This is a genomic window from Erysipelothrix urinaevulpis, from assembly GCF_009828835.1.
GTDB classification, from domain to species: domain Bacteria; phylum Bacillota_I; class Bacilli_A; order Erysipelotrichales; family Erysipelotrichaceae; genus Erysipelothrix; species Erysipelothrix urinaevulpis.
Genome location: NZ_WTTB01000007.1, coordinates 57,672 through 99,151 on the forward strand (window position 1 = coordinate 57,672; position 41,480 = coordinate 99,151).

33 protein-coding genes are annotated in these 41,480 nt (G+C 33.7%); 2 read left to right on the forward strand and 31 right to left on the reverse strand.

What is annotated here, in order from left to right:
• Positions 1-356: 356 nt before the first annotated feature.
• Positions 357-1,745 carry an RNA-binding domain-containing protein gene (locus GVV10_RS08315; RefSeq protein ID WP_159521577.1) on the reverse strand — a complete coding sequence of 463 codons (1,389 nt, stop codon included), beginning with the start codon at positions 1,743-1,745 and terminating at the stop codon, positions 357-359.
• Between the two features lie 623 nt (positions 1,746-2,368).
• On the opposite strand from GVV10_RS08315, the gene GVV10_RS08320 reads away from it, so the two are divergent.
• On the forward strand, positions 2,369-2,719 hold the full coding sequence (locus GVV10_RS08320) for a hypothetical protein (RefSeq protein ID WP_159521580.1): 351 nt from the start codon (positions 2,369-2,371) through the stop codon (positions 2,717-2,719).
• Positions 2,720-2,835: 116 nt separating this feature from the next.
• Here the strand turns inward: GVV10_RS08320 and lysS are convergent, their stop codons facing one another.
• From lysS to pflB, 28 genes are all read right to left on the reverse strand, one after another.
• Entirely contained in the window at positions 2,836-4,323 is a 1,488-nt protein-coding gene (lysS, locus tag GVV10_RS08325) for a lysine--tRNA ligase (RefSeq protein ID WP_407925656.1), read from the reverse strand.
• A gap of 78 nt (positions 4,324-4,401) precedes the next feature.
• Entirely contained in the window at positions 4,402-5,262 is an 861-nt protein-coding gene (hslO, locus tag GVV10_RS08330; protein WP_159521582.1) for an Hsp33 family molecular chaperone HslO, read from the reverse strand.
• A 53-nt stretch (positions 5,263-5,315) separates the two neighbouring features.
• Positions 5,316-7,139: an ATP-dependent zinc metalloprotease FtsH gene (gene ftsH, locus GVV10_RS08335; protein ID WP_159521647.1), complete on the reverse strand. Its 1,824-nt coding sequence runs from the start codon at positions 7,137-7,139 to the stop codon at positions 5,316-5,318.
• 45 nt (positions 7,140-7,184) lie between these two features.
• Positions 7,185-7,724, reverse strand: coding sequence for a hypoxanthine phosphoribosyltransferase (gene hpt, locus GVV10_RS08340; RefSeq protein WP_159521584.1), 540 nt, complete (start codon positions 7,722-7,724; stop codon positions 7,185-7,187).
• Positions 7,725-7,739: 15 nt separating this feature from the next.
• Positions 7,740-8,960, reverse strand: coding sequence for a tRNA lysidine(34) synthetase TilS (gene tilS, locus GVV10_RS08345; protein WP_159521586.1), 1,221 nt, complete (start codon positions 8,958-8,960; stop codon positions 7,740-7,742).
• 11 nt (positions 8,961-8,971) lie between these two features.
• Positions 8,972-9,517 (reverse strand): hypothetical protein, encoded by a 546-nt coding sequence (locus GVV10_RS08350; protein WP_159521588.1) that lies wholly within the window; start codon positions 9,515-9,517, stop codon positions 8,972-8,974.
• A gap of 69 nt (positions 9,518-9,586) precedes the next feature.
• Complete coding sequence (mreB, locus tag GVV10_RS08355; RefSeq protein WP_159521590.1) at positions 9,587-10,585, reverse strand: rod shape-determining protein; 999 nt, start codon at positions 10,583-10,585, stop codon at positions 9,587-9,589.
• Between the two features lie 24 nt (positions 10,586-10,609).
• Positions 10,610-10,810, reverse strand: coding sequence for a DUF1146 domain-containing protein (locus GVV10_RS08360; protein WP_159521592.1), 201 nt, complete (start codon positions 10,808-10,810; stop codon positions 10,610-10,612).
• A 115-nt stretch (positions 10,811-10,925) separates the two neighbouring features.
• A complete protein-coding gene (upp, locus tag GVV10_RS08365; protein WP_159521594.1) occupies positions 10,926-11,546 on the reverse strand; it encodes a uracil phosphoribosyltransferase in 621 nt (206 codons plus the stop codon).
• Positions 11,543-12,775, reverse strand: coding sequence for a serine hydroxymethyltransferase (locus tag GVV10_RS08370; protein ID WP_159521596.1), 1,233 nt, complete (start codon positions 12,773-12,775; stop codon positions 11,543-11,545). Before GVV10_RS08370 ends, upp begins: the two co-directional genes overlap by 4 nt.
• Positions 12,775-13,230, reverse strand: a complete 456-nt coding sequence (rpiB, locus tag GVV10_RS08375; protein ID WP_159521598.1) for a ribose 5-phosphate isomerase B — start codon at positions 13,228-13,230, stop codon at positions 12,775-12,777. Before rpiB ends, GVV10_RS08370 begins: the two co-directional genes overlap by 1 nt.
• The gene (locus tag GVV10_RS08380) at positions 13,227-13,835 is read right to left on the reverse strand and encodes an L-threonylcarbamoyladenylate synthase (protein ID WP_159521600.1); all 609 of its coding nucleotides are present in this window, start codon (positions 13,833-13,835) and stop codon (positions 13,227-13,229) included. Before GVV10_RS08380 ends, rpiB begins: the two co-directional genes overlap by 4 nt.
• 48 nt (positions 13,836-13,883) lie before the next feature.
• Positions 13,884-14,723 (reverse strand): peptide chain release factor N(5)-glutamine methyltransferase, encoded by an 840-nt coding sequence (gene prmC, locus GVV10_RS08385; protein ID WP_159521603.1) that lies wholly within the window; start codon positions 14,721-14,723, stop codon positions 13,884-13,886.
• Position 14,724: 1 nt separating this feature from the next.
• Complete coding sequence (gene prfA, locus GVV10_RS08390; RefSeq protein WP_159521605.1) at positions 14,725-15,801, reverse strand: peptide chain release factor 1; 1,077 nt, start codon at positions 15,799-15,801, stop codon at positions 14,725-14,727.
• On the reverse strand, positions 15,801-16,415 hold the full coding sequence (locus tag GVV10_RS08395; RefSeq protein ID WP_159521649.1) for a thymidine kinase: 615 nt from the start codon (positions 16,413-16,415) through the stop codon (positions 15,801-15,803). The genes prfA and GVV10_RS08395 overlap by 1 nt, the downstream gene beginning before the upstream one ends.
• A gap of 71 nt (positions 16,416-16,486) precedes the next feature.
• Positions 16,487-16,690 carry a 50S ribosomal protein L31 gene (gene rpmE / locus GVV10_RS08400; RefSeq protein ID WP_159521607.1) on the reverse strand — a complete coding sequence of 68 codons (204 nt, stop codon included), beginning with the start codon at positions 16,688-16,690 and terminating at the stop codon, positions 16,487-16,489.
• A gap of 80 nt (positions 16,691-16,770) precedes the next feature.
• The gene (locus GVV10_RS08405) at positions 16,771-17,262 is read right to left on the reverse strand and encodes a hypothetical protein (protein WP_159521609.1); all 492 of its coding nucleotides are present in this window, start codon (positions 17,260-17,262) and stop codon (positions 16,771-16,773) included.
• Positions 17,263-17,277: 15 nt separating this feature from the next.
• Entirely contained in the window at positions 17,278-17,814 is a 537-nt protein-coding gene (locus tag GVV10_RS08410) for a hypothetical protein (protein ID WP_159521611.1), read from the reverse strand.
• Positions 17,815-17,844: 30 nt separating this feature from the next.
• Positions 17,845-18,399 carry a hypothetical protein gene (locus GVV10_RS08415; protein ID WP_159521613.1) on the reverse strand — a complete coding sequence of 185 codons (555 nt, stop codon included), beginning with the start codon at positions 18,397-18,399 and terminating at the stop codon, positions 17,845-17,847.
• On the reverse strand, positions 18,377-19,183 hold the full coding sequence (locus tag GVV10_RS08420) for an ATP-binding cassette domain-containing protein (RefSeq protein WP_159521615.1): 807 nt from the start codon (positions 19,181-19,183) through the stop codon (positions 18,377-18,379). Before GVV10_RS08420 ends, GVV10_RS08415 begins: the two co-directional genes overlap by 23 nt.
• 3 nt (positions 19,184-19,186) lie before the next feature.
• Positions 19,187-20,455 carry an ATP-binding cassette domain-containing protein gene (locus tag GVV10_RS08425; protein ID WP_159521617.1) on the reverse strand — a complete coding sequence of 423 codons (1,269 nt, stop codon included), beginning with the start codon at positions 20,453-20,455 and terminating at the stop codon, positions 19,187-19,189.
• Positions 20,452-20,829: a GntR family transcriptional regulator gene (locus GVV10_RS08430; RefSeq protein ID WP_159521619.1), complete on the reverse strand. Its 378-nt coding sequence runs from the start codon at positions 20,827-20,829 to the stop codon at positions 20,452-20,454. The genes GVV10_RS08425 and GVV10_RS08430 overlap by 4 nt, the downstream gene beginning before the upstream one ends.
• A gap of 95 nt (positions 20,830-20,924) precedes the next feature.
• On the reverse strand, positions 20,925-23,024 hold the full coding sequence (locus GVV10_RS08435; RefSeq protein ID WP_159521621.1) for a WxL domain-containing protein: 2,100 nt from the start codon (positions 23,022-23,024) through the stop codon (positions 20,925-20,927).
• A gap of 21 nt (positions 23,025-23,045) precedes the next feature.
• Entirely contained in the window at positions 23,046-24,086 is a 1,041-nt protein-coding gene (locus GVV10_RS08440; protein WP_159521623.1) for a DUF916 domain-containing protein, read from the reverse strand.
• 95 nt (positions 24,087-24,181) lie between these two features.
• Positions 24,182-24,904, reverse strand: a complete 723-nt coding sequence (locus tag GVV10_RS08445; protein ID WP_159521625.1) for a WxL domain-containing protein — start codon at positions 24,902-24,904, stop codon at positions 24,182-24,184.
• Between the two features lie 253 nt (positions 24,905-25,157).
• A complete protein-coding gene (locus GVV10_RS08450; RefSeq protein WP_159521627.1) occupies positions 25,158-33,029 on the reverse strand; it encodes a SpaA isopeptide-forming pilin-related protein in 7,872 nt (2,623 codons plus the stop codon).
• A 341-nt stretch (positions 33,030-33,370) separates the two neighbouring features.
• On the reverse strand, positions 33,371-34,129 hold the full coding sequence (gene pflA / locus GVV10_RS08455; RefSeq protein WP_159521629.1) for a pyruvate formate-lyase-activating protein: 759 nt from the start codon (positions 34,127-34,129) through the stop codon (positions 33,371-33,373).
• Positions 34,116-36,341 (reverse strand): formate C-acetyltransferase, encoded by a 2,226-nt coding sequence (gene pflB / locus GVV10_RS08460; RefSeq protein WP_159521631.1) that lies wholly within the window; start codon positions 36,339-36,341, stop codon positions 34,116-34,118. Before pflB ends, pflA begins: the two co-directional genes overlap by 14 nt.
• A 245-nt stretch (positions 36,342-36,586) precedes the next feature.
• Here pflB and GVV10_RS08465 point away from each other — a divergent pair, with 245 nt between their 5' ends.
• On the forward strand, positions 36,587-37,258 hold the full coding sequence (locus GVV10_RS08465) for a helix-turn-helix transcriptional regulator (protein ID WP_159521633.1): 672 nt from the start codon (positions 36,587-36,589) through the stop codon (positions 37,256-37,258).
• A 23-nt stretch (positions 37,259-37,281) separates the two neighbouring features.
• Here the strand turns inward: GVV10_RS08465 and GVV10_RS08470 are convergent, their stop codons facing one another.
• Both GVV10_RS08470 and GVV10_RS08475 read right to left on the reverse strand, forming a co-directional pair.
• Positions 37,282-37,740 (reverse strand): GNAT family N-acetyltransferase, encoded by a 459-nt coding sequence (locus tag GVV10_RS08470; RefSeq protein ID WP_159521635.1) that lies wholly within the window; start codon positions 37,738-37,740, stop codon positions 37,282-37,284.
• Positions 37,741-37,929: 189 nt separating this feature from the next.
• The coding region (locus GVV10_RS08475) for an immunoglobulin-like domain-containing protein (protein WP_159521637.1) at positions 37,930-41,480 on the reverse strand (3,551 nt) is incomplete at its 5' end.

Below are 41,480 nucleotides of genomic sequence, written 5' to 3' on the forward strand. Positions count from 1 at the left end.
TTGTCTGATCTGTTTTAAAAGGTAGACTGTTAAATGTTTTCTTTATTGTAGCCAAGAAAGAGTTATACTTCATAACTGCGGCATTAGGTTTCCGACAGTATACGGTAGTATCCCGTTGCTATCCGGCATTGTCTCCCCCGGTGTCCGGTAGTGTCCGGCGGTGTCCGGTGGTGTCCGGTATTGTCCGGTGGTATCCGGTGGTGTCCGGCGGTGTCCGGCGGTGTCCGGTGGTGTCCGGTATTGTCCGGCGGTGTCCGGTGGTGTCCGGTATTGTCCGGTGGTATCCGGTGGTGTCCGATGATTTCTAAAGTACTAATAACCTTGCTTATCTCAAATAAATAATTAATAAACTTAATTTATATTTTTTTTACATTATATACCGGATTGTTTTTAGCACCAGTTTTTACAATAATATTACTATCAATAAGTTTCCTTACTCTTGTGTTTATTGCACTTCTTTTTATAGTTAATTGTGGTTCAAGTTCTCTTATTGAAATCGAAGGATTTTCAGAGATGATTTCTAGAATTCTATGATCAATCTCATCTAATTCTATAACCTCTCTAGCTTCTTCACTATCCTTCAATGGTATATAAATATTGAATATGTCTCCTTCGATAAACTTTGGCTCTATTCCTACATACATTTTATTATACTTATAAATATTCCTTATTCCTGAGCCAAGCTCATCAACCCATCCTATTTCTTTAAAGAACTTAGCAATCGTAGGGTTCTTTGGAAAAGGAGCAAATGAACTAGGGTCAATCTCACCAAATCCATTTGGTTTATTTGCATTTTCAAAATAAACTTGATTTTTTTCAATTATCATTTTTGCAGGGTAAGGGTTCGAAAAATCTCTGTGTATTAAAACATTTGAAACAGCCTCTCTATAAATTTTATCTCTAAGACTAATTCGAACATCACCTTCTAAATAAAAACTATCATTAATATGTTTCTTTACGAAATTCATTAGTCTTTCATAGCTGCTAAGTAAATTAGTTCTTATATCATCTCTATCATCATATCTGTCAGTATTATCACGTCTTAATAGTGCATCTATCCTGTAATGAGGTAAAACTGATTGTATTGTGTTTTCTGTTCCAAAAATAAGTATACCAGCTAAAGTAATACCTTCTTCACCAGAACTAGGATTTTTTAAATACAAGCCTGCACTTTTCAATAACTCCAAATCAGTCATTGTAATCCATGGATGGTCTTTCCTTTGCAGCTTGACATATTTTCTTACTTTATTAAACCAAGCAGTTTCTAAGTCCTCTACACTAATAGCCTTATAAATTGTGTTTTCAATGTAATTACTTTGTTTATTAGCATATAAATTAGATAATAGAGTAGTGTTATCGGTAATGTCTAAATCTCCATCTTCATTTCTTATATAGACTCTATTACTGCATCTATGTACTTGAGAGCTCTTAGGAACAAATATATAAAAAATTGTTTCGCCTTCTAATTCATATTCTTCAATGTTTAAATAAACGGGTGGATTTATTTTTTTCGGATTATGGACCGTGGTAACAAATGTTTCTTTAATTTCTTTAATGCTCTCACCATTTACACCTAATATCTTTCCATCGTCTCTTACACCTAAAAAAACATGGCCACCATTTGTGTTCAAGAAAGCACAAATTGATTCATAGACATCCTTACTTAGTTTCTTTTCATTCTTTTTAAACTCAATATTAATACCTTCACCTAAGTTTATTAGTGCCACCATTTTATCTATATTCATATAACCACCCTTTTCGTTAACTTTATTATATCAAATAATTTTAAATTTAAAATTATACTATTTTTTAAATTGTATAAAAAGAAAGAAGCCACTTCGCCTTCTTAGTTTATTTTATCTCTGACGAATATGTGGACGATAAAGACTTATTTACACGTAAGTCGTTAATAGTAGATTTACTTCTATTCCATAAATATGAAAGTCGTTACATCTCCTCTAGTTGGGCGTAAATTAGGCTTAAGATAGGCGTATTCGATTTTTTATAATTGATTTTTTTAATCACTTATTTTAGACTATAACAGAAGAATGTAAAATGAATTGCCAGCGAGGTGCACTTTAAAAAGATAAATCTTTCTCCATTAGGGGATAGCACTATCTATATCATATAATTAGGAGCAGAAAATGAAGAACAAATTTCTAAACATTATTAATTATGCATTATTATACAGATCAGTCCTTATTTATTTTTTTACAAGAGATACTATGTTGTCGCTGTAATTGTATCTATATCAGTTATTTCTATTTTAATAAGCGGAAATCGGATAAAAAGTTTTCAATATGAGAAACTGAAGGTTGAATTAGTTAAAATAGCAAAAGAAGTCTCCATAAAACAATTTGAGATTGCTATGGAAAATTTGTTAATTAGAGAATATAATACCTTAAGTATTTCAGGATTAGCAGTATCTCCTGAGGATTTTATTGAGAAAAATTTACCATATCTTGATGAATTGAGAAATGAGATTAACTTAGATGACGAAACACGAATTGTTGATGCAAGAAATAATTTATTTGAAATAAGAATGAAATCTAATATCTCAACCTTAATAAGCAGGCTGCAATACAATGTGAATGATAAAGAAAAATATACTGACATACGAAATAATCTTAAACCTTTTGCTTATAACCATAGTGCTATTGTTCCCCCTAATAAAATTCATGAAATTCTAGGTGAAGCCCTTGAACTTCATGAAATTTAAAAAATTTTTAATATTTATACTCATAACTATAATCAACTAGAATTTTAAGTTATAAATTCAAAATACTTGAATTATTATTTCATAATAAAAGAGGCTCTATAGCCTCTGTTTTAATGTTATCTATGACGCATATGTGGGAACAGAATAACTTCTCTAATACTTTGACTATCTGTTAGTAACATAATCAAACGGTCGAGTCCGATTCCAATTCCACCTGTAGGTGGCATTCCATATTCTAACGCCTCAACATAATCAACATCCATTTCGTTTGCTTCATCATTCCCTAAATCAGCTTCACGGAGTTGCGCTTCGAATCTTTCACGTTGATCGATTGGATCGTTTAACTCACTGAATGCGTTTGAATATTCACGACCATCAATGAATGTTTCAAAACGGTCTGTGAATCGTGGGTCTTCTTCATTTTTCTTTGCGAGTGGTGAGACTTCAACTGGGTGTCCATAAACAAATGTTGGTTGTACAATCTTATCTTCACAGAATGTCTCGAAGAATTCATTCACAACATGCCCATAAGTTTGTTGATGTTTTTCTAATGGAACATTGTTGTCTTTCGCAATTTGTACTGCTTCTTCATCGGACATGTTTGCCCATAAATCAACACCAGTTACCTCTTTAACAATATCAACCATATGAACACGTCTATAGGGTCCTTTTAAGCTAATATCAACACCTTGGTAGTTAATTTCCGTTGTCCCTACAACTGTGGTTGCTAAATGTTCTAACAGTTCTTCTTGAAGCACCATCATGTCTTTAAAATCTGCATAAGCAACATAAGCTTCAATTGTGGTAAATTCAGGATTATGTTTTGGACTCATCCCTTCATTACGGAATAAACGTCCTATTTCATAAACACCTTCTAATCCACCGACAATCAATCGTTTTAACGGTAGTTCTGTTGCGATACGTAAGTAGAACTCCATATCTAATGTATTATGGTGTGTTACGAATGGTCGTGCTGCAGCACCACCCAAAATCGGTGTTAAAACAGGTGTCTCAACTTCTATCATGCCACGGTTATCAAAGAAGTGACGTATTTCTTTCATAATTTGAGGACGCATCATCGCTACTTTTCGTGAACTTTCGTTCATGATTAAATCAACATAACGACGACGATATCTTTCTTCCTGATCAACAAGACCATGGAACTTATCAGGTAAGGGTCGAAGTGCTTTCGTTAAGTGAACAATTTTGTCAGCTTTAATTGACAATTCACCATGATTTGTACGGAAAACTGTTCCTTCAATTCCTACAATATCACCCAAGTCCATTTCTTTATAATACTCAAACCATTCTTCTCCAACAGCATCTTTACGTAAATAAACTTGAATTTGACCATCTCGATCTTGCAAGTGGAAAAAGCCCGCTTTCCCCATAACACGTTTTGTCATGACACGGCCTGCAACGGATGTATGATAATCAATTTCCGCTAATTCTTCTTTGTCTTTGTCTTCAAAACGACTTAGAATATCTGTACTTCTTTCTTTTGGTTTAAAGCCACTTGCAAAAGGATTAATTCCCTTTTCAACAAGCTCTTCCATTTTCTCACGACGAACAACTTCTTGCTCACTTAATAAATTATTATCCACAACTATCACACTTCCCTTTTACTATTCTTTACCTATAATATCAAATATACAAACTTTTTTCATCTATATATTACTAGTTTATGCAATCAATTCCCCAAGTTCTTCTTCAGAGAATGGATATTGAGAATGGCAATAGTGACATTCTAATGTAGCACCATGGTCTTCCTTCATCATGACAGCAATATCTTCTTTAGGAAGTGTTGCCAGTGCTGAGAGCATTTGATCTCGATGACATGTACATTGATAATGAACATCATGCTCATCAAGTATACGAACATCATCAAATAAGGACATCACAATTTCTTCTGCACTTTGCTCTAACAATAACGATGAAATTGGCGCTAACTTTGATAGAACCTCTTCAACTTTTTGAATACTTTCTTCACTTGCGAAAGGAAGTACTTGGAATAATAAAGCTCCTGCTGAGGCAATGCTTAAATCTTCACTCACTAAGACGCCAACAGATAATGCTGAAGGAACTTGTTCACTTTGAACAAAGTAGTAAACAAAGTCATCGCCAATTTCTCCTGTTTGCAAATCCACCTGCGATACAAATGAACTCTGTCCATCTGTTTCTTTGATGACTTTAAGTGATCCACTTCCAATAGCACCACCAACATCAAGTTTTCCATTTGCTTCGTTAACCATAAATACTTGTGGATTTGATACTAAACCACGCACATTACCATTATTATAAGCATCAACAAACATATAGTTAATTGCGCCTGACCCTCTAATTTCAATTTTCAATTTTTCTTTTTCATCTTTTAACATAGACCCCATGATCGTAGCAACACTCATTGTGCGTCCAAGGGCTGCTGCACTTGTCGGATACAAGTCATGAAGTTTTCTTGTTTTTTCTATAAGGTCTGTCGTATCGACCATAAACAATCGAATTTCATCATTTAATGCTAAGGCTCTGATTAATTTATCTGCCATTTCTTTTCTCCTTTTAAAAAAGGCCCCAGATTAACGGGGCTCTTGTTACTAAATTAAGCGACTTCTACGTCAATAACTTGTTCTTCTTCAACTTCCATCGGCTCTTTACCTTCGACAATACGTTGAATTTGTTCAGCAGTCAATGTTTCATATTCTAATAGACCATCAACAATTCGTTCCATCAATTCACGATTATCTACAATTAATTGACGAGCATTTTCATACGCTTCATCAATGATTCGACGAACTTCTTTATCAATTTCGAATGCGATTTCTCCTGAATAATTTGTGGATGAAGAATAATCACGGCCTAAGAATACACTCTCACCGCCACCATTTTCATATTGAATTGGTCCTAAGTTACTCATACCATATGACATAACCATAGCTCTTGCAATCTTGGTTGCTGATTGAATATCAGCATAAGCTCCTGTTGAAATTTCATCAAAGAAAATTTCCTCAGCAACACGTCCCCCAAGATAACCAGTAATTTTACCAATTAAATCTGAACGGCTTTGTGTAAATGTTTCTTCACGTGGAGTCATCAAGTTATATCCACCCGCATCACCACGTGGAATAATCGTAACTTTTTGAACCATATCAGCACTTTCAAGTTTCAGTCCAACAATGGCATGACCAGTTTCATGAACCGCAACCATATGACGTTCTTTTTCTGAATATTTTTTAGATTTTTTAGCAGGTCCCATGATGACACGATCAATCGCTTCATCAATTATTGGTGTTGTAATTTTTTCCTCGTCTTCACGAACAGTTAGAATCGCTGCTTCGTTCAAGACGTTTTCTAAATCAGCACCTGAGAATCCTGGCGTACGGCGAGCAATGTTCATTAATTCAACATCATCTGCCAAGTGTTTATTACGTGCATGAACCCCTAAGATTTCTGCACGAGCTTTAACATCTGGTAAACCAACTGTAATCGTTCGATCAAAACGACCAGGACGGAGTAATGCAGGGTCTAAAACATCTGCACGGTTCGTTGCAGCTAAGACAACCACACCTGAGTTTTCATCAATACCATCCATCTCAACAAGCATCTGGTTCAGTGTTTGTTCACGTTCATCATGGCCACCACCTAAACCGGCACCACGTTGACGACCCACAGCATCAATCTCATCAATAAAGATAATACAAGGCGCTGTTTCTTTGGCTTTCTTAAACATATCACGAACACGACTTGCCCCAACCCCAACAAACATTTCCACAAAGTCAGAACCTGAGATTGAGTAGAAAGGAACATCCGCTTCCCCTGCCGCAGCTTTAGCTAACAAGGTTTTACCTGTTCCTGGAGGACCCACTAATAACATTCCTTTAGGAATACGTGCCCCCATTTTTTCAAATTTCTTAGGATACTTCAAATAGTCAATAAGCTCTTCCATTTCTTGCTTTTCTTCTTCTGCACCCGCAACATCATCAAAGCGAACTTTTATATCACCTTGAACTTTTGCACGTGACTTACTAAATTCAAAGGCTTTGGAGTTTCCGCCTCCACCCATTTTAGAGAAGATAAAGAACATAATTCCACCAAGAATTATATAAGGTACCGTTAAGGATAACAAATCAAGGAAAAAATTTGATTGATTTGGATCAGCAACCGTTAACTTTGCATTTTTACTCTCAAGAATTTCTAAGTATTTATTAACTTGTTCTTCATTATTTACAATTCTGGTTGAGAAATTTGTATTTCGACCATTTTTCTTATAAACACCTTCAATTTCAACAATTGTATTCTTAGGTGTCATAACCATTTTACTTACTTCATATTTTTCAACAACGTCTTCAAATTCTTTAACAGTCAACGTTTTTGATACTTGATGACTTGCTAGTTGTAACAAGGTAAGAACCATCAAGAACGTCATTACTATTCCGATTATATTGTTTCTTTTTTTCAATTAAATCACTCCTTATTGATAAATTTCATCTTTGAGAATTCCAACATAAGGTAAATGTCTATATTTTTCATTAAAATCTAACCCAAATCCAATCACAAATTCATTTGGAATCTCAAACCCAATGAAATCTGCATAAACATCGACTTCTCGACGGGAAGGTTTATCTAAAAGTGAAACGATTTTAACGTCTTTTGCACCTTTGTTTTCTAATAATTTTATAATTGCTTTAATCGTATGTCCTGTATCCACGATATCTTCAACCAATAAGATGTTAGTGTCTTTGATTGAACGATCTAAATCTTTCAAGATCCGAATATCACGTGTCGTTTCAGTCCCAGCATAGCTTGATACATCCATAAAATCATATTCTATATCTAAGTCAATATATTTAATAAGTCTTGCTAAAAACGGAACTGAACCTTTTAATAAAGCAACAAATATTATAGGATCCTTTGCATCCTTATAATGATCGTTAATTATCGATCCCAATTCTTCACATTTCTTTTCTATTTCCTCTTCACTAATTAATATTTCTTTTATATCCTGATGCATATAGATTAAATCCTCCTACGATACCTTTAATTCTATCATAAATAAACTGGGATTGTTAGAGTAATGATGCACATCACAGCCTATTCCAGCCACGAAAATGACCTTCTTTTCGGCATTTACAACAACTGGCCAAATTTGTCGTTTATCATGCGGTATTTTTTCATCAATAAAGAATCGTCTTAGTTTTTTATGACCAAATCTCATTTTTATTTGATCATCTAATTTTCCACTACGAATCGTCAATGGAAAATCCTTTGATGTTAGTGTTATTCCTTCAATTTTCTTTCCTTCTTGTTCGATAGAAAAGTAAGGCGATTCAAATTTAAGAATCTCATCAACATCATTAAACTTATAACTAAAGCTTTCTTTTTTATATAAAAGAATTGTGTCATACGAAGATTGTAACACCAAATTATTAAATTCATAATTTGCTGATTCATTAACAATATTTCTATCGATTTCTAAAAGGTAGCTTTCACTCATTGTATAGACTTCAATTCCATGTTTTTTTAGCCACTCTCGGAGATAGATATATCGATAGCCATTATCTATTGTAGCATACTCTTTAATTGTCAAAGCATTTTCCCATGAGTTCACACGTTCATTCATTTTCATTTTAAACTCTTGGTTTTCATTTCTCTTTTCTTGCATTTCAACAATCAATTTTTGATACTCATTGTCATCAAGATGACTTATCTCATGCCGTATTTTATTTCTTGTATAATGAAGTTCTAGATTACTTTCATCAATCCCATACTCGATGTTAAAGTCATTACAATACTGAATCAATTCTTCTTTATGATACGTTAATAACGGACGAGAAATCCGAACTCCTTTAACGATTGAATTCTTTGCTAAACCAACATCATCACTTTTCATTTTACGATTTCTTTGAAAAACATATGTTTCTAAATCATCATCAAAATGATGACCTGTCGCAACAAATTCTGCTTCATAGCGAACGAGAAGCTCTTTGAAAAAATTATAACGAAAAACTCTTGCTGCGTCTTGGAAATTACTGTAATCTTCATTTTCGAATAATTTCAGTTCAAACGGAATTCCATATTTAATGCAATATCTTTGAACTATCTCTTCATCACGCTTCGCTGTTTCACGTTGTTGATAATTGACATGTGCAACCACTAATTCATTATTTTGTAGCCTAAGCATATCTAAAAGGGCCATAGAATCTGGCCCTCCCGATACTGCTACAATGATTTTTGAATTTTTAACCATTAAACCACCACTCATATTTTATCACAGAAGTTCTCAATAACAACTTTATTCAACTCTTTAAATAACTTACAATCTGTATCAATATGAGCATTAACAGAAATTACCCGTGCACTGTTTATAAAACGTCCATCGTTAATAAACGTACATGTTTCTTTATGAAGCCCTTCTGGCTGTCCAATATAAAACAAATGATCTTTTTCACACAGCTTTGATTTTTCGACCGTCCTTTTATTGGACGTCATGGGTAAAACATAAACTTTATGATTCATCATTTTAAGTATAATACCAAAATGTTGATAAGAGCATTCATTTATATAACCAACACCAAAATCAACATAGCAAATATCACCACATGTAATATTAATATTAATGTCATTACACGACCAATATTTCTTACGTTTCATTTGGTTCATCTTACTAATACACTCACATTTCTGCTTATCTGTTGGTAAGTTTAACAGGTATTGCCGGTAATCATCGATGAATTTTTCCACTTGTTGTCGATGTTCATGATTATCATAGTTTAATAACCATGACTCAGAAATCTTGTATGGCATTTCCACCCCCTCTTTTTTATATAGACTATTTCGATTCATTTCCCTAAAAAAAAACCAGGTTTCCCTGGTTTATCCAACTAAATCTAAGTTTTCTAACATAATTCCTGTTCCTTCAGCAACACATGATAATGCGTTTTCTGCAACATAAACTGGAATATTAAGTTCATGCGAAATTAATTTATCAAGACCATGAAGCAATGCTCCACCACCGGTTAAGACGATTCCACGTGTCACAATATCTGCTGATAATTCTGGCGGTGTTTGTTCAAGAACTGTTCGACATGCTCGTACAATATCTTGTAAACTTTCTGCCATTGCCTCGGCAGTTTCTTCTGCACGTAATTGAATGGTATTTGGTAATCCTGTCACCAAGTCACGTCCACTCACAGCAATTGTTTTTTGTTCTAACGATTCAATATCTTCTTTCCAAGCTGTACCAATATGAGTTTTAATTTCCTCTGCTGTACGATCTCCGATTAATAATTTGTATTTGTCTTTAACAAATTTAATGACATCTTGATCTAATTTATCACCCGCAACTTTTAATGATGTGCTTGTAACAATTTCCCCTAGTGATAGAATCGCAACATCCGTTGTTCCTCCACCTATATCCAATACCATTGATCCTGTTGGCTTAGCAATATCTAAATTAGCACCCACAGCAGCAACCTTTGGCTCTTCTTCAATATAAACACGTTTAGCCCCTGCACGGTATGCAGCATCACTAATCGCTTTTCGTTCTACTGAAGTAATATTTGAAGGGCAGCATATTAAAATAGTCGGACGCGAAAAGATTCCTTTTAAATTAAGTTTTCTAACAAAATGTTGAAGCATCATTTCTGTCACTTCAAAATCTGCAATCACACCATCTTTTAATGGACGAATTGCTAGAACTCTCCCCGGTGTTCTTCCCAACATATCTTTGGCTTCTTGACCTACTGCCAAGCATTTTTTGGTTTGAGCATCAATTGATACAACTGATGGTTCCTCAATAACCACACCTTCACCTTTAACATAAATTAAAATATTCGCTGTTCCTAAGTCGATTCCGACTGCTTTTGAAAACATATAAAAAACCTTCCCTTCATTTTTCTACAAAATTGAGTACCTAGATATCCCCATTACAAAACTCGCAACACCATATCCTATCGCTAACGAAAGAAAGATATAGAGCAACTGAATTTTAGTTTCTGACTGATGTTTCATGATTTTAGAAAAATCAACACCACTTAATGCGTATGCAGAAAATGTAAATGAAAATAAATAAATAACTATTCTTATGATATCTGGCATCATTAATCACCTATAATACTATATCAAATAATGAGAATAATTACCATATTAATGGAAATTTCAACAAAAAATCACATAGTACTCATTAAAATTAAAAAAAGTAGATAGTATCTATCTACTTTGTACCAAAAATTCGATCGCCAGCATCTCCAAGACCTGGTACGATGTAACCTTTTTCGTCTAACTTTTCATCAAGGGCTGCTAGGAAAATGTCAACATCAGGGTGTTGCTTTTTAATCAGTTCTACCCCTTCAGGTGCTCCAACTAAACAAACTAATTTAATTGATTTTGCACCATGTTTTTTTACGATCTCAATAGCAGCGTCCGCTGAACCACCTGTTGCTAACATTGGATCAAGCACTAAGACCTCTGCTTCATCTAAGTTTTCAGGGAATTTAGCAAAATATTCATGGGGTTGTAATGTTTCTTCATCACGATATACACCAACATGTCCTACTTTTGCTGTTGGAATTAAAGATAAAATCCCATCAACCATTCCAAGACCTGCTCTAAGAATTGGAACAAGAACAATCTCTCTTGTTAATTCTGCTGTTTCATATTCCATAACAGGTGTGTTAATGGTCACTGGATCTAATTTTAAATCACGGGTAATTTCATAGGCCATTAATCCTGCAACTTCGTCTAAATTTTGACGGAAACTTTTAGTTCCTGTTTCAACTCGTCTCATTTGAGTTAATTTATGAGTAATTAATGGATGGTTTAAGACTGTAATCATACGCGTTCTCCTCTCACAGGATAACGACGAGTTAACGTTGTCACCTGTTCTTTAATGTCTTTTAGTTTTTCTTCATTTTCGTAGTTTGTTAAAGCTTCATGAATCCATAGAACAACTTGTTTGAATTCTTCTTCTTTAAAACCACGACTTGTCATTGCTGGGCTTCCTAAACGTAAGCCGCTTGTAACTGCTGGTCTTTCCGTATCAAACGGAATCGCATTTTTATTCGTTGTAATACCTACTTTATCTAAAATAATTTCGGCATGGGCTCCTGTCATTTTAATACTATGTTTTAAATCTAATAGAATTAAATGATTATCAGTTCCATCACTCACCAATCGATAACCAAGTTCTTTAAAAGTGCTGGCCATGACCTGTGCATTTTTAACAACTTGTTTTTGATATTCAATAAAAGATGGTTGGCTCGCTTCATGGAAACATACAGCTTTTGCAGCAATCAAGTGCATTAAAGGTCCACCTTGTATTCCTGGGAATACAGAACGATCTAACTTTCTTGCAAATTCTTGTTTGCATAAAATAGCTCCACCTCGTGGTCCTCTGAGTGTCTTATGGGTTGTGGTCGTTACAAAATCTGCATAAGGTACTGGATTTTGGTGTAGTCCTGCAGCAACTAAACCGGCAATATGAGCCATATCTACCATTAAATATGCACCGACTTCATCAGCTATTTCTCTAAATTTAACAAAATCTATCTCTTTGGCATATGCACTTGCTCCGGCCACAATTAATTTGGGACGGGTTTCTAAAGCAATACTACGTACTTGATCATAGTCAATCATCTCTGTATAGGGATTCACTGAATATGAGAAGAACGTATAGTTTACACCTGAAAAATTAAGTTGATGTCCGTGTGTTAAATGACCACCGGAATTTAAATCCATCCCCAAAACAACATCACCATGTTCTAATATTGTCATGTAAACTGCCATGTTAGCTTGAGACCCACTATGTGGTTGGACATTCGCATGTTGTGCTCCAAAGATATCTTTTAATCGATTAATAGCTAATTCTTCAATAATATCGACATATTCACAGCCACCATAGTAACGGCGATGGGGATAACCTTCAGCATATTTGTTCGTTAAAATGCTTCCGGCTGCTTCTAAAACCTGATCAGAAACATAGTTTTCTGAAGCAATTAATTCAATATGATCAATTTGACGTTGTTCTTCTTTCGCAATTGCATCAAAAACCAATGTATCTCTCATTAGCGGTTCTCCTTATCTTCGATTTTCGAAATTTTATCAATACGGCGTTCATGACGCTCATCATGGCTAAACTCTGTGTCTAACCATGTTTTCACAATTGCTAAGTTTGTATCTAAATCTGTTGTACGGCCTGCTAAAGCAAGAACATTGGAGTCATTATGTTCACGTGTTAATTGAGCTACCTCAACACTTGTTACAAGGGCACAACGAATGCCACGAACTTTATTCGCTGTAATACTTGCACCAATTCCTGTTCCACATAAAATAATCCCACAATCGACTTCTTTATCTGCAACTGCTTTAGCAGCTGGATAAATAAAATCACTGTAATCTTGGCTTTCTTCTGAATATACCCCAAAATCCTTGACTTCATATCCTTCTGTAAGTAAGAAATTCTTTACAGCTTCTTTTTGTTCGTAACCACCATGGTCACTTGCTAACGAAATTTTCTTCATCTTGACTCCTCCTTTAAGACTTCCTCTAAAGACAGCGGTCCTTCTCTTAAACAAACAATCGATTCACCACTGAGATCAAACACTGACGATGATTGACGTCCTGAGGCTTTACCTAAGACCACACCTTCAATTTTTCCATCTAACTGGTCAATAACCATATCCGAATTTAGGGCTGTTTCAAGGCCGGATAAATTGGCGGAAGGTAACCAAATTGGCGAACCGATTCCTTCAATTAAATCGAGTACCCATTGATCATCAGCCATTCTAATTCCGATGGTCGATTGTTTACTTAAAAAAGGAAAAACACCTTCTTTAATCTTGAATATAAACGTACAAGCACCTGGCATAAATGCATGAATTAAACGACGTTCACGCTCACCAATCACTGCAATATCTTCAATCTGTTGATATGAAGAAACCATCAATGGAAATGGTTTATCTGCCGGTCTTCCTTTTGCTTTTTGCAATTTTTCATACAATTCATCTTGAGAACTATCAGCGGCTAAACCATACACTGTATCAGTCATGATTGCCACTAAGCCTCCTGATTTTATTGTACTCACAATTGCATCTTTTTCATCTTTTGAGAATTTTATTGTTTCCATATAAACCTCTCTTTCTTATTATAGCATCTCATGATGCTCTTTTTAACATTATTCCTGGACCTTGATCCCTTGATACACAAATAGCATACGATCTAAGTTATTAATATCTTGTTTTAAGACAACCGTTGCATTTGGGAACTGCTGTTGAGCCAATTCAACCAAGGCATCGCCAATATCAAAGCCAATCTCAAACGCCATCATTGACCTTGGTTTTAACACAAGGGACGCTTTATCAAACACCTTGCGGTAAAAATAGAGCCCATCATCACCACCAAATAAAGCCACATGTGGTTCAAAATCTAAGACTGATGTTTGGACATCTTCAACTTCTTTAATATAAGGAGGGTTGCAAACCAGGACATCATATTTCTTGTTAAGGTTAATAATGGGTTCTAACATATCTCCTTGATAAAAACTGACATCTGCTTGGTTCAATTCTGCATTTTCTTTCGCAACGTTGAGTGCTTCTTGACTGATGTCACTTGCATCAACAGCCACTCCCAAGTCTTTAGCTAAAGAAACAGCAATTGCTCCACTGCCTGTTGCCACATCGACGATCTCAACTTCTTCAAAATATTCATCAATATCCATTAAAATATTGTTGACGAGTTCCTCAGTTTCTGGTCTTGGAATGAGGACATTTTCATTCACTAAAAATCTTGAATCGTAAAACCATTGATATCCCAGAACATAGGCTAATGGTTCATTATTTTCTAATCGTTTGAAATTATCATTAAATTGATCGATGATTGCTTCATCAACTTCATTTTCTAATTCTAAATATAAATCTAAATTGCGTTCTCTAAGCATTTCAAGCAGTAAAACCCTGATTAAATCAGGGTTTTTTGCATTTCTTTCTGTAGCTTGAATGAGTTCTTTATATGTCATCTTAACGACCTTGAGCTAGCACTTCTTTTTGTTCTTCTGCTAAGAGTGCCGCAACGATTTCATCCAATTTACCTTCCATAATTATATCTAGTTTTTGTAAGGTTAAACCGATACGGTGGTCACTCACTCTATTTTGTGGATAGTTGTATGTTCGAATTTTTTCTGAACGATCACCACGACCAACTTTTGATTGACGTTCTGCACTTTGTTCTTTCATTTTTTCTTCTTCTAAATGACTAAAAATACGAGCACGAATTAACTGCATCGCTTTGTCTTTGTTGGCATGTTGACTTCGTCCATCTTGACAGTTTACTGAAATACCGGTTGGTGTATGCGTAATTCTAACCGCGGAGTCTGTTTTATTAACATGTTGCCCTCCAGCACCCGTTGCTCGGTGTGTTTCAATAACTAAATCATTAGGATTAATATCGACATCTTCTTCTTCAACATCTGGCATCACCAAAACCGTTGCCGTTGACGTATGAATCCGTCCTTGTGTTTCTGTTTTAGGAACTCGTTGGACTCGATGTGATCCTGATTCAAACTTAAAGTGACGGTAAGGTTCTTCGCCTTTAATTAAAAATGAAATTTGTGTAAACCCGCCTGCTTCTGCAGTACTTGCTTCTATCACTTCGTATTTATACCCAAGTGATTCTGCGTAACGTGAATACATACGGTAAAGATCTCCCGCAAAAATATTCCCTTCATCACCACCAGCTGCTCCACGAATTTCAATAATCGCATCATGAGAGTCGTTTGGATCTTTAGGAATCAGTAAAACTTGCAGTTCATCGATAAATTTTGTCATTTTTTCTTCATGTTCTGAAATTTCTAACTCTGCCATTTCAGCTAATTCTGCATCTCCCATATCTAACATTTCTTTTGCCTGATTAAAAAATTCTTCTGACTCTAGAAATTGACGATAGACTGAAAGCGTTTGTTGCATTGATGCTTGTTCTTTTCCAAGTTTCGCAAGACGTTTTGAGTCAGATAGGACTGCTTGATCCATCATTAACTCATTAATTTCTGCTTCTCGCTCCAACATTCCTTCTAATCTTGTGCGCATTGTATTATCCATTATTTATTTTCACCTCTTAATTCACCATTGATTGCTGGTTTGTTTTTGATAATGTGATCATGTCGACAGCGCGCTTCATACGATTCGCTTGCTGCAACTAAGATAATTTCATCATCATAGGACGCAGGTTCACCGTCAACCAAACGTTGAGTCCGTGTTGCTGGTCCACCACAAACTGTACATACGGCTGTTAATTTTGTAACAAATTCTGCTGTTGTCATTAATTTAGGGATAACCCCAAATGGTTCGCCTCTAAAATCCATGTCCAATCCAGCGACCATAACACGGATCCCTCTTACTGCGAGGTGATCACACACCTTGATAATATTGTCATCAAAGAATTGAACTTCATCAATTGCAACAACATCTGTTGTTTCACTGACATAATCAAGAATTTCTAGTGCTGTTGATACATTATAACTCTGAACACGACTTCCTGCGTGTGAGACGACTTCCTCTTCACTGTAACGATTATCAATCGCTGGTTTGAAGACAACAATATTCTCTTTCGCATATTTTAGTACATTGATTCTTCGAATCAATTCTTCGGTTTTACCCGCAAACATACAACCCGTGATAACTTCTATATATCCAGGTTTATATTGATGATACATCATATTTTCACCTCATTAATCTTATTTTACCACTCTTTGCCCAAAAAAAATAAGGGTTTAGCCCTTATTTTTTATTTTAAACCATATTTCTTGTTAAATTTATCAATACGGCCGTCTGCCTTACCAAAACGTTGTTTTCCTGTATAGAACGGGTGGCAATTTGAACATGTATCAACTCTTAAATCTTCTTTAGTTGAGCCAACCTCGATTTCAGTATTACATGAAGTACAAACGATTTTTGTTTTATGATATTCTGGATGAATTCCTTGTTTCATAATTTGTTTCTCCTTCCGCCTAGAGCACAGTTCGCCCTAGATAAGTTACTGAACAATAATACCATATGTTTCAATGTTTATCAAGGTTCTTGTTTTATTACTCTATAGAGTTTATTTTCACCACTTTCGTCATACTGTTTGACGATTGAAGTTAATGAATTTTCTTGTGGTGGTATTTTCTTTAAAAATCCAGTTTCTCTCTCTTGTTTTTTCGTTGTGACAAGATAGTGGTAACTGTCATCATTAATTGAACGTGAATCAAATGTTATTGTTACTTCCCAATTTGATGAAAACGATTTAATGATTTCATCGAGTAAATGTTCCTCATCATTTCCATACAGTTCTAATACCCTTTGTGTTCGATCACTCTTCAGCACAATGAGTTCACGTTCTTCTTTAAATACATAATCATCATCAGCATAAAATCTTCTTTCAATTCTTATATCTTCTTCCGGTATTTGAAGATAATTCCATCCTTGATAGTCTTCTTCAACAATCATAACCCAGTTACCTTGATAGTTGGGAGCACACCCTACCAAAACAACAAGGAATATGCTGATTATTTTTTTCATAACAATCCCCTTCCATTAATCTGCTTTTTCAAGTGTATAAGTATAACCATAATCTTTAAGTTTTGTTTCATAGTCAGAAATTGTTTGTGTTAATGAATATTCTTCAGGAACGATAGTTCCCCAAAATCCGTCTTTTCTTTTTGGACTTTCTTCTGTTGTGGTAATGATAATAACCTCATCATCCCATTCTTTTTCAACACTTGATTTTGATTCAGTTTGATTGTCCTCATGATACTCATTCTTAATAATGGCATTGATTAATTCATTGACATCATAATTATTATTAGTTAAAAACCGTGTCGTCGTGTCATTAAAATAATACTTATCTTCTCTTACAGTTTTATAAATATAATCATTGTGTGCATAAGCAATCCAATGATACTCTCTTTTCATGGTTCGTGCGACACTGTGAAGATTTTCTTCTTCATTGTAAAGTTCTTCTTCTTGAAAAACAGCATGACTCGACATTTTATACTCACCTTGATAGTCTGATGTAAACGTACAAGCTGTTACACTCAAAAGCACGATTAAACTCAGTAGTATTTTTTTCATAAAGCCCTCCTTTATTTCCTGGGAAATGATTTAACTTAGTTCGCCCGTTAAATAAATTGATCGTATGACGAAGTAAAACAGTACGGACCCTGCTAACATTATGATAATCATGACTATTTCAGACAAATTAGAAAGAGCGAACAAACCTGGAATAATCATATATATGATGGGTTTCTTCTTTAAATCATCATAAATATGAGCAAACATAACAAGAAAAATCGTTAATGGAAATGAAAACGTAAAACCAACGTCGAATCCAGTAGGAACATTACTTGTAAAGATCAACATAGATGCAGATATTCCTAAAATTGATAACATTACTTTTCTCATTGAATTGTTGAAAAGTTCTTGGCGAGTCGTCCCTAAACTCAAACTAAACCGTATGAATTCATGACTAAATATATTTTTGTAAACTAAGTTTAGGAGTGTTGCATAACCCGTACCTACAACAATTGCTACATTAACGCTTCTTACTTCATCACCTGGCATCAGCGTAATTACTGTTGTTGGAATGACAATCAATGTAGCAAGAAAAATCACTAGCCATATCATCGTATTTGTATTAACGCTTATGAATCGTTTCATGGCGACTCCTTTCTAATCCTAGAAGTATTTCACTAATTTTTAAATCGTTTTTGGGAGATGGTTTATGCAGTAACGCCTTAATGTTAAATTGATTCTTTTCATAATAAACAATGTCATCGGGCGAAAGTTGTGAGAATTCTTCTTCATTTCCAATCCAAACCGTATAATTTGCAATTAATTCAGACACTTCTCCAGCATAGAACACAGCCTTGTCTTTAATATAAATAACTCTATCTGCTACATCGTCATAAAGTTCAAGTTGATTGGTACTTACAATGATTGATCGGCCTTCGACAGTCATATAATCTGCGAAAATTTTTTCCAATTTATTTTTATGAACAACATCTAAATTGGTATCTATCTCATCTAAGATTAACAAATTAGTGTCTCTTGCTAATCCTAAAGCGAGTGTAAAGAGTTTTAATTGGCCTGTAGACATTTCAGAAACATTCATATAAACAGGAATCAAGAACTCATCCAGGTAATATCGAAATTTTTGTGGGTCGAATGTGCTGTCCACTTCTTTCATGACACTTGACATCAACATGCCTTCAACACGCTTATCAAATGGGTTATCTGTTCCAACATAGGCGATATTAAGTTGTTCTTTTTCTATGGTTCCATTTTGAAATAACAAACTACCAATAATACCATCAATGAGAGTACTTTTACCGCTGGCATTTCGCCCTACTAGAACGGTAATAGTGTTTTTCGGCACGTCTATATTTACTCCCTGAAGTTCATAGGAACCACGTCTAATTGTTCCGTCTTTAATCTTTAACATGGCTTATTCCTCCTCTGTTTGACTTAGAATGTATTCCTTAATCGATGGATATTCAGTTTGAAAGGTAATGATATCTGTTTTTAATTCAACCTTTCCTTCGTCGAGATAAACTATTTTATCAAGTATATTTTCATAGAATTCTACCTGGTGTGTCGCGATGATTATCGTCGCATTGTATTTATAATTGTAATTTTGAATGTCTCGAATAATATCTTCACGTGTAAAACCATCAATACCATCGGTTGGTTCATCCATCACCAACAAGCGGGCTTGGTGTGATAAAGCAATCGCAATCATTAATCGTTGTTGCATCCCCAATGACAATTCTTTTATTTTTTGCTGTGATTCAATGTTATAACGCCCTGCGTATCCATCAAACTCATCCTGATTCCATTGACTATAAACATGACTCATATAGTTCACCACATCACTGACCTTACTAAAATTTTTGAATGGAAAATCGACAGGCACATAACCTAAGTTATCTTTGTTGATCGTTTCGCCTTCAAAGTAAATTGGTTTATCATTAACATTCAACTCGCCTGATATAAACCTCATTAACGTTGTTTTTCCAGCACCATGTTTTCCAACAATTCCCAAAATTTCTCCTTGAGCAGCTGATATATTAACATCATTCAGAGCGGGTTTTCGATCACCTTTTTTATAACGATAGCTTAGACTATCAACTGTAAAATCTTGTGATGCTTCGTAAACAACCGTTTGGTTAAATTTTGTATGAATGATCCATTTATAAACTGTTACAATCAGTAACAATATAAAGGTAAAGATGACAACAGTCACTGCACGTTCAAGTGGGTATTTAGAAAAGTGTTCACTTTTATTAATGAGAATCAACAGTATCAGTGATCCTATATAAACAACGACATCTAAGCCGTTAATAAAACGTGGGAATTTTACTTGGATATCTGTTGTAATCTTACTGAGGTAGATAAATGCTGAGGTAAGAAATAATGTTTCTATGCCATTAATAAGATTATAGATTGTTTGGGATGTGAAGTTTCGAATAATGAAAAAAGCCAATACCGTTAAGACAAAATAACTGACTGCTACAATTAAAGATTCTTTAAAGAATTTTGACCATTTTTGTGGTAGATATGATAAGTCACGGTGGTAATCATTTTGCACGATAAAGATATAAATTGGGAAAAATGGATCTTTTTTTGGTCCTGTCGATAAATATATTAATGTAATCCCTGTTAAAAAAGCCCACCACCACTTTCTCGTTTTTTCTTTATAAAATAATGATTTCATTGGTTTTCCTCCTTAACTTCTTTAAAAAGCTTCATTAATTCTTGATCCGTTATTTTAGCAACATCTGCTAATGCTAAAATTTCAATGATATGTTCTTTAATTTCTAAACTATAGTTCTCTTGTAATTCTTTAGCATCAAGTGCTGCAACATAGCTTCCTTTACCCTTCACTGTGTAGATATAACCATCTTTTTCCAAATCTTCATATGCTCTTTTTGTGGTTATCACACTCACCTGTAGTTCTTTCGCTAGAAAACGGATTGAAGGTAGTTTTTCATTACCTTTCACTTTTCCTTGAACAATGTTGTCCCGAATCTGTTGGTACACTTGTTCATAAATTGGGACTTCTGCATTATAGTTTATGATTATGTTCATTCTATCACCTACCGTATATACACAGTATACACACTGTTTGTTTTTCTGTCAAGAATCAACCATAAAAAAAGTCGAAAATTCGACTTTTTGATCGTTTAATTAGGCGTACTTGATAAAATCCACTCTAAGTTTGTTTCATATTCAGATGGCATGAGGGTATTGGTATCCATCTCCAACTGGATTTTAGAATTATTATTGCCTGTTCTTTTAAACCAGCTAAATACCCATTGTCCCTTTCCTTCATTATAGTCAGCACTTGCTATTTCTGCTGGTTGATTGTTTGAATAAACTTCAAACGTATTGTTTGCTAATATAAATGATCCATCGGTATCTCTACCTCCCACCATCGTATTACTAAACTTTATCTTTCCATTGGCTTCATGATAGTCATCCATACCTGGTGTTCCTGTTTTAAATTTATCCATGGAAAGACTCAAGGTCCAGTTAACATTATTTCTAGGATGGTTATACATTTGCAGACTTGGTTTTTCAATGGTACTATCAATGACTTGATATCCCGAGCCCACCTTAGTCTCTTGGAATTTCAAGGTATCGGGAACCGAGACAATTTGAAGAAGACCTTGTTGTTGAGTTGCTGTAGTTTCACCAATATTTTCAGTGTCACCTAAATCATATGGATTGATAGGTAAGCGGGGACTAATATCTGCAATACCACCATATAAACTTAGATCTTTTGTAATAATCGTGTTTTCATCAAACGACACAGTCAATTCTTTGTCCGTAAACCAGCCGTAAAATGCTCCGTTAAATTGATTCGTATCTGGGTATTGATTGATCGGCGTTCCCGTTTTAACATCACTCACTCCCAAAAGCGTAAATGAACTCTCATACTCTTGTTTTGTATAGAATGATACACTTGATATTTTTTTACTTCGATAGTATACCCCTTCTTTTTTGCTTTGTGCTCCATAATTTTTCATCAAATCATTTGAAGTCCATTGGATTGAATCATCATCTTCTTTTACCCAATAGCCTGTATAAATTTCATTACTAGGTGCTTGAGGAAGACCTGACATATACAAGAAATCATCATTATTTCCTTCTGGAACAACAATTAACTCTAGTTCTTCAGCACCGTAAAATGCATCTCTAAAAAATCCTTGTCTTGGATTAATCCCAAAGTTTTTAGGAACTTTGAACTCAACTAATCCTGAACCTTCAAACAAATTATTTGCATTTGGATAATTACTTTGGTGACTAAATGTATCGAGCTCCCATGTCTCAGTTCCATCAATTTTTTTCAATTTAGGAGTGTAAGCGAACATCTTTGTCAACCCAACAATTAATTTTGTAGTCGATCCCCATGTCAAATTTAAATATTCAATGTAGTTCATATATGAAAACATCTCACGGGTATCTTCTAAATTTAAAACATTCCATGTTTCAAATCCATCTATCTTCGAATAATTTGATCCTTGAAACATTGCATAAGCACTAATTAAATTTTTTGTAGCTGGACCCCATGCTAGATTTAATGTTTGACCTTCTTGGCCTGCATAACTAAACATTTTATCAACAATTCTTGCACCAGAAACATCCCATGTATTTATACCTTCTAATTCACTGTCTCCATTATATCTGTAAAACAATTGATTAAAGCGCTCTGATTTTCTTACATCTAAATTTTCTATTCCAACAATCGTAGCATTAGAATAGGCAAAAAAGTTTTGGAAATACTCACTTGTTTTAATTGTTCCTTGGAATTCAATGTATTTTAATCGCCCATTATCTGAAGGTTGACCATGGCCATAGATTGTTTGATACAGTGTTTGAGTAATATTTGGAAAGGTTGGGTTATAGACACCCGAACTATTAAATACAATAACTTGTTGACTAACGTAGTATGTAAATGGAACATTTCCTAAATGTCCATTCATTGTTATTCTCTCTGATCCTTCCTCTTCGATTAATTTTTGATAATAGGCATTGGATAAAGTAATTTTATCTTCTTCTGTTTCTTCAATAATTTGATTCTCTTCAACCGTAGGACTTTCAGTCTCCATTTCAACTGAACTTTCTTCAAGCTCTAACTCTGGTTCTACAGTTTCGTTATCTGTAGTTGTTTGTTCTGTTTCGTTTATTTGTTGATCGTCAATAGCATTAACCCCAACAATTCCCAGGATTAAAACGATGCTTAAAAAGGAGCTTATCCAAACATACATTTTCTTATTCATAAGCATCGTTCCTCCTAACTCTTACTCTTGTTCTTGTTCTTGTTCTTCTTTTTTATTTTTTCTTTTGAATAGGATAATAATTACAATGACATTAGCAAGGACTAAAAGACCTGCACCAATATAGATTGGCATCATTTTATTATCACTCTTAACCACTGTGTTCACTTCTTTACTCTCTTCTCCCTTGACAAGAAAATCATTTGAGAATGTCCAGGAATCTTCTTCATTTGAAATTGTTAGATTGTATGAATAATCCTGTGCTTTAATTTTTTGATTTTCTTCGGTTGTAGAAAAGATAACATCAAATGTACTGTGTGGTAATATGCTTCGTTTTTCTTCATTAACAATGGCGACGACTTTACCATCTTTCTTTTGTTTTATTTCTCCTTCTATTTTAACATTTGTCATGTTTAAACCCATACGATTATGAATTTCAACAAAATATGTTGGCATGTCTTGGTAAGCTTTTATCCCTGCATCATCTGATTCAAGTAAGGCTGTTGGAACATCCATCGAATTTCTTGCTTGGACTGCGACTAGGTATTTAACAGTTGAACTAACACCTACATTATTACCGTTTTCATTATTCTTTTTTTCTTCAGAAGCAATAATGGTAATTCCACCTAAGATAACGCCTTCAATTTCTTCTTCTGGCATTAACACTTCAACATCTACAATTTCTTTCTTTCCTGGTTCGATGGTGACGTTATTGTTTTTTATCGTTATCATATTGTCCATCGTATAAGGGATGAACTCACTTGGTTTTATTGCTTGTGTATAATCTGCGGCACCATTTTCATTCGTAATTCCATTCGTAGCTCCTAATTCGACCGTCATCGTCGATGAGCCTGTATTGGTAATTTCTAATTTTAAGACTTCTTTTTGTTTGGGTGCAAGTAGTAAATCAAAATATCCTTTTTGATCAACACTTGATCCTATTTGATTCTCAGAAAATAATGGTTTGACTGTAAAGTCGCTGTAACGTTGTGTTTCTGCACTAATTGATGTAACTTGCATAGCCAATATCGCAATGACTAATAATGATTTTATAGTTTTTTTCATGATATCTCCTTATTTTTCTATTCTAACTTCATTGTATTGGTTACACATTTATTACATATAAGTTCGAAGAGCTTATTGCTCTTCGAATCTTATTTTTATTGGTTTGGAGTGGCGCTTAATGTCCATTCCAAGTTTGCTGTATATGAACCTGCTACAACTTGGTTTGTATCCATTTCTAATTTGACGTTACTGTTTGTTTCATTTGTTTTGTAATTTGGTGCATACCAGTGGAATCCCCAGTGACCTAAACCTTCACCTTTTGCTGCACTTGCAAATTGAACTGTTTTTCCAGATTCAACAACAAATTTTTTCGATACATTTGATGGTTGTTGTGTTTCTGTTTCATTACCATGGAATAATTCAGTGTTATCGAATGTGATTTTACCTTTGACTAATTTTCCATCAGCTGTTGCTGTACTATTTTCAAAGTCTGATAATCCTACACTCAAGTTCCATCCATCAGATGCTGCACCACGTTTGTCTTGAATTTGAATATTTGGTTTTTTCAAATCTGCTTCGTAGGTTTGAATTCCCTTACCAACTTTTTGTGAACCAAAATCCATTGCTTGTGGGTAAGCGACAATCGCTAATGGACCATCACCTGTACCGTTGTCAATATCACCTGGATCGGTTGGATCAGTAGGATCGACCGGGTTAACTGGATCAACTGTTTCAGTGTCAACTGCGAATTTAATATTTGCTGTTGATGTTTCTACTTTTGGCACTTGTTCTTCCGCATTAATACTTGTTGCTCCTATAAACATAAACGCTCCTAGGATCATTGAACTAAATAATTTCATTGCTTTCTTTCTTGTCATATAATTGTCCTCTCTCTTTCTGACTTAAAGTACATATGTATTCTAATCGATAGAGCACATTTTGTGTCATCATCGTCATAAACGACATTAAATTTGTTACAAAATATATGGATTTAGTTTGATTTTTCTCTATTTGTGTCTTTTAGTACATTTTACCTTCTTGAAGAATTAAAAACTACCACAAATTAATAAATTGCGGTAGTTTTTGGATTCAATTCTTAAATATTATTTCTTTAAAAAGAGAAATTTTAAATTATTTACTTTCTTTTTTCTTTTTTGCATAAACAACAATAATTCCTCCTAAACCAATCATTCCTAATGCTATATAAATTGACTGGTTTGATATCCCAGTACTTGGGAGAATTGGAGCAATCGGCTTAATTATTTTTTCATTTGTGACAGAAATAGTTATATCATCAGGCTGACCTTCATAAACATCCTCAATAATAATATCTATGGAATCGTTGATAATTTGATATCCTTCAATTGTTTTTGTTTCTGTTAAATGATACTTTCCAGATCCTAACTTATCAAACACGATTTGTCCCTGATCATTAGTTTTATCTGATTTAATAACATCATCATAACCTAATTCGAACTCGACTCCTTCTAAAGGCTGTTTTTCTTTATTTGTTTTGCTTACTATGATGTTTAAAGTATAGTTATTCTCTACTATATTGTCGAGAACTACATAAGGATAGTCATCCGTATTAATATTCTCTTTTGAAAAATCACGGAGCATTGCTTGAACTTCAACATTACCTTTATTTAGAGAATTGAGCACATAACCATTAGCCGGTTTAATTTGTTGATACTCATATAAGCCTGGCGATAATTTATCAATTTCTATATAACCATCCTTGGTCACACGATAATCAACTCCTTCAAAGGTGTAAACCCCTGTGTTTAAAGTCTCTTTCGTCCTTCCATCCTGTAATTTAATTCTTTGTTTTGCATAAGTCATTCGTACTGTCTTACTAATTTCAATCCCATCATTATTCATTGCTTTTTTTGGGATTACTATTTCAATAATATCATCTACAACAATTGCTCCATTTGCTTCAGTTGTAACAATTTGATATCGACCTGGAGCTAATTCAATTGCATTTAACTTATCTTTATTCTGTGTTACTGTAAATTCATTTCCTGAATTATCCATTAAAATTGTGTTCACTTCATTTTCAAAAATACCGTATCCATCGATTAAATTAGCAACGAGTGATCCTTGATAATTAATATAGTTATCAAGTTCTAATGTTACTCGCCCATCAATTTCTTGATTTGTGTAGTTTGGTACTTCAAATAGGAATTCAAACTCATTTTGAATTGTGCCTTTTGGGGCCTTAGTTTGTACTAACTTGTACTCCCCAGCTTTAATACCGAAAACACTAAATGTTTCACTATCTTCTTGAACTTTGAAGTTGATAAAACCATCTACCTCTTTCCATGAATTATTCTCTTTTGTAAAGAGCGTAAATTGACCATCCGTATATACAATTTCATTAGTTGGGTTTGTGTTTTTAAAGATTACATTTGCATAATGGTTACTAATTTCGACATTGCGAAGGTTATATGCTCCTGCGTTTTGCTCACCAATACTAAATGGTGTTTTGTTCGCAGTCACAATGTGACTACCATCTCCTTTGACTTCCTCAAAATAATAATTACCCGGCGATAATAAATCAATACGAATTAATCCGTCGTCATCGGTTACATATGATCCTTCTTGTTTCACTCCTTCAAAATATAAATCAAATTCAATGTCTTTTAGTGGTTTTTGAGTTTCACCAGAAATTTTTTGGAGTTCTACTTTACCTCGATAATTATAGAATGTTTGATCTTTCGGTTTATACGACTCAACTGTTTTTTTATTTAGATCAATATCTACATCGTTCACGGTTACTTCTTTCGGAATAATAATATCATCTATTGATTCCGTATTTAAACCATATTTGCTTGGTGCCTTTGTTTGTGATAGCGAATAATTTCCTGGAACAATATTTTGGAATTTGTCATTATCGTTCTTAAATACTTTATTTGAATTTTTTTCTATCAGTTCAAAATTTGCTCCTAAGAGTTTTGTTGTATTCTCGCTAACGTCACCATCTAAGTTCTTTAAAGAAAGGTCTGCTTGAGTAGCAAAAACATCGACTACTCTATGTAATTCCTTTTCATCTGTATAAGAATCAGGTATTTTAAATTCGTGAGCACGAGTAATTAATATCCAATCATTTTCTATTCCTATATCTTTGATTGAATAATCTCCTGAAAGCAAGTCTTTTTTCTTGTTATTTATAGTCTCATTATTTCTTGCTAACGTAAAACTATCTATTTCAAATTTGTTCTTGTTATGCGTAAATGTTTCGAACTCAAAACTTCCTAAATGATTTTCAAATTCAATAGTTCTAGTATTCTTTTCAATCTCATTCTCAAACACACTTTCAGTATCATTTATTATGAAAGACACCTTATTCAGATTTAACGGACGATTATTTGTCGTACTAATCTCTTTTAGAGTGTATGTACCTGGCGCGAGATTTGTTTGATATCCTTCAACTTCGTCTGTAATTGTAAAGGTATCAATAATCTGATCCTTACTATCTAAAATTTGGAATTCAGATCCACTAATGTTTTCTTCATTTAATGTATTAATAACTTTAACTTTTGCTCGTATATTGTTGAATTCAATATCCATCACTGGAGGTTTTCCTTCAAATTCGTTTGTATGATTTTCTTCCGCATTTCCATAAGCGAAAAATTCTACCGGTTCAGGATTTAAGAGATAGCCACTTCCTACTGATAACTGAGTTAGGCGATAATGGCCAACATCAAGATTATACAATCGAATGATTCCATCAGTAACTGTAAACTTATCAGGTTCTTCAAACCCTAATGTTGTTGCTTTATATGGAATCCAGTCCGATCCATTTTTTACTTCAAGTTTGTATGAACTTTGATTAATTTTCGACCCTGTTTCACGATCAACAACACTTAATTTTACATCCGTTTTATAATTATAATACTTTGTTGAAATCGTTGTAGCATTAACAGTTCCATTTTTATTTTGTTTTAATGTATGTGAAAGAGTTTCTGTATTTTTTAAGTAACCATTTAACTCTTGATCTGGCTGTGTAAAGTCAAACGTACCGAAACTTGTTGGTTGATCTCCTCTATTAATAGTCCCTATTACGAAATTACCATCTTCATTACTGGTATATTCCGTCTTCAGTAAATTTTTATTTGCCATTAACTTGATAGATTCCAAGCTTTCATTATTCGCATTACCATTTTCATTGAGCAATGCTCCTATTGTGTCAACTTTTAACCTCGGTGTTTCATTGTAAATCGCAAAATCTTTCTTTGTAATTCCTTTTGGCTTAATAAAACCAAATATGTTTCTAGCTTTATCCCTAGTATCAATTGTAACTAAATTTCCCGATGCTAATTGATTTTGATTTATAGCTACAGATTTATCTTCATTCGTATTTCTTCCAGTTACAACATATCCTAAAGAATCAGGGACAGAGTATCCTTCAGCTACTCCATATTGTTTTATAATATAATTTCCTTGCTCAACATCTTTAAATTCTAGGTATCCATTTGAATCTGGACTTCCTACACGGTAGATGTGATTATTTGAAACAAGACCTTCTTGATAGCGATAGAGAACAATTATAGATTCTTCGACATTATTATCTTTAATTATATTACCTTTGTCTAAGTCTGACGGTAGATTTTTCTGATTTTCATCATATCTCATTGTGAATCCAATATCAATAGACTCATCTTCATATCCACCCGACTCTGAGTTAATCTTAAAGTCCGCCTCCGCAATGACTCTGTTTTTATTAATTTTATCTGTTTCAGTTTTATATATTATTTCTGCTTCATTTTTTAGTGGTAACTCTTTCTTATCTACAACTTGACCATATGTAGAATAACGGATTTCAATTGGATTATTCATTGTTTCATTGAACTTCAAGATGAATCCGCTCTTACCATTTTTCCAATTATCAAGTGGCTTGTCGGTTGCACCTTCAGCATTAGTCAAACTATATTTTTCTTTTGAAATTGCTCGCCATTGACCATTTATTTTTTCTCTAATTAAAAGATTGTCTAGCTCAGGTTTTCCATTTTCTGTATTCTCTAAACCAGTTGGATCTTTAATATACTTGAAAGTATGTTTACTAATTAGAGTATCTTTTATTTCTAAATCACTCATGCTTTCGTAGCCTTCATTCAGTGCTAGTGTCCAATTAATTTGCTGTCTGGACCCTACCGATGAAGACGAAGTATAGGCGCCACCTTTACTTAGTCTATTCACATTTTTCTGTTGAACTGTTTTCTCTGCTATTCCTGGATCAGGAAGATTTACTTGTCCTGCTTGTGAACCGCGTGTATAAGAAACAACGTTTTTGAATATACCTGTAAGTTCCACATTTTCCACATTATTTTCAATGTTTTCTTGTTGAGCATCCTCGCTTTGTATAAACTGATTTAATTCAAATTCATAAACATATGAAGGGTCCAAATCTTTCTTAATTGTGTACTCTATAATCTTATCAGTTTCTACAATTTCTAATTCTCCACTTTTTTTAGTCACAATTATTTTTCCATCGTCACCATCAACCTTGCTCAATACACCATCTTTATCGACAGTATATTTTGTTAGTACGACTTCATCAATTTCCTCTGCAACTAAACTATTATTGTATAATGAATATTTGTCTAATAAATCTTGGTCATCTAAATTATAATCTTCGTGCTTTAGTTCTTTATTAATCGAATCTACTACAACAACCGGAACATCTCCGACTCTTCTTGTATCTACATCATAATTGAATCGAATATTCCAATTTAATGCTAATCTTTCACGTCCACTAGCATTATCTATAATTCGTTTAATTTTTCCTTCTTTCTTTGGAATCGTATTGTATTTCGCCACTTCCTCAAGTGCTTGACCTGATTCAGTTCCTCCTCCACCCCAATTTATTGTATTACCTTCTCCAGCAATCCAATTAGCAAATGAAATTTCACCTTTATTCGTTACTTTTTCCATTGGTTTATCACTTTTAATACTTGTTTTGTACATGATGTAATAAGCATTGTTATCATAGAAACTTCCAGTACCAATCGCTTTATTTGAATCAATAAAATCAAGTCTCAAATCTGTTAAACCGTATTTTTCTGATTTAGTAGGTGAAGCAACCACTGCCCCTCCTGGCTCATCGCCGTTTATAACTTTACCGGCAAGTTTTTCAGTATAATTTGGGTAATTTTTAGGGTAGCTAACGACATATTTCTCTTCATTTAGGACTGAGTCTTGTCCTGATATATAAGCAATGTTTTCTTGTGGTATAAAACTTACGATATCTTTATATTGTTTTCCATCCTCATTTATAGATTGGTTAAGCAATCCGTCTTCTCCGATGATCAATTTTGCTAATTCATTCGGATATTTTGATTTATCGTCAAGTATTTTCTTTATCTCACCAATAAATTTAATATATTCAGCATGTGATGTTTTCGGTTCTTTTGATGAGTCTATTTTAAACATTAGTAAATCGTTTTCTTTATCCATTGCTTCAAACGACATTCCTTCACCAAAGGTATCAAAGTATGTCAATCCTTGCATACCAATACGTTCTGCTGTGACTGTATTGATTGCGACACCCCAAATTATTTCTTTAGTTCTATAATCAATCATTAATGGTCGTTTATCTAATAGTACTAAATAATTAATTGCAGTTTTTTTGCTGATATCTTCATTCGTTTCTGTTGGAGGTTCTATTTCAAATCCATTCGTAAACGATTTAGTATTGAGCATTCCTTCGAATTTTAATCGAGTACTGGAGTTAAACTGATCTATAATTGGTTGTCCTGATACCTTAGATTCCTTAATATTAAATGTGTACTTAATTTGGAATTTAACTTCTTTATCAATATTTTCATTTAATCGTACTTGTGCAATTGTATTATCTGCATTCCATACAATCGTAAAACGATTATCTTTCGATGCATCTTTGCCATCAATTGTTATCTTTTTGTCGAAAATTAAATCAGAAAAACTGATTGGTAGCCTACTATATTTGTCTCCCGATCCTCCATATCTATAAATGTTCAATTCATCTTTATCAAAATATAAATTAAATCCATCATTTTCTTTACGGATTAATTTGTTATTATTAAACGTTACATTCCAAATCAAGCTTGTAGGATTAGATTCTTCACCTTTAATCCCATTTGTTAGGATTGATTTTGGGAATTCTTTACTGTTTTCAATTGATTTCGTGTATAAATTAGAATTTAGCTTTGAGGTTAATCTTGCAGTTTGTTTTCCTTCAATCTCTAAGTTTAATAAGTTATTACTATATTTTTGAACAACTTTGTACTTAATTGCTATGTTATCATTTGGTAAGTCAATTTTTAAATTTTGAATACCGGTTGAACTGAGATTTTCTTCGTTCACGATGGTTTGCGCGTAAGTCTGATTCAACACTAATGTACCATCGTTTAAAACATCGTAATAATCAATGATGACCTCTGTCATAATTTCCCAATTTTTAATTCCTGATTGTTTCACTATTGTTGGGGCATCAAATGATAAGTCTAATGTAGAAAGTTTATTTTGTCTGCTTGTGTTTGCAGTTCCATTCCAACTAACTTCAAAACCGTTTTCAAGCACAACGAAATCATCGGAATTCAATTCATGACTTATACCATCTATTGGACGAACAGGAATTTCTTTTTTAACATCTTTACCAGAATCTAAAACATTTTTTATTTCGAGAGGATAAACTTGTAATTTACTAATCGAATCTCTAGAATTCTGTATGTATCTATAATCATTCATTGAGTAGGAGTCATTTTCGATAACTATACCATCTTTAAGAAGTTCTTTAATTTCATCTAAAGACTTGTTTAATTTTATTTGCTCTTTAATGAATTCATTTAGTTTTGTAGAAATATACTCTTGGAACATAAAACGAACTTCTTCACCCTCGATACCTGTATCCAGGATTGTCTCTTCAATTTTTAGTTTGAATAAACCATCGTTTCCCTCTGGATTAACTCGTTCAAACGAACTTAAACTATAGTCCTCAAATTTTGAACTTGCTAAAATACTATTACCTGTTGCATAATGGAATCGAATCATCTCTGGAAATTTATAATCATAGACAAAAGGAACTTTTTCTCCATTATCAAAAATACCAAAATCAAAGATATCATTAATTGCAGTATCATCAATTTTATCAAGTGATTTTTGATCTAATTTAATCACATATTCGACGTCTAAACTACTACTGTTTTCAGAATATAGACTAATTTGATAATCATTAGATGATTCATCATATGACTTCATGTCAATTGGGTACGAATCACTAACCAATTTATTTTTATACTTAAGACTCGCGTCAGGTTGCCCTTTAAGTTTCAATTCAACAACCCCAGAAACAGGAATCTTTGTGGATTCAACACTTTCTATATCCATATTGTTGTTACTATTCATTGATGTCGAACCTTCAACATCAATTTTATCCACATTTTCTTTTTGATCTTCCTTCTCTGCTTTTTTAGCAATATCAACTAGATATGGATTTATTGATTCCATTACTGGATAAACTTCAAGATCCTCTTTAATTATTTTATCTATGTCACCATCAATCACAAATTCGAGTTTAATTCTAAAATCGTGTGGCTTTTCACTCAAACCACTTAGATCAATTTGAAAACCATTATTTTTAAACTGAAGTAAATCATCATTTAAATTATGTAAAGTATCTTTACTAAAATTTTCATCTGTATTTTCAAATTTAATTTTTTCATTCTTATTTATTCTTAGATGTTCAGGGAATTTTATTTCAATTTTAGAGTCTAACTCTTTAACTTCTTCCCATCTTTTTTCATTTACTTTAAAATCAAGTGATACTTCAAGCTCTTGTATTTCAGACGATTTTTCTAAAGAAACTTTTGTTTCTTTTTTGTTAATTATATTTTTTACTATATTTTCATTCGTCATTTTAATATTATCTTGGTGAGTATTTGCGCTCACTCCTATGCTCGAGATTAACATCACCATCGTAAGAATAGATGTGCTAAGCACGCGTACAATTCTTTTTTTCATAATTTCATCCTCTTTCTTTTGTACTGTGACACTTTAATTTTAACAAAAACCAATTATAACAATGATGACATGTAACGAATAGCTGTTCACATGTGATAAAATTAGCATTTGTTAAAATGTTTCTCTTCCTAACAAGTTGGTATTAACTATAAATTATGTTTTTCTTATTTCCTCCATTTATAGCATTACATATCCTTTTTCTATCTATTTTTGACAATTGATATCAATATCTATTTCTTATTTACTTATGTTTAAAATGTTGTTCAAATAAAAAAAAGCTATCACAAACTTACTTGTAATAGCTTTCTATCAAATACTTTAAATTATTTTATACAAATATTTTAGTTAATATTTGTATTGCGGATTTTTTCCACTTCTTGGATCAAATATTCTTGCATTTCCATCGTTATATCATGATTCATTGCTGGGACACCGTCAAGTGGATATTCCATATTAATATCATCATATTTATTGACACCCATGGTATGGTATGGCAATAATTCAATTCGTTCAATATTATTTAACGGTGCAATGTATTCTGCTAAATCATCCATATACTCATAATTATCATGGTACCCTGGTACAATAACAATTCGTATCCAGATTGTTACATTTTTTTCTTGTGCTTTTTCTAAAAAAATGTGTGTTGTTTCAATTGGAACACCTGTCATATCACGATATTTTTTATCTTCTAGTCCTTTAATATCATACAAGATTAAATCTGTAACTGATAAAATATCATCAAATTTATCAGGTCGGCCAAACCCTGATGTATCGAGAACTGTATGAATGCCCTCTTCTTTACAAGCTTTCATCGCTTCATATAAGAAGTCAGGTTGATTCAATGGTTCACCTCCACAAAAAGTAACACCACCAGTCTCACCATAGTATGGTTTGTAACGCTTAAGTTTGTTCACAAGTTCATCAACTGTTGTTTTATCTTTTTCATCTGTCTTCCACATGTCTGGATTATGACAGAAAAGACAACGGAGTGGACAGCCCGATAAGAACGCAATTGTTCTTATCCCTGGGCCATCAACCATCCCCATTGTCTCTAGCTTGCGAACATAACCGATTTGTTGTCGATTAGATAGTTTCATGGAATGTACGGCTAATAACTTCTAACTGTTGTTCTTCTGACAAACGGTTAAAGTTAACAGCATACCCTGAAACACGGATTGTTAATTGTGGATATTTTTCAGGATTCTTCATCGCATCTTGTAAAAGTTCACGATTTAAGACGTTTACGTTTAAGTGGTGAGCTTTTTGACGGAAGTATCCATCCATAACACCGACTAAGTTTGTAATACGCTCATCTTCATCTTTACCTAATACTTGAGGTACAATTGAGAATGTATTTGATACACCATCCTCACATACATCTGTATATGGAATTTTTGAAACTGAGTTTAAGGAAGCAAGTGCTCCTGATTTGTCACGTCCATGCATTGGGTTTGCACCTGGTGCAAATGGTTCTCCTGCATGACGTCCATCAGGTGTTGAACCTGTTTTCTTACCATAAACGACGTTTGATGTAATGGTTAGAATTGATAATGTATGTTTTGCATCACGAATAACTTCGTGTGATTTTAAGTAACGTGAGAAACGTTCAACAAGATCAACAGCGATATCATCAACACGATCATCGTCGTTACCATATTGAGGATAGTCACCCTCAACTTCAAAATCAACAGCTAATCCTTCTTCATTACGTACTGGTTTAACTTTAGCATATTTAATAGCTGATAAGGAGTCAGCAGCAACTGATAATCCAGCAACACCGAATGCCATTAAACGATCAACTTCTGTATCATGCAATGCCATTTGACTCTTTTCATAAGCATATTTATCATGCATATAGTGAATAATATTCATCGTATCAACATAGACTTCCGCAACTTCTTGAAGGACTTTGTCATATGAAGCCATAACTTTATCATAATCTAAGACATCATCATTCATCGCTTCAACATCTTCAAGAACTTTAATGTTACGCATTTCATCAACACCACCGTTGATGGAGTATAACAAGGCTTTAGCTAAGTTAGTACGTGCTCCAAAGTATTGCATTTGTTTACCAATCTTCATGGCTGACACACAGCAAGCAATACCATAATCATCGCCAAAGTTTGGTCTCATGACATCATCATTTTCATATTGAATTGCACCTGTCTCGATTGACATTTTTGCACAATATTTTTTGAAACCTAATGGTAAGTCATCTGACCAAAGGATTGTCATGTTTGGCTCTGGTGCAGGTCCTAAGTTTGTTAATGTATGAAGGTAACGGAATGATGATTTAGTTACCAATGAACGGCCATCCTCACCCATACCACCAATTGATTCAGTAACCCAAGTTGGATCCCCTGCAAACAAGTCATCATATTCTGGTGTTCTTAAATGACGTGCTAAGCGTAATTTCATAATAAATTGATCAATGTATGACTGAGCTGTCATTTCATCAATCGTACCGTTTTGTAGGTCTCTCTCAATATATACATCAATGAATGTTGATGTACGTCCAAGGCTCATTGCTGCCCCGTTATTTTCTTTAATTGCTGCAAGATACGCAAAGTATGTCCATTGAATTGCTTCTTTTGCATTCACTGCCGGTTGACTAATATCAAAACCATAGCGAGCTGCCATTGATTTAATATCAGCTAAAGCGCGAATTTGTTCATTCACTTCTTCACGTTGTTGGATTGTTTCAGCTGTGATTTTTTTAATATTATTTAAATCTTTTTTCTTCTCTTCAATGAGATAGTCGATTCCATATAAAGCCACACGACGATAATCACCAATGATACGACCACGACCATAGGCATCAGGTAAACCAGTTAATAAACCAGTTGTACGATATTTACGGATTTCTGGCGTATAGGCATCAAAGACACCTTGGTTATGTGTTTTTGTATAGTTATGGAAGAAATGACTTGTTTTGTCATCCATCTTACGTCCATAAGTATCTAAAATACTATCAACTAAACGAATACCACCATAAGGGTTAATGATACGTTTTAAAGGCGCATCAGTTTGAAGACCAACAATGTCTTCGTTTTCCTTTACAATGTAACCTGGCTCAAAGTTATCAATTCCAGACATTGCGTCCATTTCAATATCTAAAACTCTAACTTTTGATTCCTCTTTTAATAACTCTAAACTACGTTTCCAAAGGATATCTGCGTTTTCGCTTAATCCTGCTAAGAAACTGTCATCACCTTCATAAGGTGTGTAGTTTGTTTGTATAAAATCACGAACATTGATTTCATTTTCCCATTGTCCGGATTTAAAACCTTCCCATGCTTTTTTCATACTGCCATCTCCTTTACACTTAAAGTCTACCAAATGAAAGGGTGTTTTTAGGATTAATTATGATAGAATTCTATCAAAGTCTTACTCTTGATAAAATAATTGCAAAAAGGGCACAAGTTCACATGCGTAAGTATAATACGTATTTATTTTCACAAAGTTTTATGTGACAAGAATACGCTTTCATTGTTTGATTCAATGGGTAGATTCTTATATACTAATATTATATGGATGGAGGCTGTACCCTTATGGATAATCATACTCAATATTTACAACAATATATTCCTTTTATAGACTTTTTAGCTGAAGTTTTAGGTAAAAACTCAGAGATCGTATTACACAACTTAAAAGACCTGGATTCCTCAATCGTAGCCATACGAAATAACCACATAACTAAACGTCAAGTGGGGGATCCTGCAACTGATTATGTCTTAAGAATGATTCAACAAGGGATCGATGATAATAAAGATTTTTCAACAAACTATCGTGATATTTCTAACCGTAACAATCAAAAAGTCAAATCAGCATCGTTATACTTACGAAATAAAGGTGAAATTGTTGGGATGATTTGTGTTAATACTGATGTTACTCTCTTTGAAGAGATTGAAAAATCTGTGGATGCTTTAGAGCTTTTACTTGGGACTTATCAAAATAATAAAGAACGGAATAAAGCTTCTAAAGAAACAGTTTCTCGTTCAGTTGAGGAAATGGCTGATAATATTGTCATGGAGTTGGCGATAAAAAAAGGAATCTCTATTAATCAGTTTAAACAAGATGATAAGTATGATGCAATCGAAAAATTATTTGACAATGGTTTTTTCTTGTTAAAAGGTGCTGTTCCCGAAGCTTCTCGAGTTCTTAAAATCTCTGAACCGACTGTCTATCGTTATTTACAAAACGTTAAATCTTATCAAGAATAAAAAAATCCTGGTTCTTTATTGAACTAGGATTTTTTTCGATTAACGACATAATATTTCTCGTTGTTTTCGATAATATTTGTAAATGTAAAACCAAATGATTCGTATAAATACTGTGCACGGTCATTGCCAACATAAAAACTGATATAAATATCATTGGGCGAATAATTCTCATCGATATAATTCAGTATTTTTTGAAATCCTACACGACCAAACCCTTGCCCATGATATTTATGATCTAACATGTATCTAAAGATCCAAAACTCACCGTTACCCTTTTCACCGATAAATGTAAAGCCAATCATTACTTCTTCATGGTACAGCGCTAATGCCTTTGTGTTGGGTATAAAACTAAGTTCTGCAAGTGAAAAAACATTGGACATTAAGCATCCCTCTTGTAAGGTAACTTGACCATCTTCATTAGTGGTTAAAAAACTTGCTTCTCGATAATTTTCTTTTGTAATATCTTTCAATTCAATTCTCATTAGTATACTCCTTAATATTTAACTTAGCTATTTTAACATATTTATTTTAAGTTGATATACCGATCTATATATTTTTACATTAATAGCATTACTTTTTCTAATCATACATTGTCTGGATTCTAACAAAAAGCCGTTTCTTTTATCAAGAAACGGCTCTTTTAAATATCTTAATGAATCATAACCTGGATTTTATAATTCCTCTTCTCTCTCTTTTCTTTCTGCAAGAATAACTAAGAATATTCCAATTGCAGAAGTAATTAAAGCATAGAAGTATAGGTTATTTGATAATCCAGTTGGTGGAAGTACTTTAGGTGTCTCTGTTACAGTTGCAGTTAAATTCACTGTTTCACGATTACCTTCTATACCCGTTGCTTGTAAAGTTATTGAATACTTACCAGCTTTATTTGTGTAACCACCATTTAATGCTACGGAAACATTTAGTTTCTCACCCGTAGTTGCTGAATATGCACTTGCGTTTGATCTTTCTATTATTTCAGTATCTGTTCCAGTAACATAATTAGCTTTGATTTCAAAATCAGAAACTTTAAATATGACTGAATCTTTAACGATATAAGAACCATCGTTTACAACAACAACTCTACTTGCAGTTGCTTCATTTCCATCAGAATCGACAACATGGTAATTCACACGATAGATTCCTGGTGTTTTTGTATCTACAACACCTTGATGAGTCACTTTATTTGTAATGTTTCCATCTTCTTTATCAATTGCATCAACACCATTCATGTAATCAAAGGTACCATTTACATCTACCACAATTGGAGTTGTAACATTTAATATCGGTGCTTGATCATCATAAACGCTTACTAATGAATTCGCAAACAAGTTTTCTTCACTTCTTGCTCCATATACAACCATATAAGTTGTTCTTTGTTGCAATACAGGCTTAATGTTATGTTCTACAACGTAAGCATCTTTCTCAACTTCTGTAAAGCCATCAAGAGTGAATACTTTAGCATTTCCTAAGGAAACTAGATCTAATGAATCAACATCTTTCGCTTGATTTGTAGTTATTTCAAAGTTATTTGAAGTAATCAGGTATTGATCACCCACAACTACATTATCATCAGTATAGACTTTTGCTTTGATTGTCTTACTAATACTGTTGTTTCCACTGATTCCTAATTTAATGTCATGAATACCTTCCATCTTGGTACCATAAGTTCCTAAATTACTTACCGTTGGCATGACCGGATCTATTTCTACTTTTCCATTATCATGCTCAATTACTCTGTAAGCATATGCTTTCGATAAACGTAAGACTTCTAATTCGTCACCATGCATTTTTTTAGATGAAACAGCGAAGTTTCTACCGTATAAAATGTAATCATTATCAACTGTCCAATTACCGTCATTTACAATTACTACACGTGTTTTTCTTACAGTGTTATGATCACTATCTGTAACCCAATACGGAATTTCTTGGATACCAGATACAGATGTATCCAATGTTTCGCTATATTCTACCTTCAATTCAATTCCTAATTCATCGTCTTCAACATCAGTTGCACTAACTCCATCAAGGTAATCAAATGTAGAGTTTAGTTCTACACTAATTGGACTTATTATATCTAAGTTTGGTGCATTTCTATTGTCAACATGAACTTTAATATCAGCTTTTACTTTGTAATCCGATACAGAGCTGATTGTAACCATATACGGATTATCTTTACTTGGTTTTGCCTCTATGTTATGTGAGTCAACCTTTGCACCACGAGAATCAACTAGTAAGGAATCTCTGTAAAGGACCTCTGCATTCGATAAGTTTAGAATCTCTTCATCGGTGATCGATTCTGCCTTGTTTTGATTAATCAAGAAGTCATTTGCTGTAATGATATACTTATCACCAACAACGACGACATCTTTATTGATAACTTTACCTATAACTTGTTTCTCAACAGTAGAGTCTTTCGTTCCAAGAATAATGGTATGATCTCCAGCTATCTTGTCAGGATATTTTCCCGAATCTTTGACTATAATTTCAGTGTCTTCAAATTCTACACTTCCATCTTTTTTGGTAATAATACGGGTTGCTTTTGCATTTGATAATGCAATAATTTCATCATCAGTTCCAGTAACTTCATTCAATGTAATTGCGAAGTTCCTTGCTAATAAGACTACGTCTTCTTCTACTGTAAATCTTCCATCATTAACAACTACTACACGAGTCTTTTTGACCGTGTTATTGTCACTATCAGTCACTGAGTATTCAACTGTTTGAATACCGACTTTATTAACGTCAATTGCATTCTTATCATACGTAACTTCAAGTGGAATTCCATTTGCATCGTCTTCTAGATCGCTTGCTTTAACACCTTCAAGATAGTCGAATGGTTTCCCAAATTCATGATCAATCGGTGTAACAACCTCAAGTTCGGGTCTGCTTAAATTATCCACTGTAGCATTTGAAACAGATATAGCTTTCTCATCATTATTGACATGATATGTAACTGTTCCTGTTGTTCCTTCAATTGCTTGAATATTTTCCTGGATAACCGAAACACTTTCATCTACAACAAGTCCTGTTTCTCTATCGTAAACAACTACATTTCCTTTATCAATAAGTAAGGTATGGTCTTTTTCTGTAGCCTCTTTGATTGTTAAAGTGAAATCACTAGATATAATTGTATATCTATCACCATTTCCAGGCTTTGTATCACTGTCTGTAACTAACACATTAATTGTAATAGTAGGAGCAGTATGACCTTCAATTCCTATTGTTATTTCATGAGTCCCTACTTCTTTATCCGCATAGTTTCCTTTAGATTTAACGACTAGTTTGTCATTTGCGCTTGTAACACTCACAACATTTCCTAATTCATCAATATCAAAGAACCACGCTTCTGCACCCGACTCTTTTAATATTTCTAAATCAGTTCCGTGCATAATGTCTTTATTGATTGAGTAAAATCTAGCATTCACTGCATAACCATCTTCATAGTTGTAACCAACTAAGACAGTTCGTTTGCCTGTAACTGTATTGTCATCACTATCAGTGACTGAGTATTCAACCGCGTACACTCCTCGTTTGCTTGTATCGACTGTATTCTTAGCAATCGTAATTTGATCACTTAAATCACCGTCTTCAATATCACTTGCGCTAACATTTTCCATTGGATCAAAGGCATCGTTAATTGCAAGACTTGTCACAGATTCAAAGTTTAGTACTGGTTTGTTTAAATTACTTACCGTTGCTTTTACTATAAGTTCTTGATCTTCTTGGTAATCAACAATGTAAATTCCAACATCGTACCCTTTGTCATTCATCACTGATTCTACCTTATCTGTTCCAATTGCGACTTTCTTGTCGACAACTGTGAAGGTTTCTCGGTCCATGACGACTGGATTTGATCGCTCAAGGTACATTGCGTGGTCATGCAACGCTGATTCTTTAAGGTTCAAGTTGAAGTTTTCAGCTTCAATGATGAAGTCATCAATAATCACAACTGGATTCTTGCTTACTTTTCCGATAATCTTAGCTGTCTCTTCATGACCTTTAATTCCAATTTCAATTGGGTAATCGCCAACTACTTTCTTAGCATAATCACCACTTGACTTAACTTGAGCTAAGTCATTTACTTCTACTTTTTGTTTGTTTTTAATTTCATAAACAACTGTGTTGGAATGTTTGAGTATTTCTGCGTCGGTTCCTTCCATACTCTCTACCCACACTGCAAAGTTTTGTGCTTTAATAATATAATTTGTATCAACTGGATTGA

Bases quoted from the DNA above. Each gene is read 5' to 3' on its own strand.
- GVV10_RS08315 (WP_159521577.1), bottom strand. From the start codon at position 1,745: ATGAATATAGATAAAATGGTGGCACTAATAAACTTAGGTGAAGGTATT.
- GVV10_RS08320 (WP_159521580.1), top strand. From the start codon at position 2,369: ATGGAAAATTTGTTAATTAGAGAATATAATACCTTAAGTATTTCAGGA.
- hslO (WP_159521582.1), bottom strand. From the start codon at position 5,262: ATGGCAGATAAATTAATCAGAGCCTTAGCATTAAATGATGAAATTCGA.
- ftsH (WP_159521647.1), bottom strand. From the start codon at position 7,139: ATGACGTTCTTGATGGTTCTTACCTTGTTACAACTAGCAAGTCATCAA.
- hpt (WP_159521584.1), bottom strand. From the start codon at position 7,724: ATGCATCAGGATATAAAAGAAATATTAATTAGTGAAGAGGAAATAGAA.
- tilS (WP_159521586.1), bottom strand. From the start codon at position 8,960: ATGGTTAAAAATTCAAAAATCATTGTAGCAGTATCGGGAGGGCCAGAT.
- GVV10_RS08350 (WP_159521588.1), bottom strand. From the start codon at position 9,517: ATGCCATACAAGATTTCTGAGTCATGGTTATTAAACTATGATAATCAT.
- mreB (WP_159521590.1), bottom strand. From the start codon at position 10,585: ATGTTTTCAAAAGCAGTCGGAATCGACTTAGGAACAGCGAATATTTTA.
- GVV10_RS08360 (WP_159521592.1), bottom strand. From the start codon at position 10,810: ATGCCAGATATCATAAGAATAGTTATTTATTTATTTTCATTTACATTT.
- upp (WP_159521594.1), bottom strand. From the start codon at position 11,546: ATGATTACAGTCTTAAACCATCCATTAATTACTCATAAATTAACTCAA.
- GVV10_RS08370 (WP_159521596.1), bottom strand. From the start codon at position 12,775: ATGAGAGATACATTGGTTTTTGATGCAATTGCGAAAGAAGAACAACGT.
- rpiB (WP_159521598.1), bottom strand. From the start codon at position 13,230: ATGAAGAAAATTTCGTTAGCAAGTGACCATGGTGGTTACGAACAAAAA.
- GVV10_RS08380 (WP_159521600.1), bottom strand. From the start codon at position 13,835: ATGGAAACAATAAAATTCTCAAAAGATGAAAAAGATGCAATTGTGAGT.
- prmC (WP_159521603.1), bottom strand. From the start codon at position 14,723: ATGACATATAAAGAACTCATTCAAGCTACAGAAAGAAATGCAAAAAAC.
- prfA (WP_159521605.1), bottom strand. From the start codon at position 15,801: ATGGATAATACAATGCGCACAAGATTAGAAGGAATGTTGGAGCGAGAA.
- GVV10_RS08395 (WP_159521649.1), bottom strand. From the start codon at position 16,415: ATGTATCATCAATATAAACCTGGATATATAGAAGTTATCACGGGTTGT.
- rpmE (WP_159521607.1), bottom strand. From the start codon at position 16,690: ATGAAACAAGGAATTCATCCAGAATATCATAAAACAAAAATCGTTTGT.
- GVV10_RS08405 (WP_159521609.1), bottom strand. From the start codon at position 17,262: ATGAAAAAAATAATCAGCATATTCCTTGTTGTTTTGGTAGGGTGTGCT.
- GVV10_RS08410 (WP_159521611.1), bottom strand. From the start codon at position 17,814: ATGAAAAAAATACTACTGAGTTTAATCGTGCTTTTGAGTGTAACAGCT.
- GVV10_RS08415 (WP_159521613.1), bottom strand. From the start codon at position 18,399: ATGAAACGATTCATAAGCGTTAATACAAATACGATGATATGGCTAGTG.
- GVV10_RS08420 (WP_159521615.1), bottom strand. From the start codon at position 19,183: ATGTTAAAGATTAAAGACGGAACAATTAGACGTGGTTCCTATGAACTT.
- GVV10_RS08425 (WP_159521617.1), bottom strand. From the start codon at position 20,455: ATGAAATCATTATTTTATAAAGAAAAAACGAGAAAGTGGTGGTGGGCT.
- GVV10_RS08430 (WP_159521619.1), bottom strand. From the start codon at position 20,829: ATGAACATAATCATAAACTATAATGCAGAAGTCCCAATTTATGAACAA.
- GVV10_RS08435 (WP_159521621.1), bottom strand. From the start codon at position 23,024: ATGAATAAGAAAATGTATGTTTGGATAAGCTCCTTTTTAAGCATCGTT.
- GVV10_RS08440 (WP_159521623.1), bottom strand. From the start codon at position 24,086: ATGAAAAAAACTATAAAATCATTATTAGTCATTGCGATATTGGCTATG.
- GVV10_RS08445 (WP_159521625.1), bottom strand. From the start codon at position 24,904: ATGACAAGAAAGAAAGCAATGAAATTATTTAGTTCAATGATCCTAGGA.
- GVV10_RS08450 (WP_159521627.1), bottom strand. From the start codon at position 33,029: ATGAAAAAAAGAATTGTACGCGTGCTTAGCACATCTATTCTTACGATG.
- pflA (WP_159521629.1), bottom strand. From the start codon at position 34,129: ATGAAACTATCTAATCGACAACAAATCGGTTATGTTCGCAAGCTAGAG.
- pflB (WP_159521631.1), bottom strand. From the start codon at position 36,341: ATGAAAAAAGCATGGGAAGGTTTTAAATCCGGACAATGGGAAAATGAA.
- GVV10_RS08465 (WP_159521633.1), top strand. From the start codon at position 36,587: ATGGATAATCATACTCAATATTTACAACAATATATTCCTTTTATAGAC.
- GVV10_RS08470 (WP_159521635.1), bottom strand. From the start codon at position 37,740: ATGAGAATTGAATTGAAAGATATTACAAAAGAAAATTATCGAGAAGCA.